Origin of the sequence: Marinimicrobium sp., assembly GCF_002695945.1 — a bacterium.
Classification (GTDB): domain Bacteria; phylum Pseudomonadota; class Gammaproteobacteria; order Pseudomonadales; family Cellvibrionaceae; genus Marinimicrobium; species Marinimicrobium koreense.
This window is the reverse complement of record NZ_NZQP01000042.1, coordinates 1-44,122: the sequence shown is the minus strand read 5'-3', so window position 1 is coordinate 44,122 and position 44,122 is coordinate 1. Positions and strand designations below refer to the sequence as shown.

The window sequence follows — 44,122 nt, the reverse complement described above, 5'->3', positions numbered from 1 at the left end:
GCGGGTCTCCAAACGATCTACCCCTCTCCTGCCGGTCGTGATGATGCACCCAAGCTCTGTTACTTGGGGCGCATCCGCCGTAACCGTAAGGCGGCATAAGCATATGCTGAAACAGCCTAACCAGCCGGGGCTTTTAGATTGAAGCGCCCCCGCCGGTTAACGATAATGTGCGCCTTAGTGGGCTCACTTCCCAGGTAAGGACAGGCATGACCGAATTCGCCATCATATTGTTGAGCGCCATTTTGGTGAACAACTTCGTACTGGTTCAGTTTTTGGGCCTATGCCCCTTTATGGGCGTGTCCAACAAACTGGAAACCGCCATCGGCATGGCCGGGGCCACCACCTTTGTGTTGACCCTCGCCTCGGTGTGCAGCTACCTGATCAACACCTGGATACTGATGCCCTTGGACATCGGTTTCATGCGCACCATTTCGTTCATTCTGGTGATCGCCGTGGTGGTGCAGTTTTCCAAAATGTTCATCGAAAAAACCAGCCCCCTGCTGTACCGGGTACTGGGTATTTTTCTGCCCCTGATCACCACCAACTGCGCGGTACTCGGGGTGGCACTGCAAAACACCACCAAGGACCACGGATTTTTTGAGTCCACCGTGTTCGGCTTTGGCGCCGCGCTCGGTTTCTCCCTGGTGTTGATTCTGTTTTCCGCCATGCGCGAACGCCTGGCCGTCGCCGATGTGCCGACCCCCTTCAAAGGCGCCGCCATCGGCATGATTACCGCCGGCTTGATGTCCCTGGCCTTTATGGGCTTTGGTGGTTTGGTCTAGCGCCAAACCGACCGTTCACCGACTGACTCGCATCGACTTATGCTGGATCTGATCGTACAAAATCCGATTACCTCGGCGCTGATCGCGCTCGGTAGCCTGGCGCTGATCTTCGGTGCCATTCTGGGCTATGCCGCCGTGCGCTTTCGCCTGGAGGAAGACCCGGTCATCCAGCAGATTGATGACCTTCTGCCCCAGACCCAATGTGGTCAGTGTGGCTACCCCGGATGCCGTCCTTACGCCCAGGCCATCGCCAACGGCGATGCCATCAACAAGTGCCCGCCGGGCGGCCAGGCCACCATCAATTCGCTGGCCGATCTTTTGGACGTGGAAGCCCCTACCCTGGATGCGGAGCACGGCGAAGAGTCCGAAGTGAAAAAAGTGGCGTACATCCGGGAAGACGAGTGCATTGGCTGCACCAAGTGCATCCAGGCCTGCCCGGTGGACGCCATTATCGGCGCGGCCAAACAGATGCATACGGTGATTGCTGACGAGTGCACCGGCTGCGACCTCTGTGTTGAGCCCTGCCCGGTGGACTGCATCGACATGATCCCGGTGGAAACCGGGCTGAACGAGTGGAAGTGGGCGAAACCGGCTCCGGCCGAAGCGCAGGCGGTCAATCTGATTGCCACTGATCGAGACACCACAGGTGAAGCGGCGTAATGGGTAGTTTAATCAAAGTGTGGGACATTCCCGGTGGCGTTCACCCGCCGGAGAACAAAGCGCAATCCCTGCAGTTGCCCCTGGCCAAAATGCCCCTGCCGCCGGTGCTGACCCTGCCGCTGAACCAGCACATTGGCAAGCCCGCCAAACCGGTGGTGCAGGTCGGCGATCGGGTGCTGGGCGGCCAGCTGGTCGCGGAGGCCGAAGGCGTGTTCAGCGCCCGGGTACACGCGCCCACCTCCGGCGTTATCAGTGCCATCGAGGATCGACTGATTCCCCACCCTTCCGGCTACTCGGCCCCGAGCATTGTCATCGACGTGGACGGCAAGGACGAATGGGTCCCGCTGGAGCGCTGCGACGATTACGACGCGCTGGATAAAAGCGAGCTGCTCGGGAAAATTCGCGGCGCCGGTGTCGCCGGTCTGGGCGGTGCGGGCTTCCCCACCTCGGTGAAATTGAGCCCGCGCGCGGACCACAAAATTCACACCCTGATCATTAACGGCACCGAGTGTGAGCCCTACATCACCGCNGATGACATGCTGATGCAGGTCAANGCGGANGAGATTGTCGCCGGCACCCTGCTGCTGGCCAAGTTGCTCGATCACCCGGANGCGCTGCTGATCGGTGTCGAGGACAACAAACCCAAGGCCATCGCCGCTCTTGAAAAAGCCGCCGAAGGCACGCCGGTGCAGGTGGTGTCTTTCCCGACCAAGTACCCGTCCGGTGGCGAAAAACAACTGATCCAGATTCTGACCGGCAAAGAGGTCCCCAGCGGCCAGATACCGGCCAGCATTGGCGTAGTGTGCCAGAACGTGGGCACCACCGTGGCGGCCTATCGGGCGGTGCGTTACGGCGAGCCCCTGGTGTCCCGCATTACCACCCTGGTGGGCGAAGCCCTGGAAACTCAACGCAACGTCGAAGTGCTGTTGGGCACACCCATTGATTTTCTACTGGAGCAGCATGGCTTCGAGGCCAAAAAAGCCTCGCGCCTGGTGATGGGCGGACCCATGATGGGGTTTGCCCTGCCGGAGCCCAGCGTGCCGGTGATCAAGACTACCAACTGCATTCTGGCGCNCACCAAAAAAGAATTGCCGCCACCTCAACCAGCGCAGGCCTGCATCCGCTGCGGCCTATGCGCCGAGGCCTGCCCGGCGAGCCTGCTGCCGCAACAGNTGTTCTGGTACGCCCAGGCGGAAGATTACGAAAAACTCGAAGCGCACAGNCTGTTTGACTGCATTGAGTGCGGGGCCTGTTCCTATGTCTGCCCCAGCCATATTCCGCTGGTGCAGTACTACCGCGCCTCNAAAGGGGCNATTCGCCAGCAGCAGCACGAGAAAGANAAGTCCGACCGGGCCCGTCGCCGCTTTGAGTTCCGGCANGAGCGTATCGCCAAAGAGGAGGCCGAAAAGGCCGCGAAACGCGANGCTCGCAAAAAGGCCGCCGAGGAAGCCAAGCGCAAGTTGGCCGAACAAAAAGACGACGCGCCGGCCGCCAAGGCCGACCCGGTAGCAGATGCACTGGCCAGGGCTCAGGCCAAGCAACAANCCCCCGAGGCGCAGCGGGCCAAGCTGGAACGCAACCTGGCCGCGGCCAAGGANCGCCTGGAAAAAGCCCANCGCCCTCTGGAGCCGGGCGAGCCCGGTGCCGAGGTGACCGACGAGCAGCGTGAGAAGCAGAAAGCGCGCATCAAACAGGCNGAGCTCAAAGTCCGGGAAGCGGAAGAAAAATTGCAACACCTGGAGCAAGACAGCAGCGCACCGAAGGCGCCTGAAGCCAGCGATACAAAACCGGCTGACGANCCGGTCTCTGCCGCGATCGCCCGCGCTCAGGCGAAGATGACCATGAGCCCGGAGGACAAGCTCAAATCCAGNCTGGAATCACTCTACAAGCGCCTGGCGAAGGCTGAAGAAAAGGCCAAGGCGGCGCAGGAGTCGGGTGATGACAAGGCGGATGCCNTGCAGCAGGGCGTCGACAAGCTCAAGCAGAAGATTGCCGACACCCAGCAGGAGCTGTCCGAGTTGGCGCCGTCCACGGTGGCCGAACCCAGCTCCGCNTCNCGCCATACCGACGACGTCGCCAGCATGGCCATTGAACGGGCCAANGCGAAAGCCGCCGCGATGGAAACCATGAGCGCCGAAGACAAACAGCGGGCCCAGATTGAATCGCTCAAGGCCCGCATTGAGAAGGCCCGCCAGCGACTGGAAAAAGCCGAGGCGGAGCAGGACGAAAACGTGGACGCGTTTCGCACCGGCCTCACCAAGCTGGAAGACAAATTGCAACAACTGACCGAGGACCGGTAACCGATGCTGAGGGTCACTTCCCCGCACACACACAGTACCCGCAGTACCGGGCAACTGATGCGCCTGGTGGTATTCGCCACGCTGCCCGGCCTGGTCGCCATGACCCTGGCCTTCGGCTGGGGAAGCCTGTTCAATGTCCTTCTGGCCAGCGCGTCTGCCCTGNCGTTCGAAGCGCTGGTCATGAAACTGCGTGGGCGGCCGGTACTGTTTTATCTGCGCGATTGCAGNGCCCTGGTCACNGGCGTGCTGCTCGGTCTGGCGCTGCCGCCCTATTGCCCCTGGTGGCTGGTGGTNACNGGCAGNGGNNTCNCNATCATTCTGGCCAAACAACTCTATGGCGGCATGGGCTACAACCCGTTCAANCCCGCCATGGTNGGTTATGTNGTGCTGCTNATTTCCTTCCCNGTGGAGATGACCCANTGGGCCGCCCCGGCGGCGACCCTGGNNGAGGGCCAATCGCTGATGGGCCTGGCCGAGGGCTTCAAGCAGATTGTTGCCGGGGTTCCGGTGGACNGCTACACGGCGGCCACCCCGCTGGATGTGATGAANCAGAACAGTGGCCAGACCATGGCTGACCTGTACGCCAGTGATCCGACGCTGAGCGCCGGCTGGTTGGCGGGCGCCGGCTGGGAGTGGGTCAACCTCGGCTTCCTGCTCGGTGGCGCCTTCCTGCTGTACCAGCGGGTGTTCACCTGGCACGCCCCGGTGGCCATGTTGGTCGCCCTGACGGTCATGTCTGTACTATTCTTTGATGGTAGCTCGGCCAGCAATGGCTCGCCGATCTTCCACCTGTTGTCCGGGGCCACCATGTTCGGGGCTTTCTTCATTGTCACCGACCCGGTCAGCTCCGCGGTCAGTGTCCGTGGTCGGCTGGTCTATGGCGCCCTGATTGGTGTGCTGTTGTACGTCATGCGCGCCTGGAGTAATTACCCCGATGCAGTGGCCTTTGCAGTGCTGCTGGCCAACTTCGCGGCGCCATTTATCGATTACTACACGCTGCCCCGCACCTACGGTCACACCAAGGCGCGCCGCGCGACCGAAAAGGAGGAGCACTAGATGTTCGGTTGGTCGATTGGTAAAAACAGCCTGTTATTGGGCGCCTTCGCCCTGGTGACCGCCGGTGTGCTTGCCGGCACTTACCAGGCTACGCGAGAGCAGATTGCCGAGGCCGAGCGACAGGCGGCGGCGGCCGCGCTGCTGGAAATCATTCCCCGGGATCAGCACGATAACGACCTGCTCTCCGATACCCTGCCGGTGCCGCAGGATGCGCTGGATACCCTGGGCCTGCGCCAGTCCGAAGCCATCCACCTGGCCCGTCGGGACGGACAGGTCGAAGCGGTGATCATTCCCGCCATCGCTCCGGACGGCTACAGCGGTGCCATCCGAATGATTGTGGGGGTCCAGCGGGACGGCCAGATCGCCGGTGTGCGGGTACTTACCCACAATGAAACGCCGGGGCTGGGTGATAAAGTCGACCTGAAGAAAAGCGACTGGATCCTGGGATTTCGCGGCCGCTCCCTCGGTAACCCGGGTGTGGAAGACTGGCGCGTGAAAAAAGACGGAGGCGCGTTCGACCAGTTCACCGGGGCCACCATCACCCCGCGGGCGGTGGTCAATCAGGTTCGACGCGTTCTGGAATTTGTCGAACAACACCACGCGGTACTTTTCGAGCAAGCGCCGGAAGGTGCGCCGAACAACACCACTGAAACCGCTCCTGAATCCTCTGAAACTACAGGCACGACGCAATGAGTGACGCCGCCGACTATCAAGCGATTTCCAAGAACGGCCTCTGGACCAACAACCCGGCGCTGGTACAGCTGCTCGGGTTGTGCCCGCTGCTGGCGGTGACCGGCTCCGTGGTCAACGCCCTGGGGTTGGGCCTGGCCACCCTGCTGGTACTGACCAGCTCGAACATTATTGTGTCCCTGATTCGCAAGGGCGTCAGCGATGCGGTGCGTCTGCCCGCTTTTGTGATGATCATTGCGGCCCTGACCACCTGCATCGAACTGCTGATGCGAGCGTTTACTTACGAGCTGTACACCATTCTCGGGATTTTCATTCCCTTGATCGTGACCAACTGCGCCATTCTGGGCCGGGCCGATGCCTTCGCCAGCAAGAATCCGGTGCTGCCCTCCGCGGCTGACGGACTGATGATGGGCCTGGGCTTCATGTTTGTACTGCTCGCGGTGGGCGCCGTGCGCGAACTGCTGGGCAACGGCACCCTGTTCGATGACATGCACCTTCTGCTGGGCGAAAGCGCCCGGGATTGGACCTGGCAGCCCTTTGAGCACTACCCCGGCTTTCTGGTGGCGGTGCTGCCGCCCGGGGCCTTTATTGTGACCGGTTTTCTGATCGCGCTGAAAAACAGCGTCGATGCGCAACTGAAGCGCCGCGAAGCCCTGCGCACCGCCAAGCCGGTCAAGGGCAACAAGCGGGTACGAACCACCGGGAACATCAGCTGAATCGTACGCTCGCCGTTGCGTAATCTTTCGGCAAAGTGGTGCAATATCCGTTAGACTTAGTGTCTACCGTTCATCACCTATCGAGGGATACGTCCATGTTCGACACCGAAAAAATCAATGAACTGATCAGCCTCTACGTCATACCCTGGTCGATCAATATTGTCACCGCCCTGCTGATTTTCATCATCGGCCGGATCGTCATCAGCATACTGATCGGCATTCTCGGTAAGGTCATGGGGCGCACCAAGCTCGACACCATACTGATTGAGTTCACTCAGACCATTGCCAAAGTCCTGCTGCTGATCTTTGTCATCGTGGCCGCTCTGGACCAGTTGGGTGTGAACACCACCTCCCTGATTGCCGTTCTCGGTGCCGCCGGCCTGGCCATCGGCTTGGCCTTGCAGGGTTCGCTGCAGAACTTTGCCGCCGGTTTTCTACTGCTGGTCCTGCGCCCGTTCAAAGCTGGTGACTATGTAGAGGCCGCCGGCACCGCGGGCATGGTGGAAAAAATCAGTATCTTCTCCACCATTCTGCGCACGCCTGACAATAAAGAAGTCACCGTTCCGAACGGCTCAATCTACAGCGACAATATCGTCAACTATTCAGCCCGGGACACCCGCCGAGTCGATATGGTGTTCGGCATCAGCTACGGCGATGACCTGAAGAAAGCCAAAGAAGTCATGATGGCCGCCCTCACCTCGGACGAGCGGGTGTTGGAAGATCCGGCCCCCAATGTGGCGGTCTCGGCGCTGGCGGACAGCAGTGTCAACTTTATCGTCCGACCCTGGGTGAAAACCGAGGATTACTGGCCGGTGTACTGGGATATGACGGAGAAGATCAAGGTGGAGCTGGAAGCCAACGGCATGAGCATTCCGTTCCCCCAGCGCGATCTCCATATCTTCAACGAAAAAGCCTGAGGCACAGGGGCGCCGCCAGACGGCGCCCCACTTGCACACCACCTCACAACGGACCGGGCTTTTCGACAACCAGATACTGGTCCACCTCAAGCGCCCCCACCCGTTGCTCTGTGCCGTCCGGCCAAACGATTCTCAGCTCATCGACTTGCTTGCTTTCACCGAGCCCAAAGTGGGCTACCAGCGGATCGTTCGACAGATAGTTGGAGCCCAGCCGGATCTCTCTCACCTGTGACAATTGACCGCTACGCACATGGACCTTGGCCCCGATGCCATCCAGATTGGTTGGTCCACCTCGAAGCCTGACTGTGAGGTAGTGGTGATCCGTTGGGGCGACATTGCGAAATACAGTTACGGGTTCACCACTGTGACTGATAAAAATATCCACCTTACCGTCCCGGTCGTAATCAAAACAGCTGACGCCACGCCCCTGTCGGGTATGATTCAACCCAACCTCTAACGCTTGCTCTGTGAATGTGCCGTCGCCATTGTTGATATACAGCAGGCTGGGATCGTGAATGAACTGGGCAAAGATGGCTTCATTGGCGACATTTTTACTGGTCATACCATTGGTGTGAAAAATATCCAGCCAGCCATCGTTATTGAAGTCAGCAAAACAGGCGCCCCACCCCCAGAACCCATGACGCACTCCCGCCTCATCGGTTACGTCACCAAAGCGCCCCTGACCATCATTCCGATAAAGCCGGTTGCCGGACTCTCCTCCCACGTAAGCCTTTTGCTCGAGGGGGTTCCATATCGACGTCACAAACCAGTCAAAATCGCCGTCATTGTCATAGTCTCCGACGGCCATACCCATTCCGTTCTCGTCCGAAATCACTGTCTCCGTCCGATCGACAAACCCGCTCCCCGAGTCATTGATCAGTACCTGACTGGTCAGAAAGTCTCCGGCCAGCAACAGATCCGGCCAGCCGTTGTTGTTGAGATCCGTAAACGCGGCGGTAAAGACGAGTCCTAGCTTTCCCGTCTGGGGAGACTCCCGGGTGGGAGGCAACAGATCACTGGCATCGACGAACTGGCCTTCGCCTTTATTGCGCCATAAATACCCACTATTGTCCGCGCCAGCCGTGAATCCCCAATGTGCTGCGTACAGATCAATCCGGCCGTCCCGATCGAAGTCGCCGGCAGAAAGACTGTGCGTAAAACGATTGAATCCGATACCGGCTTTGAAGGGATCCGGCAGGAAAAAACCGTCTCCCTGATTCTGATAAACCCTCAGGAAATCATCGTGACGGTTATCCTCCACGAGCAGGAGGTCCCGGTGTCCGTTCTGATCATAGTCAAAAAAGAGTGCACCGAACTGCTGACTACGCAATGTGCCAATGGCAAGCTCGGTGGTCTCCTCAAAGGTGCCATCGCCCTGATTGCGATATAGCTTTCCAGGCAAGACCGAATGACTGATAAACAGATCATCCCAGCCGTCACCATCGTAATCCCCCACCGCTATCCCACCCGAAACCCGGTGTTGCTCGTCGCCATTACCCACGACCGGCAGTGAATAATCCAGTCCCGTCGCTACGGTCGCATCCACAAACCAGGATTCCCGCATGGGCTCGGGCTCGACTCGCGCCTGGCTCTGCACCGGGGACGGTAGCGCGGGCTGGAAAGTCACGGGCTGCCCCACGAACGATCCGGTGCGGGCGTACAACCGCTCGCCATCCGGACCATCATCATCGGCACCGGGCAGCCAGCGTGCCAGACACTCCGGGTCCGTGGTACAGGGATCGGTCAGGGTCTCCAGAAAGGCTTCTAGATACTGGGCATGCACCGGGTCAAAGCGACGGTGCGACAGGTACTGCCAACTGTCGCCGACCCTGGCTTGCTCCAACGCCTCCAGGGAGCGATTCCGGTAGCGCTCCCGGTCGGTTGGGATGCCCTTGAACTGCGGATTGCTCTGCAGGCTGTAGTCATAGGCAAGCACCGAGGTTTCCACATCCATATGATGGCGGATCGCCTGACTCAGGGAGAGAAATGCCCCGGTGTGCCCCCAAGGGCCAGTTACCGCGACGTTCAGCAACGAAGGCGTACGAAACGCGTATCGGTCATCCGGGTGAGAGCTCTCGAGCATTCGCCCCAGATCAAATCCGTGACGATCCTTACCTCGTCCAAACTGGGGAACCGCCAGATTGTGAAACGACTCATCGGTAAAGCGACGCCCAGCGTGGCATTGATTGCATCCATAGCCTCCCTCACTCAGCGGCGTGTAGAACAGCAAGGCACCGAGGCGCGCGTCCTCGGAAATGGCGTCGTCATCGCCATCGACAAATCTGAACCAGGGGTTATCAAGAAACACCTGTGAGCGTTGATAGTGGGCTTGCGCCAGGCCGACCCGCTCCATGGTCACCACCTGCTCGGGGCTCTTTCGCGGATCCTCAAAGGCGGCCTGAAACAGTGGCAACCAGGGGTTTTCGTCTTCCGACCCCGCCCCCTGCAGGCGCCGCTCAAGGAGTCGGCGCTTGTCCTGATTGCTCAATACCTTGCCGGCCTCGCGACCGAACATTTCATTGGCTGACGCCAAGGGAAACAGCGCCTGGGCGGCGGCCAGATCATGGCCGGCCTGTGGATCCGGCAGATTGCGCAGACTGTCGGGAGTGCGGATTGCGGCCGTCTGTCCGTCTCCGTCGTGGTGATAATCGGTCACCTCAACCCGTCCATCCCAGAACAGCCGCCGCTGATAGACATGCAAATTGAAGGTGGTCGGTGAGTTGCGCGGAACGTTTGGCCCACCATCGGCCAGCGGATCCTGCGCCCGATCCCCATTGTGAACCCGGCCCGGACCAATCAATTGCGGCTCGACCGCATCGACGCCCACCGGCAACGACAGGCCATCCCCGCCCCCCAACAAGGGGTGGTGACAAGAGGCGCAAGCAACATCCCGTTGCTCACTCAGCGAGCGACTGAAGAACAACTGCTTACCCAGCTCAAACAGATCGCCTTCGGGCGTCCTGGAGCCCTCAACCGGCACCGGCTCCTCACTCAGCCCCAGCGCATTGACCCGCTGTCGGAGCGCCTCGAGCACCTGGCGCGGCTCGGCGGGCAACGTCGGCGCCGAGGCATCGGCCTGAGATTCAGCCCCGGCCTCGGTATCAATCAGTTCCACCGGCGATTGGGCCTGGCAAAGCGCACTGACCCACACCAACCCCCACAACAGATAGGCTTTAGACATGGCTAGGGCCCTACTCATCAGAAAGCTCAGACACTGCGCCACTGGGCGCCGTACCCCGATCAATTCTCTCCGTCAGCGACGGCGTCAACACCCATCGCCCCTGAGCGTAAATGATCGCATCTTTGGCGATAATCAGATCCAGCTGGCGCTCCCGGGCAAGCTCATCCAGCGCGGTTCGGGCAAGCGGCGATAGTTCCTCAAAGATGGCCCGCTTCTGCGCTTGTAACCATCGCTCGAGATCCTGCCCCGTATCGATCAGTTCCCGCTGGATATGCTCGATCCGCTTCTGCACCATCTCCCGCTGCGACTCGCTCAGCCCGGAGGCCTGCGCCCGGCGGTCAAGGTTCTGCAGGTCAGCTTCGGCGCTCTCAAGGGCGGACTGGTACTGCTGGAAGGCTGGATTGTCACGCAGCGCCTCCAATCGGGCGACAGCCACCTTCGTTGCAAATACGGCATCGGTGAGGTCAACCACGGCGAACGTGGGCTCTGCCCGCGTGCAGGCACAGGCCAACAGGGCCACAATCCCGATACAGTGGGCTTTGAACGATCTGGAGGTACCGACCAGGAAGCCGGCATTTCTTGGGAACAGTTGCGAATGAGCCATTATTATTCACTCTGCTGAATATCAAAAACCACCTGAAAAAAGTGGCCTTGCAGACAGAGATTACACTTAACTCACACTGTTTTCAATAAAAGGCAGGGCTGTAACGGGGCCTCTCTCGGCATAAGGCTCAGAACTCCCCCTCAGCCTTGATGAGCACCTGTGTGCTGTCCAGCCCCCCTCGCTCAGCCAGCGGCGCGGCAAAATCGATGTGCAGGACGTTACCCACCTTGGTTTTACTGGAGCTGAAACGCAGGCCAATGCCCACGTTGGACAGGTGTGGGTTGGGTTCGCCGTCAATCTGCCCGCCCCAGCTCCGCCCGGCATCAAAAAATGCCACCGCCCCCATGCGGACGATGTTAAACAGGTGAAGATCGGAAAAATAACGGCGCTCGATATTCAGAAGATAGCGACGGTTACCGCGCTGATAATCCACTGGATAACCACGCAGACCATTGGCGCCCCCCAGTGTCAGTTGCTCAAACTGCTCCAGGTTTTCACCAATGTCATAGCGCAAGTTCAAGTACCAGCGGTTCTGGTCGTCGCGAAACCAGTTGTAATTGACCTCAAGCCCGACCACCCCGCTGTCGATGGGGTTGGGGCCTTTATAGTGGCGGCCGTCCAGATCGCCCAGCAGCCGGAGTATATGGTGCTCGCCCACCCCGATAACGTTGCTGTAAGCGGCCTGATAGCGGACAAGATCCCGGTCGTTACCGAGCTGGGAGCCGCCATAACCGAGTCTTAGCCGATAGTTGACGCCCATCGCAACGTCTTCCGTACGCTGAATCTGATTGAGGTTCTTGTAAGTGGCAAAGCGGTTTTCAATCACTTCCAGCCCCAGCCAACCGTAATTGCCCTTGCGGTTCTCGGGAACCCCCAGCACCGTCTCATCCGAAGCGCTGAAAATATCCTCCTCTCGGGTAATACCCAGGCGCCAACGCCGGGTAAACCGCTCATCGGCCCGGGCCGCCACCCCGAAGTAGATCTCACTGTCTCGAGTGCGGTGCCGGAACTCATTGATCTCTTCACCACCCTCGCGAATGGTGCGAACTTCGGCCACATCCTCCGTAAAACCACCGGCGGCCCAGGGGGTTTCCAGTGAATAGAAGGGCCGCTCCAGACTGAAGGCTTTATCTTCCCCGTCACTCTTTTGCGCGTAATACAGCCGCGTCGCCAACCGGGTTTTCATAAAGTGGTCGGTTTTATACTCGTAACCGACACTGGAGCGCTCAATATTTTGCGAATAACGAAGGGCAATCGCATCACCGGTACCCAGAAAGTTACCGTCTTTAAGGCCAATGCCGGATTCGGTTTCGCCTCCTTCATGCTTGAAGGTCAGCTCGGGCTCAGTCACCCAGGAGTCGCGGGTAATGACCCGGAGGTCAATATAGTCCGGGCAGACCACATCGGGAACGATATAGGCACTGGTCAGGTAATTGCGGCTGCGCAGAATCCGCTCGGATTCCGCGATCAGCTTTTCACGCAGGGAATCGCCCTCTTGCAGCAAGAGTTGGCTGGCGATGACGGGCTCGCGAGTATTGATGTGCAGGCGGTTGAAGCCTCGGTACAGCCAGTTGTTTTCGGCGGGGTCCGACTCATCAAAAATGGCCCGACTGTCAAACTGAATGCGGCGAATGGTTTTGCCTTCGTGCTCATTAAAGGCATCGAACACCAGGCGACTCTCCCGCTGCTCCGCGAGGTCGCGATACTCATACTGAAAGTGCTCGCAGGCCTGACCGCCCTCACCCGCCACCGTGTCCGTACTCACGGGCGTCGCCTGTACCAGCCCGGACAGACAGCAGCTGCTCAGCAAGCACGCCAATCGCCGCCAGTTTGGCACTACAGGACGCGATCCGAGCAAAAATCGGTGACTACCTGGCTTCCATATTTTCACAACAGTTATAATTCTCGCCCACCGGGATGCCTGCCAGGCACCCATTCAACAATAGGCCCCATCATATACCGGAAGAAACCGCAGCGTCACGGATAAACTTGGCGGACAGGGACGGAGCACCCACTCATGGCGCTTGGACCGCAGAAACGCCCCGGGGTTGCGCGTCCGAGTCAGTGGTGAAGGGAATGATCGGCGTCGGGGTTATGGCCCTCGCCCCCGTGACCGCCGCCGACGGCCGGCCACAGAGTCCAGAGCCCAAACAGAATGATGGCCAGAGCCATGAATACTCGCAGGCCACGCCGCTGCAGCAGCCGGGTAAGTTGCTGCGCCATCACCCCCGCTGCCAGCACCGCCGGAAGGGTACCCAAACCGAAGGCGAGCATGGTCCCGCCGCTGGCCCAGACGTTGCCCTGGGCGAGGGCATAAGCCAACGCGGTGTACACCAGTCCGCAGGGCAACCAGCCCCACAAGGCGCCCAGCAACAGTGCCTGGGGCGCGCGGCGAACCGGCAATAGGGATTTACCCAGCGGCTGCAGCCGGCGCCATACCACCGCGCCCCCCCGCTCCAGCCAGGTCAGCCCTCGCCACCAGCCCGCCAGGTACAGCCCCATGGCAATGAGCAGTAGCCCCGCGAGCAGGCGTAGCACCGGATCCAACGGCGTAATGCCGCCGGCTACCAGGCCTGCCAGCAGTCCCATCAGGGTATAGCTGGCAATGCGTCCAACGTTGTACAAGAGCAGCAGTCGCCAGCGACGCCCCCTGGCCTCGGCGGGAATCGCGGCGGACAGCGCGCCCATGATGCCGCCACACATGCCCAGACAATGGGCACTGCTGAACAGCCCCAGCGTCCAGGCCGCCAACCAGCTTCCCCAAACTGATGCGTCGGCCGCCATCACGAACCTTTTCCATCGGTCTGGTTGTCGGACTCGGGATGCCGTCCAGAGGTCTTTGGGGCGGTGCGTTGTGCCTCATCGGGCTCATCATCATCAAACAGAATGCGATGAGCTTCAGTATCGAGATTGTCGTACTGGCCGCTCTTGATTGCCCAGAAAAACACTTTCAGAGCAATGGCGACAAAAATCAGGGCGATGGGCACCAATAAAAACAGACTTTCCACATCAACCTCCTGTGCGCGGGGCAAGCCCAGTGGCGGGCGCCCGGTGCAGGCGCAGCGCGTTGAACACCACCACCAGGGAACTGCTGGTCATGCCAATGGCGGCCAGCCAGGGTGGCACCAGGCCGGCGGCGGCCAGAGGCAGGGCCACCACATTGTAGCCCAGCGAAAGCAGCAGATTCTGCCGGATCACCTGTCGGGTGCGTTTGGCCAGCTCGAAGATGCCCGCCAGGACGGCCAGATCGGAATTCAGAAACACCGCATCCGCCCTCGTCTGGGCGAGATCCGAGGCGGACGCCATAGCCACGGACACATCCGCGGAGGAGAGCACCGGCACATCATTGATACCATCGCCCACCATCACTACCTTTTCCCCGCGCGCCTGCACTTCCTGCAGACGCTGCAACTTGTCCTCCGGGCGGGCCCCGGCGGTGTAAGTGTCGATGCCGAGGGTGTCGGCCAAGCGCGCAACCGCGCCCGAGGAGTCTCCGCTCAGCAGCTCGAGGGCCAGACCGCGGGCACGCAGGGTCGATATCAGTGCCTGGGCGCCAGGGCGCAGCTCGTCCTCCAGCGAGAACCAGACCAGCGGTCCCCGGGTGTTGCTCAACAGTAACCACAGTGCCTCATCATCCGGTGGCGTCGGCGCTTCGGTCGCCTGATACAGGGCCCCGGCAAACGCGGCACTGCCCAGGCGATAGCGTTCGCCATCAACCGTACCTTCGACTCCGGCCGCCGTATATTGGCGAGTCTCTTGCGCTCGGAAGTGGTCGAACCAGGGACGAAAGGCCACCGCCAGCGGGTGCCGCGCCGGCGCCTCAAGCGCACCGGCGATGGCCAACCAGTACTCGTCGGGGTGATGATCCTTAGCTCGGGATACATTCTTCACCGACTGCAACGAGAACTGCCCCAGTGTCAGGGTACCCGTCTTGTCCAGAATAACCCGATCCACCTTGGCCAGGGTTTCCAGCACATGGCCGCGGGCAATCAGAAAACCCCGCCGCCGCAAATTGGCGGTGGCGGCGGTCAGCGCCGTGGGCATCGCCAGCGCCAGGGCACAGGGACAGGTCACCACCAACACCGAGAGGGCTACCCAGAAAGCGCGCTCGGGCTGAATCAGCATCCAGGCGCCCCAAACCAGGGCAAACACCACCAGCACCGCGCCCACAAAGTAGCGGGCCACGGTATCGGCCAGCGCCACCTGGCGGGGTTTTTCCGCTTCCGCCTGTACCACCAGGCGCTCGATGGCGGACAGCTGGGTGTCGCCTCCGACGGCCGTCACTTCCAGCTCGAGATCGCTCTCTCCGTTCAGGGTACCGCCGACCACCCGATCGCCCGGCCCCTTGGGTACCGGCCGGGACTCACCGGTCAACAGCGCTTCCACGACATCGCTCTGGCCCTGAATCACCCGCCCGTCACAGGGGAAGGTCTCCCCGCTCTTGACCCGTACCCGGTCGCCGAGTGACAGGGTTTTGACCGGCACCGAGACCTCTTTACCCTGCTCAAGCCGCCGGGCGCTGAGTGGCATCAGCTGCGCCAGATTGCCATAGGCCAGGCGATTGCGATGCCGGGTGCGCATTTCGAGATAGCGCCCCACCAGCAGGAAAAACGTGAACATAGCAATGGATTCAAAATAGACATCCCCTCGCCCGGTGATGGTGGCCCAGGCGCTGGCACCATAGGCCAGCCCGATGGCCAGTGCCACCGGTACATCCATGATCAACTGCCGGGCCTTGAGACTGCGCCAGGCGGCCTGAAAAAACGGCGCCGCCGAAAACCAGACCACCGGCGTGGCCACCAGGAAACTGAGCCAGCGCAGAAACAGTTTCCACTCGTCAACGGCGCCGGTGTACATGCCCACCGCCACCATGCCCGCTTGCATCATGCCGAACCCGGCCACTCCCAGGCGCAGCAGGGCCTGGCGGTTTTCCTGTTGCGCCAGGGCACGATGCGCCTCGTCGGTAGCCGGTCGGGGGCGGTAGCCGATGCGCGCCAGTTCGGCCATCAGCTCGCTGAGAGGCTGCTGGTCGGCGTCCCAGGTTAGAGTGCAGCGGTGGGTGGTTACATCGACGGACAACTGCCGGACGGCGGGGCTGCGTTTGAGATGGGTTTCGATCAGCCAACTGCAGGCGGCGCAGGTCATGCCCTCCAGTAACAACTGGGCGCGGCGTTCGCTGCCCTCTCCGGCACCGACAAAATCCGCCTGCAGTGCCTCGGTATCGTATAGCTGCCACTCGGCCGCTGCGGCGGCGGTTTCATCCGGGCGTTCACTGGCTTCCGAGCGGTATTGGTAAAACCGTTCCAGCCCGCCATCCACGATGGCCGTGGCCACCGCCTGACAGCCGGGGCAGCACATGGGCTGGCGCTCACCGTTGATGGTGACCGCAAAGTCCGCCGTTTCAGGGACCGGCAGGCCGCAATGATAGCAGGGACGCTCACTCATGAAGTCGACTCGGGCAAGGCGAAGGAAGCGTTAGGGTGCGCGATCGGTGGGGCGAAGCTCAATCCGGTTGCCCTGATCGAAATGGATTTCGCCGCGCAGGAGCCATTCGGCGGAGCGCATCTGAGAGGCATCATGGTCCGGCAGCAGCGTCAGATAGCGGCGGTGGCTGACCGCCCGGGTCAGATCCCCGCGATAGTGACCATCGCGCACTTTCTGAAGCAGCACCCGCTGATCCTGATCTGCGTTGACCGGGTGTCCGACCAGAAGGTGCAGCACCGCCGGCAGCGCTCCGTTACCCGATAAACTCAACAGAACTTCCCCGGTAACCGGATCGAACACCACCTCAGCGGCAAGATTGAGTGCCCGGGCCCGGGCCTCCTGCTCAAAGCTCTGATTGATGGTGCGGCCCTGCTTGTAGTAGTTGTCCACTACCCGGTCATCGGCATAAAACACCGACACGGTCACAAAGCTCAGGGACACACAGATCACCACCATCAGCGGCGACATGACAAACCAGAACCAGGGTTGCCGATACCAGGGTGCGACGGGCGTCTTGTCGGTCATAGTCAACCTTTGCATTGAGGCTGGCACTACTGATCGCGCAGCGCCGGGCCAATAAACGTGGTGGTATGTTCGGTGTAGATTTCCGGGTTTTCCCGCGCCTCGACGCGCAGAGTCACTGAGGTTTTCACGGTATCCAGAGCCTCTCTGGGCACAACCACCCGCACCGGCAAGGTCAATACCTCCCCTTCGCTCACCGGCAGGGGCCGATAACCTTCCAGCTCAAACGGGTAGTCGCCACTGACCGAGAGGTCGTAGATGTGCGTGTCGCGGTCCTTGTTGTTGATTTTCAGGGTGTAGACGTTTTCCACGTCGGGACCACTGATCCGGTACATCCGCATGCCCCGATCGCGTAATACGTCCAGGCCAACGGGCAGACGGGCACTGAGCGCATAGGTGAACACACTGAACATGACCAGCAACACCGCACCGTAACCCAGGAGCCGGGGCCGGAACACTTTGGTGTGGCCTTTTTCAATGGCATCTTCGGTGGTGAAACTGATCAGACCGCGTGGGTAATTCATGCGATCCATCACCTGATTACAGGCATCCACGCACAAACCACAGTCGATACAGTCGGCCTGCAGACCGTCGCGGATGTCGATATCCACGGGACAGACTTGCACACACCAGGAACAGTCAATGCAATCGCCCAGCCCTTTCTCCCCGGGATCATCGGAGGGCTTGCGCGGACCGCGCGGCTCACCGCGAACGTAGTTGTAGAATACCGTCAGGGTATCTTTGTCGTACATCACCGACTGAAAGCGGGCATAGGGGCACATGTACTTGCACACCTGCTCGCGCATAAAGCCGGCGTTCATATAGGTGGCTGCGGTAAAAAAGAACACCCAGAAGGCCGCTGCCGGGTGGACATCAATAGCCACCAGCCCGACCAACAATTCCCGTATGGGTAAAAAGTACCCCACGAAGGTGAGCCCGGTCACCAGGGCAATCAGCAGCCAGATACCATGCTTGGCGCCTTTGCGAGCCATTTTCTCCGGCCCCCAGGGCTGCGCATCGAGCTTCATACGTTTATTGCGATCGCCCTCGCACAGAAACTCGGCCCAGATGAACATCTGGGTCCAGACCGTTTGCGGGCAGGTGAAACCGCACCAGACACGGCCCACCAGGACTGTGACGGTAAACAGCATGAAGGCGGCAATAATCAGCAGCCAGGCGAGAAACATACCGTCCTGAGGCCCAAAGCTGAGCCACAGAACGTGAAAGCGCCGCTCGGGAAGGTCGAACAGCATGGCGGGGCGGCCGTCGATGACCAGCCAGGGCATCAACAGGTAAGCGGCCAACAGAGGCATGCCGGTGTAGCGGCGCAGCTTCTGGTAGAAGCCGGTAATGCGCCGCATATACACCTTTTCGTCGGCCTCATAGAGGTTTACATAGCGTATCCCTGTATCCTGTTCCTGCTCCGTTTGCTTACTCTTGTTCGTCATAGTTCAGTGACAGGCTGTAGACGTAGGCGGCCAGAATATGAATCCGATCGTCTTTGAGCAGCTCGCCCTGGGCGGGCATCACACCGTTGCGCCCGACCCGCAGGGTCTGGCGGATGTCGCTCGGCTCGCCGCCGTACAGCCAGACATCATCGGTCAGGTTGGGCGCGCCCAGGTTGATATTACCGGTGCCATCGGCTCCGTGACAGGCAGCACAGTTGCGCATGAATTTCTGCTCACCGGCGGACACCAATTCGGCATCGTGCTCGCGGTCACCCATGCTCAGAACATACTCGGTCACTTCGGCAATACCCTGCTCACCCAGGCTCGCGCTCCACGCGGGCATGGCCGCTTTGCGCCCCTGCACCAGAGTCTGTTTGATGCGCTCGGGGGAACCACCCCACTGCCAGGCATCGTCGGTCAGGTTCGGAAAGCCCCAGTTGCCGCCACCGTCCGAGCCATGGCAGACCGCGCAGTTATTGGCGAACAGGCGCAAGCCCATTTTCATGGCCTGAGGATCCCGTGCGAGCTCCTTGATAGGGGTTTTGGCGTACTCACCAAACTGCTCGGAGAAGCGCGCCTGTGCCTGCTGCTGGTGACCGCGCAACTCTTTCTCCTGAGTCCAGCCGAGCACCCCTGGGAAACTGCCAAGGCCCGGGTACAGAATCAGATATACGCCCGCGAAAATGAAGGTGGCAATAAACATCTTGAACCACCAACGCGGCAGCGGGTTGTCGTATTCCTCAATGCCATCATACACATGCCCGGTGGTGCGGTTTTCCGGGTCTTCATCATCCCGTACCGCGACCTTCCGGTTGGCGAGCAGTACCCACAGTAGCAGCGCCAGGTTGGTGAGGGTGAGGACAATAATCCAAAGGCTCCAAAATGTACTCATAATCAGTTCCGCCTGTCAGTCTCATCACCGGCGTGATGATCCGCCTGTTCATTCTGTTCCTCGGAGTCGGGCGACTCCGAAGCTTGTTTGTTCTGGTCTTCATCGGCAAAGGGCAAATTGGCCGCGTCATCAAAGCGCTTTTTCCGACGGGGCGAAAAAGCCCACCAGCAGATGCCGATGAAAGCGATGGTGACCAGAACCGTTGATATTGCGCCCAAAGTACCCTGATCCATAAATCACCGCTTCTCGGTCAGCAAAGTGCCCAACTGCTGCAGGTAGGCGACCAGGGCATCCATTTCCGTTACGCCCTTGACCTCTTCACCCGCACCTTCGATATCCTCGTCGGTATAAGGCACACCCACTTTGCGCAAACCGCGCATTTTCGCTTCGGTGTGCTCGCCGGTCAGCTTGTTGTCATAGAGCCACGGAAAAGCGGGCATGTTGGACTCAGGCACCACGGTGCGCGGGTTGTACAAATGGGCTTTGTGCCAGTCGTCGGAGTACCGACCACCCACTCGCGCCAGATCCGGCCCGGTGCGCTTGGAGCCCCACAGGAAGGGGTGTTCGTAAACGTGTTCGCCGGCCACCGAGTAGTGCCCGTAGCGCTCTACCTCCGCGCGCAGGGGACGAACCATCTGGGTATGACAGACGTGGCAGCCTTCGCGAATATAAATATCCCGCCCTTCAAGCTCCAGCGGGGCCAAGGGCTTCAGCCCGGCCACCGGCTCGGTGGTTTCCTTGAGGAAGAATTGCGGAACGATCTGAACCAGACCACCGAAACTGATGGCAACAACCATCAGCACGGTCATTAAGCCAATATTTTTTTCAACTACATCATGATATTTCATGGACCGCTCCCTTAAACCGCTTGAGGCTGAGTCAAGTTGTCTTCACCCGCCACAGAGGTCGAGCTCGCGGCAGTGCGCCAGGCGTTGAAGGCCATCAACACCATACCTGACAGGAAAATGGCACCGCCCACAAAGCGTACGAAGTAACCCGGGTAGCTGGCGATCACCGATTCAATAAAACTGTACGTCAAGGTGCCATCGGCGTTGAAGGCGCGCCACATAAGCCCCTGCATGATGCCGTTGACCCACATGGAGGCGATGTACAGGACCGTGCCGATGGTCGCCAACCAGAAGTGGATATTGATCCACTTGACGCTGTACATTTCCTTTTTGCCAAACAGGATCGGCAGCAGGTGATAAATGGCACCAATGGAAATCATCGCAACCCAGCCCAGGGCACCAGAGTGCACATGGCCAATGGTCCAGTCGGTATTGTGGGACAGGGCGTTCACGGTTTTGATGGACATCATCGGTCCTTCAAAAGTGGACATGCCGTAGAAGGACAGTGACACCACCAGGAAACGCAGGGTCGGGTCAGTGCGCAGCTTATGCCAGGCACCGGAGAGCGTCATGATACCGTTGATCATTCCGCCCCAGCTCGGCGCCAGCAGGATCAGGGACATCACCATGCCCAGACTCTGGGCCCAGTCCGGCAGCGCGGAATAGTGCAGGTGGTGGGAACCAGCCCAGATGTAGACCGAGATCAGCGCCCAGAAGTGAACAATGGACAACTGGTAGGAGTACACCGGACGATTCGCCTGCTTGGGTACGAAGTAGTACATCATGCCCAGGAAGCCTGCGGTCAAGAAAAAGCCCACCGCGTTGTGACCATACCACCACTGAATCATGGCATCGGCGGCACCGGCATAGGCCGAGTATGACTTGAACCAGGCCACCGGAATGGCCGCGCTATTGACCACATGCAGTACCGCAACGGTGAGAATGAAGCCACCATAGAACCAGTTGGCCACATAGATGTGGGAGGTTTTGCGCTTGGCAATGGTGCCGAAAAACACGATGGCGTAGCTGATCCAGACCACCGCGATCAGGATATCAATCGGCCACTCCAGCTCGGCATACTCCTTGGAACTGGTCAGTCCCATGGGCAGAGTGATGGCGGCCAGAACGATGACCGCTTGCCACCCCCAGAAGGTGAACGGCACCAGCCAACCGCCAAACAGCGGCGCCTGACAGGTCCGCTGAACCACGTAGTAGGAGGTGGCCATCAAGGCACAGCCGCCAAACGCGAAAATCACCGCGTTGGTGTGCAGGGGCCGCAGCCGGCCGAAGTGGGTGAACGGCTGCACCAGATCATTCAGTGCCGGCCACACCAATTGCGCCGCGATCAACACGCCAACCCCCATACCGACAATGCCCCAGACAATCGTCATGATGGAGAACTGACGCACGACCTTATAGTCGTACACCGGATGATCCCCGGCCGCTGTCAGATTACTACTCATAGGTCTTTCCCATTATTGCAGATCAAATTGTTATTCCACCCAGCGTATACGCACACGAGCACCGAGCCGACAACTCGGGCAGGCGTCTGGCGCGGGCATTGTCGCGCAAAGCGCAGCCAGCCTTCTTGACCTTAGTCAAAAAAACGCGGTTCGTCAGTCGTTGTGGAATTGTTATTAGTGGTGGGTTGCCCCGCGGAGCGGGGCGAAGCCGGGGCGCTCGCCCCGGGTATTAACGCAGTTTGCGGCCTTTATTGGCGGCAATACGCATGCGCAGAGCATTCAGTTTGATGAAGCCTTCCGCATCTTTCTGGTCGTAGGCGCCGGCATCGTCCTCAAACGTGGCGACTTTCTCGTCGAACAGGCTTTCCGCCGAACGACGGCCCACAACGTGTACGCCCCCTTTGTACAATTTCAGACGCACGTCACCGTTAACGTGCTCCTGCGTCTGATCGATGGCAGTCTGCAGCATCTGACGCTCCGGGCTCCACCAGTAGCCGTTATAGATCAGCTCGGCGTACTTGGGCATCAGCTCGTCCTTCAGGTGGGCCACTTCGCGGTCCAGGGTGATGGACTCGATCGCCCGATGCGCCTTCATCATCACGGTACCGCCGGGGGTTTCGTAGCAGCCGCGGGACTTCATGCCCACGTAGCGGTTCTCTACGATATCCAGACGACCGATGCCGTTGTCACCGGCCACCTTGTTCAGGCGCTCCAGCACGGTGGCGGGCGACAGGCGCTCTCCGTCAATGGCCACAATATCGCCTTTTTCGTAAGTCAGATCAATATAGGTGGGCTGATCCGGGGCCGCTTCCGGAGAGACGCTCCAGCGCCACATATCTTCCTCGGCTTCGGTCCAGGGGTCTTCCAATACGCCGCCCTCATAGGAGATGTGCAGCAGGTTGGCGTCCATGGAATAGGGCGACTTTTTCTTGCCCTTGGAGAAATCCACGGGGATGTTGTGCTCTTCGCAGTACGCCATCAGCTTGTCGCGGGAGTTCAGGTCCCACTCGCGCCAAGGCGCAATGACCTTGACGCCGGGCTTGAGGGCGTAGGCGCCCAGCTCGAAGCGCACCTGGTCGTTGCCCTTACCGGTGGCGCCGTGGGAGATGGCATCGGCACCGGTCTCATTGGCGATTTCGATCAGGCGCTTGGAGATCAGCGGCCGGGCAATGGAGGTACCCAGCAGGTACTCGCCCTCGTAAATGGCGTTGGCGCGGAACATCGGGAAGACGAAGTCGCGCACGTATTCCTCGCGCAGATCGTCGATGTAGATTTCCTTCACACCCAGCGCCTGGGCCTTGGCCCGCGCGGGCTCCACTTCTTCACCCTGGCCGATATCGGCGGTGAAGGTCACCACTTCACAGTTGTAGGTTTCCTGCAGCCACTTGACGATGACCGAGGTGTCCAGGCCACCGGAGTAGGCCAAAACCACTTTCTTGATGGATGACATAGAGTGCTCCCGCTGAGAATCAGTACTTCATGGAGGTTTCACGCCCTGGGGACGGCCTCAAAGCGGCGCACATTGTACCCGCGATTGCCTTGAAATCCCATAGCCCTGGGGGCGAATTCGCCGCATTTGACCGGGGAAGCGTGTACACTTCTCCCAACCCCGCGTCCGGACAGCGAGAGACCCATGGCCACCAATGCAACCGTGATCAAGGCACGCCTTGAGATAGCCGACATGAACCGGCACTACTACCAGAGTCATGCCCTGACCCTGGCCCGGCACCCGTCGGAAAACGACCAGCGCCTGATGGTGCGGCTGCTGGCCTTTGCCCTCAATGCCTCCGATGACCTGACCTTTTCGAGCAGTCTGAGCTCAGAGGACGAAGAGCCGGAGCTGTCCCGCCGGAACCTGGTGGGCGACATCGAACTGTGGGTGGCCTTTGGCACTCCGGATGAGAAGTGGCTTCGTAAAGCCTGCAATCGCGCCAGACAGGTGCAGGTGTTCGCCTACGGCGAGAACAGCGTCCGGGTCTGGTGGCAGCAACAGGAGCGGGCCCTGGCACGCTATCGCAACCTCAGTGTCAGGGCCCTGCCAGATGAGGCGCTGCAGCAGCTCGCTGGCATGGTGGAGCGCGGCATGGTTCTGCAGTTCAACATCAGTGAACAGGATGTCTGGGTGTCCAGCGACAAAGACAGCGTCGGGGTGCACCTTGAGTGGCTCAAGGAGATTGACTAAGAGCCCATCGCGTCGAGCTGTCCGCGCGCGTAATGCTCCAGCGCGACCAGGACCCGCTCCTGCTCTGCACTCACGCCTTCGGCGCGCAGCGCCCCAAGTCTCGCCAGTAACTGGTCCCAGGTCAGCCCGGCACCCGCGGCCGGATCGGTCAGCCGCCGATAGCAGAAGTCGCGCCACTGTCGACGCTCTTCGTCGGAGAGGCTGTCCGGAAAATGCCGCCCCCGGTAGCGGAACAGCAGCTCCGGCAGGCGCTGGTCATGAAAATCAAACACATTGGCCGCGAGCGCCTCGGGCTGAGCACGGCGCAGCTCGGTCATCAGCTTCTTGTCATGGTCATCAAAAAAGCCGTCGTATAGCTGCTGATCGGGATCGGTGCGCGGCTCGAAGCCCGGCGCCCGATAGATGCTCTGCAACTTGGCCCGAAGCCGTTGCTGCTCACTGAGGGTCAGGTCGGCCAGTTGCCGCCAATGAACTTCCGCCTGGGCCTTGTCGATACCCAGGCGCCGAGCGGTGCGCTCATCCAGGGTGTTGGCCGGGGCGATCATCGGCGTCTTGTTCAGGTGCACTTCTTTGAGCGCTGGCCGCCGCGTGCCTTCCGGCAGGTCCTCTGAGCGGGTAAACAGGCGCTCACGTAGGGAGTCCTCCGAGGCCGACAGCAGATCCTCGGGCGATTCCGACAGATCGAACACGAGCACGCTGTTCTTGTTCGCCGGATGCAGCGCCAACGGTAGTACCAGCGCCGCGTTACCGCGTTCGGCCGGGTACATGCCGGAAATGTGCAACAGCGGGCGATGACCATCAATATCAATAAACCCGGCGGCAAACCGTTTGTCCCGCAGGCGATAGGCGTGCTCATACAATTTTGGCTGCCGATCCCGAACCAGGCGGGCCATGGCGATGGTGGCGTACACATCTGAGAGTGCATCGTGCGCGGCGGCGTGATCCAGGCCGTTGGCCTCGGTCAACTTCTCCAGTTTGAAGCAGGGTTTACCGTTGTCGTAATCCGGCCACTGGATACCCTCGGGCCGCAGTGCCCGGGTCATGCGCACTACATCAATCAGGTCCCAGCGCGAATTACCATTGCGCCACTCGCGCTCATAAGGGTCGTAGAAATTGCGGTACAGGGTATAGCGGGTTACCTCATCATCAAAACGGATCGAATTATACCCCACGCCACAGGTGCCAGGCTGGCCCAGCTCCGCCATGATGGTGGCAATAAACTCCGGTTCGGCGACGCCTTTCTCCAGCGCCATTTGCGGTGTAATGCCGGTGACCAGGCAGGCTTCCGGTTTGGGTAGACAGTCGACCACTGGTCGGCAGTAGAGCATCAGGGGGTCGCCGATGATGTTCAGGTTTTCATCGGTGCGAACGCCGGCAAACTGGCTGGGACGATCTTGGGCGGGAACCTCACCCCAGGTTTCATAATCGTGCCAATACAGGGTTTTGGACTCACTCACCGCCGCGCTCCTCACACCAGAATGTGTCGACACTTTACCACCCGGCTCCGTTCAGGCCTACCGGCTGCTATAATCCGCCGAACGACGGTAAAGGAGGCTGCATGCCCGAACTCGAAGAACTTTTCCAGAACAACCGTGCCTGGGCAGACCAGATCAAGGCGGAAGACCCGCAGTTTTTTGCCACCCTGTCCAAGCAACAGGCACCGGAATATCTCTGGATCGGCTGCGCGGACAGCCGGGTGCCGGCCAACGAAATCGTCGGTTTGATGCCCGGGGAGCTGTTTGTCCACCGCAACGTCGCCAACCTGGTCATTCAGACCGACCTGAACTGTCTTTCGGTCATGCAGTTCGCCGTCGAATACCTTAAAGTCAAACACATTATGGTCACTGGCCATTACGGCTGCGGTGGAGTCAAAGCGGCACTGGCCAACCAGCAGTACGGGTTGCTGGATTACTGGGTGCGCAATATCCGGGAGGTGTATCTGAAACATCAGGACGCGATGGATGAGATCGCCGACGACACCCAGCGCCTGGACCGGATGTGCGAGCTGAATGTCATGGAGCAGGTGGCCAACGTCACCCACACCAACATCGTACAGAACGCCTGGAAACGCGGTCAGGAGCTGACCGTTCACGGCTGGATTTACAGTATTGAGGACGGCATTCTGCGCAACCTGATGAAGCCGATCACCGGCATCGAACAGGTTGACGAACGCTATCGGATGATTTGACCGGTGCCCTACTCGGGAGTCAGCCAGCGCGCGGCGAATCGCTGACTGTCCAAGGGGCGGTCGTAAAGGAAACCCTGAGCCCGATCACACCCTAGCCGGGTCAAGGCGTCCGCCTGGGCCCGGGTTTCCACCCCTTCCGCCACCGTCATCATGCCCAGGCTGTGCGCCATGGCCACGATCGTGGTCACGATGGTGTAATCACTCTGATTCTCGAGCATATCGCACACGAACGACATGTCGATCTTGAGGGTATCCGCCGCAAATCGGCGCAAGTAACTCAACGACGAGTAGCCGGTGCCGAAATCATCAATCGACAAGGCAAAGCCCGCCTGGCGCAAACGCTCGGTGATTTCAACCGCGAGCTCGGGATCACGCATAAACCCGCTTTCGGTCAACTCCAGACCGATCGCCTCAGGGGGGACCGGCGCCGCCATCGCTTTGATCTCTTCAGCCAGAGACAGGTCAGTAAACTGAAGCGCCGAGATATTCACCGACAACCGCCCCGGAAAGCGCAAGCCCTGAGAATGCCAGGCGGCCCACTGGCGACTCGCCGAACTGAGCACCCAATGCCCGAGCTCCTGAATCAGGCCGCGCTCCTCTGCTAGCGGAATGAACTCCGATGGGTTCACCCACCCCCAGTGCTCATCCTTCCAGCGACAGAGCACTTCCGCACCCACCAGAGCACCGGTCACCAGGTCGACCTGGGGCTGATAATGCAGGGTCAACCGGTTCTCCACCAGGGCCCGGGCGAAACGCTCCGCCAGCGCTCTACGGCGATTGAGCGCCTCGGCGATCGACACATCGAAGATGCAGGCATCGCCACCACTGCGCTTGGCCTCATGCATGGCTACACTGGCACATTGGAACAGATCGGCCGCGGTCATTGCATCCACCGGGTAGCAGGCGGCCCCGATATTCACATCGAGCGAGAACTCCCGCCCTGCCGCGTAGACCGGGCGGGCCAGGCACTGGTGGCAGCGCTCTATTACCGCGGGCAAGCCGTCGGCGCCCAAATTGGGTACCAGCAGGGCAAACTCATCACCGGACAGGCGCGCCAGAAACTCATCGACCCGGCATGCCTGTTCCAACCGACGGGCTACCGCGGCCAGCAGTTGATCGCCGGTATCGTGGCCCAGGACATCATTGATTTCCTTGAAACGTTTCAGGTCGAGGAAAACCAGGCTTAGGGATTCTCCGGATTGTTCGGCGTGCTGCAGGGCGCTACCGAGGCGCTCCATGAAGTGAATTCGATTGGGTAGTGCGGTGGTACCGTCGACATAAGCCAACTGATAAATACGCCGGTCATTGGTCTGGCGTTCCAACTCCCCGGCCGCCCCCACCGCCAGAATTCGGAGCACGGACGTCGCCAGGTTCAGATCCGGGGTGGAGTGACTATAAATCACCATCAGGGAGCCAATCGGCTCACCGTTGGCGCTGTCCAGGCGCCGCCCTACATAGCTGCGGGCCAATACAGGCTGCCCTCCTCTCGGATGGGGAATACGGATTGGCGGATCGAACGCGCCGACACTCTCGCCTTTGGACAGCACTTCCGCACAATGAGAACCTTCCAGCCGATAGTGAACATTTTCCACCGGCTGACCGGCTACCACCCGCGCCAGAGTCTCCATCTCATCGTCACCCTGAAGGGTAGCGACAAACCCCACGTCGGCGTCCAGCGCGCGAGTCAGGTGAAGCACCAGTTGCTGAAAGAAGTCCGCGCCGAGACGACTGGTAATCGCCGTCGCCGTCTGCACAACCGCCTCCTGAACCCGTTCGGATTCATGCTGCTCGGTGATATCGGAGATAAACCCCTCCAGCAACACCTCGCTTCGGTCGGGGCTGAACACCCCCTGCCCCTGCTCCCACACCCAGCGTACCTCGCCGTGCGCATTGATCAGCCGGTAGACCACCCGGTACGGCCTGCCTGCGGTAACGCAGGCCTGAACTTCTTCATTAACCCTGACCCGATCGGCCTGATGAATGAGTTGCACAAAAGCGATCTGCTGGCTCTCAATCAACGCTTCGGGTGGATAGCCGGTCAGTACACGCGCGCCCTGGCTGACAAACTCCATGGTCCAATCGGCGTCGTTACGGCAACGGTAGGCCATCCCGGGTAGATGATTCATCAAGGTGTGTAGCCGCCGTTCGCTCTCCAGCAGCGACTCCTCGGCGCGGCGTCGTCCCAGCTCAGCGCCAGCCTGAGCGGCGGCGATACGCAGCACTTCCTCGGCCACACCGGGCAACACCATGGGCGCATCACTCAGCAGCGCGATCAGCCCCATCGCCGATCCGTCCTGGGAGGTCATGGGAAACCCGAAATAGCCCTCCACCCGCATTGTCTGCAGCATTTCATCATCGGGAAAGTGGGAGCCTACGCTCGCGGGGTAGAGGCAGGCGCTGGAGCCCACCACGGTCTCACAGGGGCTGCCCGCCAGAGGGTAGGAAAAATTGTCGACGGGCTGCCCCCGGGACCATACGGCCAGGGTGCGCGCCTGAGCCAGCTCGGGAAACACTTCGGCAATCAGAGCGTGATCGACACCCAGAAGCTCGGTCAGACGCTGACAAAGATTCAGAAAAAAATCGGGCGAGTCGTTGAGTGCCAGACTGTCAGCCAACTGCCGGAATACTTCTTCTGCCGAAACGTCTGACTTCACTCAACCCCCTGGATACATCGCTGGTAGTGACGGGGATATTAGCGAAATACGCCAACTTAGCAAGCGACAAGTGCTCTGAGAGCCAGCCACAGAGAGGCCTAAGTTGACTTGCGCGCCAAAGCTGACTTATGTTCGCACTGACAACTACACTACGCCCAAGTATTCATAATTCCAATAACCGGAGACCCAGTCCCATGCATACCCGGCAGATTCTATTCGGTCTGGCCCTGAGCACAGCGCTCAGCGGCTGCGGCAATTCCTCAGACACCCCGGCACCGTCCCAGAGCGGCTTCGCCCTCAACGACCAGGGTTACTTCGAGCAACAGGGCGTCGGCCTTATGGTGTTCCAGGACACCTCGCCCGAGAGCCGACAAAGTGGACTGATTCTGGTCAGTCACGACAACCGCCTGGCGTCCAATGGCGACCTGCGCCTGGAGTTGACCCCGGGGCAATGGTCTCCGGTGCCCCGCCTGCTGAGTCGCACGGTGGACCGGGAAAATGGCGAAATCGTGGCGACACTGAAGTACCCCGACGAACGCCAGCACCGCACCGGGTTCAATCCGCTCGACTACCCGGACCTGACCCTGGAGTACGACCTGCGGGTTCGAGCCGAAGGGGACGACCTTCTGGTTCAGGTTGATCTCAAGTCGCCGCTTCCCGAGGAGTGGGCCGGAAAGGTGGGCTTTCAGTTGGAACTCTACCCCGCCGACCTGTTTGGCAAGAGCTGGATCATGGACGACGCCACGGGTATTTTCCCGCGCCAACCCTACGGGGTGACCGCGCCGGCCGACTCGACGCCCACACCGAAAATTGTCTCCGACGGTGAGCGGGCCGGCCTGGTCCCGCTGGCGCACCACCGCGCCCAGCCTGCCCCTCTGGCGAGCGGCCAAAGGCTGACCGTAGCGCCGGAGTCCGACCCGATGCGCCTGCAGATTGAGAGCCTCAAGGGGGAACTGCAACTGCTCGATGGCCGGGTCCAGCACCAGAACGGCTGGTTCACGCTGCGCAGCCCGATCGAGGCGGGCGCCACCACCAATGCCGTATCCTGGCGAATCCCCCCCAACGTGGTGGATGGCTGGCCCCGCGAGCCGGTTATCCAGCACTCCATGGTGGGTTATCACCCCGAGCAGAATAAAGTGGCGGTGATTGAAACCGATCCGGACGCGCCACCGGGTGACCCCTTGCGGTTGCTGAAGCTGGACGCCAGTGGCGCTCAGGAGGTCTTCTCTCAGGCCCCCACCCTGTGGGGCGACTTCCTGCGCTACCGCTACTACCAGTTCGACTTTTCCTCGGTGCAGGAGGAGGGGCTGTATCAGTTGGCGCTCGGCGACACCCGCAGCCACCCGTTCCGCATCGCCCGCAATGTCTATGACCAGAACGTCTGGCAGCCCACCCTGGAGTACTTCCTGCCGGTGCAGATGGGCCATATGCGGGTCAAGGAAAAGTACAAGCTCTGGCATGACGACAGCCACCGGGACGATGCCCTGATGGCGCCAACGGACATCAACCACTTTGACGGCTATGTCCAGGGCAGCAGCACGCTGACGGACTTTGCCCCCGGCGAGCATGTCCCGGGGCTGACCCGCGGCGGCTGGTATGACGCGGGGGATGAAGATTTCCGCATCGAGTCCCAATCCGGCGAGGTCTTTATTCTCAGTGCCGCCTACGACGAGTTTGGTATTCAGCACGACAACACACTGATTGATCAGGAACTGCGCCTGACCGAACTACGCGAGCCCGACGGACGGCCCGACATCCTGCAACAGATTGAGCACGGCCTGCTGACCGTCGTGGGCGGTTACGAAGTACTCGGACGGCTGTACCGGGGCATTATCGTGCCCACCCTTACTCAATACGTCATGGGCGGCGACTTCTCCGGTCAGACCGACAACCTGATCTACGACAAGACGCTGGGCCGGCAGGAGCGCACCGCTACCCATTCGGGGCTACCCGATGATCGGTGGGTCTTCACCGAGGAAAACCCCGCCCGGGAGTTCGATGCCATCGCCAACATTGCCGCCAGTGTCGGCCCCATGCGCGGCTATGACGATGACCTGGCCGAGCGTACTCTGGCGGCGGCCGAAGCTTTGTGGCGGGTTGAGCGGGCCGTGGAGAGCACCACTGAGCGCAACGAGCAGATCCGAGCCGCCGTCGAGTTGTTCCGCACCACGGGGAAAGCCGAGTACCGCTCGTTCCTGCTGAATCAGCGCGATCATATTCTGGATCAGTTCCGCCAGATCGGCTGGGCCGTGGCCCGGGTGGTTCACGAGCTGGACGACCCGGCCCTGACCGACGCCATGCGCAACGCCGCCGCCGAGTACGATCGGGAGCTGCAACAGAAAATGAACGCCACGCCCTACGGACTGGATTTTGAAATGCAGCTGTGGGGCCGGGGCTGGACATTGCAGCACGAAGGCGTTGCCCAGTACTTTTTACACAAGGCTTTCCCCGAGGCGTTCGGTAAGGAGTATCTGCTGAACATTCTGCACTACGTGCTGGGCACCAACCCCGGGGCCAATGCCCAGTCCTACGCCACCGGGGTGGGCGCCAAGTCCAAGCGCGCCGCCTACGGTCTGAACCGCATGGATTACAGCTATATTCCTGGCGGTGTGATTGTGGGGACGGCCCTGATCCAGCCGGACTTTCCCGAGTTGAAGGAGTTTCCCTACCTTTGGCAACAATCGGAGTATGTACTGGGTGGCGGAGCCAGCAACTTCATGTTCCTCGCGCTGGCCGCCGACCGGCTGCTCAACGCTGAGACGACCGACTGACCGGGCCCTGCGTCTCAAGCCGACCACTGGACGCCGCGCTTGCGCGGCGTTTTCCGTATCGGCCCGCAGCGTCGATCAGGACGACGGCACCAGCTCTTCCAGAGACAACCACAGGCGTGGGTCACTCAGCGGCGTCTGCTCAGTCAACGCGCGGTTCTCCAGGTAGAAAACCTTACGCTGGGCAATCCCCGCCCGATTGATAACCGACTGCACCATGGGACTGCTTCGAAACAGTTGATCAAAACTGCCATCTTCAACGGCGCGCATCAAACCCCGTTCAAGTGCCTGGGCCAACTCGGGGTGCTCGGGGGTAACAAACAGGTAAAACGGCATGGGGTAGACCAGCATAATGTGCGCGTCGATGCTCAGCTCGAGTTCCGGCCGGTTGCTCACCTCACTCCACGGCTCGTGCACTCCACGAGGGAATAGCTGAAAGCGTTTGGCGTGCACCATTTTTATCAGCCGATCAAAGCTTTCCTCGCGCACATCGAACCCATTGTCTTTCAGAATCCGGGAATCCGGCCAGCCCACTCCCTGCCCGTAACTGAAGGCTCGCAACTGCTCGAGGCTTTCCACCGCTTTCAGCTGTTCGATATGCTCAGGGTGAGTGATGAATATCCGGTGCCCGATCAGTCCCTTGTAAAGTGGAATACGCACCGGCAGCAAGGTTTCTTCCAGCTCACGGGAGGTCGCCGACCACATGATGTCGATGCGCCCTTCCCGGGTATCCCGCTGTTGCCGGGCGGCGGTCAGGTTGCCAGGGTGGATTTCCAGGGTATAGGCATAGCCGGCTTTGTCCAGGGCCAGGCGGATCATGGTTTCGGTATAATGGGCGTTGTGATCGCCCCGGGAAACCATATGCAGCACCTCCCGAGCCTGCAACGGTGCCACCAGGCCCGCCCACAGAGCCAGGACTCCGATTACAGGAACCATAACTCGCCACATAGCCGACCTCCAAAGGTCTCCATGATGAAACAGACCGGCCTCAGGGACCGGCAACCTGGCACATATTACAACATGAAGGCCGTGCCGTGCACCACCAGGGTGCAAGGCAGGACTGAGGGAGTCAGCGCGAAGGGTATTTCAGATCATCGGCCCTCCGGGAGTGAGGCAATGCCCCGCCAGGAGGACCCGCTAAGAGGACCGTCTAGGAGGAATAGACCCGGTCTGTCTTGGCCGCCATGATGAAGTCATTGTGGTGCAGACCACCGATCTTGTGGGTCCACCAGTCAACGGTCACCTTACCCCACTCGGTCAACAGCGCCGGGTGGTGATCGGCCTCTTCCGCCAGGTCACCGACGCGCTGGGTAAACGCCAGGGCCTCGGCAAAGTCCTTGAACTTGAACACTCGCCTGAGGCGTTTTTCGCCATCCACTTCAAGCGACTCCCACTCTGGCGCCTCAGGTTGTAACTCCGCAATCTGCGCGTCGGATAACCGGGGGGCATCGGCCCGGCAGGCCTCACAGGTCTGGTTGGCTAACGTGCTCATAGCGCCTCCTTAAAGGTCAGAAATGCGTGGGCGGTGGCCACCACCTGTCAAGACAGTAGCGCACCGCCGGCGGGACCGTCAAACACCCTCCCTGACCAGGACCGGACGCAGTCCCGCCCGCCCCATCACTCAATCACAAAGCGGTGGGGCTCATTGTTGTTATTGCCCTCGCCGCGAGTCGCAGTGCTGACGGTAAAGTAGTAGGTCAGCGTCGTTCCGGGGGTTTGATCGGGGATCCGGACCTCGTAATGGCCATCGTCCACAGCGGTCATCTCATTCCAGCCCGGCGTAAAGCACCAGGCCCAATTCAACGCTTCCTCGGTCGTGAAGGTAATGATCACATCGCCGCCTTCATACCGGGCGCTTGTGGTGTACTCGACAGGCGCCCCGTTGGGCAGGACCGCTTCGTCCGAGTAGGCCACCGACGACGAGCTGGAGGACGATGAGGGGCTGCTCGATGATGAGACATCCGACGCACTGCTTGACGAGCTGCTGGATGAAGCAGCGCCCGGCTCGTAGCTGGCCAACGCCCAGACATTGTCCGTCGGCCCGGGATAAAACACCTGGCCACTGTCGGGCGTATAGGTGTAGAACCGGGCCTCCACCTGATCACCGATCGAATAGGCGCCGTCGCGAATCGCTGAATAAGTGAAAGTGCCATCACCGTTATCCGCTACGCCGCCAGCCTGGGCGTGCAGATCGATCACCACATAATCCTGAAGACCGTTACGGCGGGTAAACAGATGAACCTGATTTTTCTCTTCATCCAGGCGCAGGCTGAACCGCACCGCTCCGTCGCTCAGGGAGGTAATCTGGATCTCGCCAGTCTCGGGCATTGGTGGCGTCGAGCTACTGGCGTCGGAGGACCTGGCCGAGGACGACGTGCTGCTCGACGAGCTTTGGGAGTGACTGGACGAGGAGCTGCTCTGAGAGTGGCTACTAGACGAACTGGAATCACTGGATGAGCTGTCAGAACTGGAAGACGACTGGCTGCTACCAGAACCCCCGGAGCCCGGAGTGGCATACTGCGCTTCGGACCAGGCACCGTCACCAAAGTGATTGGTCGCTCTGATCTGAATGTAGTATTCGGTTCCGTTTTGCAGGTTGGTCAAGGCGTAATCGGTCGCATCGCCCGCCGCCATGATCGCCGTGTGCGGCTGCCCCACTTCACCGTAAGCCACCTGATATTCAGTCGCGCCATCGACCGGTGAAAAATTCACCCGCAACGCCGAGTTCTCAGCGGCAACACGGTTGAGTTCGGGCGCCTCTGGCACATTGGAGTCCGGTATCACGGCCTGCTGCACAACCAATTCACCAGGCCCTACCGGCACCACAACACCGTCATTAAACATAACGTCCTTGGCATTGCTCAGATCCGCGTTATAGACCACATAGGTTCTGAGATCGCCATCATTGAACACCGCGACGGTGGGATGGTTGGTTGAATACACGCCCCGGTCGATACGGCCATACTGGTCAAACGTTTTGATCCAGGAAAAGGTGTTGGCCAGGGAGTTGCCCACTTCGGTGCGCGCCGCGGGGCCACTGACCGATGACGCCATAAGGCCCTCGTTTGCGTTGAAGTTGGCCAGCGCCCCATCGGGGTCGTAAGCGGCCTGAAAGGCATAGAAAATGGCATCCCACTGGACAAACTGGTCCACACTGTTTTCCAGGAACTCGTAATTCGCCTTTACGTTGTCGGGGTATTCCCCAAGATAGAGCGAGCCGGACTGAATCGGCAGCAAGATGATGCCGTGCATGGCCTCGGGGCGGGCACTGAACCAGGTGGCATAATCGGTTTTACCGCCCCAGATGAGTGACGCCATGGGCTTGGTAAAATCCTCGTGCAGGTTTTCTTCATACACGTCGTTCCAGTATTCCTGAATGGCGGTTTTTTCCGTGGTGTACAGATAAATGCCCGCATCCCGCATGGCGGTGTTGCCGGTCAACTCACCCCAGAGAATCATGGCCGTCCAGGCGTTCATCGCCTCGGAGGAGGACTCGTTGTTATTCCCCGCACCGAAGCGCGAGTGCCCGGACGCCCAGGAGTGGCCCGCATAGATATCGAAGTTGCGGAGAAAGGGAAACATCGCCCCCTCCGGCGTCGAGGATTGTCCCGGTCGTTCCCAATTGGCGTAATCCCGAATCAGCAATTCAACCATGCCACCAAACTGCGCCGGCGAAGCCCACTCGGGTTCAACGCGGGCAATCTCGGCCGCCGCTCGCACAAAATAGCCGTAATGAAAATGATGGTCGTTAAGCTGGTCGATGCTTCCAAAGCTGGCATCGATACCCAACATCGTTCCCCAGTGGTCATTGTAGTAAAACAGGTTTTTGGCAAACGGCGAGGGTTCCAGATCATCAATCACATCCGCCTTCAGCCAGCCTTCCAGACGCCACTTGAGCTCATCGAGAAACTGCTCCCCGGCGTCGGTGTTACCGGACTGTCGAGCCAGCGGCACCAGGGTAGCCAGCTTGCCGAGCCGCTTCCCGGTGTAATAGGTATCGCGGTGGGTGAACGTCTCTCGACGCACGGATTCAACCAGCCCCGACAGCCGTTCCAGATCAGCCTCGCTCTCGAGCCTTGGCAGCTCCGGAATAACCCCCTGGAACCTCGCCCGGGTGGTAAAACCATTGCCCTCGGCCAGCTTCATATCACCGCGCGGCGTGTAATAGGCATCCCCGGTAAAGGTCACACCGTCGGCCAATTTGCGCCACTGGTGCGGATACAATCCGAACAACGTGCCAGGCGCCTCGCTTTCGACATGGTTTTCCGTTTCGACCTGATAGGTGGTGACCACGGCGCTCTCATTCTGACGGTAGTCCCAACTGACCTCCGAGTGCGTCACGTGGTTGTAGGCGTACCGCTCAAACAGTGCCAGGGCGTCTGGATCCGGCAAGGCCGCGACACTGAAGTAACGATCTGTCTGGGGTAAGTTGGCGGTAATGGTGGCCGTGCCCAACCCTTCCCAAGAGGTCCCTTCCGGCGCAAAAGCCGCGTAGTGACGCCCCTCCACGGTGAACCCCAACACCGGTGTGTTCTCCGAGCCCGCCCAGACCTGCGCGACGGCCGCATCGGGGGCGGTACTGTCGGTGGAAAACTCCAGCGTCGGATTCCCGGTTTCGTAGTGGGCAAACACATAGGGTGACCCATGCCCGAAAGTCAGGTCCATGGACGCGCCCGGTGCCTCCATTCGGGTCGTCACAAACCAATCGCTGAAATCGTGAACCTTCGCGTTCAGGTTGTCATCGGCGGCACTGTTGCCCAGAACGAAATCCAGGTCTTTGAAGTAGACCGTATCAAACAGCGGGGTGGGCGTACCGTCCACCCACTCTTCCACCGGGTCTGGCATGGCTCCGACGAAGGCATAATCCGCCGTCCAGTAATCACTCTTGTTTGGAGAATAAAGCCGCATCCCATTGCGTTGCGCTTTCAGTGCGAACGGATGGGCATAACTGACGTTGTGGCTACCACGCGTCCCCCAATCCAACCAGGGCTCGTTCACCCCCGCCCACACCAGAGAGCTCCACCAGTCGTTGGTCGGGATCGGTTGCCCCTCAAGGTTGGAGGTAATGTGCTGCGTCTGCTGCACATCCCGGTTGTCCGGGATCGCGGCATCGACTCGACTATCCCATTCGCTGAGATAGCTGCCTGCCCCGACACTGACCGCACTTTCGGTGGGCGTGGTGCTCGGTGGTGGATAGTTCTGCGCGGTAACTGATGTGGCAAAAAACAGAATGCCGAATCCCAAAAGGCGCCTATTCATAGCGGTGACCTCACTCATTGCTGTCATTATTCGGTTTATTGTCCGGCGGCAACGTCATCCCTTGGTTGAAGCTTCAGGGCGTGGCCCTGGCCGCCTGAGGAGGTACTCTGGCAGAATGGTCGCGAGTGTTCGTCCCAGTTTAACGATGGTCAGAAAAGGTGGGGCGTGTCAAAACAGGCAGCGCGCGATGCGCTGAGAAGACAAGGGGTTTCAGGAGATTGTGAGACGCCTCGGGAGCCCGTGCCAACAACCACCGGCCCGCTGGGCAGGCGTTGACACTCCCGCTCGAACATGACACTCCGAAGAGCGGGTTGTGGGTCAGCGCTTGAGCGCTTCCGCCAGGGCATCGCCCACCCGCGAGGCGCCCGACAGCGACCAACCGCCATCGACCGGCAACACCGCGCCGGTAATGAAGTCGGCATCCGCGGAGGCCAAAAACCGGCAGGCCCGATAAATGTCCTCCGCCTGTCCGAGCCGTTTCAGTGGTACCGATGCGGCAACCTGTTCCTGTAGTTCGGGTGAGGGGGCGAGACGTTTCATGCCCTCAGTGTGCTCGATCGGGCCGGGGAGCACCGAATTTACTCGGATTCCTTCCGCCCCCCACTCCTGGGCCAGGGTTCGGGTCAACATATCCACCCCCGCTTTGGCCGCACAGACGTGGGACTGCCCCACCATGGGCAGAACCGCCTGGGGGGCTGAGATCTGAATAACCGATGAGGGACGGCGCAGGTGGGGGTAGACCGCCTGAAGTACATGAAAGCTGCCCAGAAGATCAATCTCCACCACCGAGCGAAAGGCATTGGCCGACATACCCGAGGCCAGCGCCGGGAAGTTGCCCGCCGCACCGGAGACCACCACATCCAGAGGCCCCCACCGGTCGCAGAGCCCGGCCACCCCCTGCTGCAGGGCTTCAGGGGCACGGACATCCGCCGTGAACCCCTCGGCCTCGGCGCCCAGNGCTCGCAGCGCNTCCAGGGTGGCGCGCACCTTGTCTTCGGAACGGCTGACCACGGCGACTCGAGCCCCATCGCGAGCAAAGCCCTCGGCGATGCCGCGATTGATCCCACTGGTTCCGCCCACCACCAGGACCGTCGGTGCCTGGCCATTCTGACCGTTCAGTCGCTCAGTCATCGGGTCTCTTCCTCCGGTTTGCACTCTGACCGCCAATTTATGCCTGAATAGTAGCAGCAATAGATGACACACGCCGAGCTGGCCGGTTACAATCCCGCGTTCGCCCAAACCACACATAGTGACTATGAATATTCGCGATTTACTGAACCACAAGGTCCAGCAGGCCATGCTGTCTGCTCATATCCCCTTCCAGCACCCCCCGATGGTCTCTCCGAGCAAAAAGCCCGGCTTTGGTGACTANCAGGCCAATGGCGCGATGGGCGCNGCCAAGGCCATGAAGACCAACCCTCGGGAGCTCGCNGGTGAGATCATGCGCCACCTGGAGCTGGACGGTATTGCGGAGAAGGTCGANATTGCNGGNCCCGGGTTCATCAATATTCACCTGGCACCGGAGTGGTTGAGCCAGCAGNTGGGNAAGGCGGCCGATGANACCCGNCTGGGCATCGCCCCCGTGGCCGAGCCACAGACGGCGGTGGTGGACTACTCCTCCCCGAACCTGGCCAAGGAAATGCACGTGGGCCACCTGCGCTCCACCATCATNGGNGACGCTCTGGCCCGCTTGTTGAGCTTTCAGGGCCACCAGGTCATCCGCCAGAACCACGTCGGCGACTGGGGCACCCAGTTCGGCATGTTGATCGCCGAGCTNGAAGANCAACTGGCGGANAATCGCGAGGCCACCATGGCCCTGAGCGACCTGGANGTGTTCTACCAGCAGGCCAANCGGCACTTCGACGANGANCCGGCGTTNGCCGACAAGGCCCGGGACTATGTGGTCAAGCTGCANTCCGGGAATANCGATGTGCTGGCNCTNTGGGAGCAGTTCCGCTCGGTCTCCCTGGATCACAGTCAGGAGATCTACGAAAAGCTGAANGTCACCCTCCGCCCNGAGGATGTGCGCGGCGAGAGTTTCTACAACGACGATCTGGCCCCNCTGGTGGCCGAGCTCGAGGAAAAGGGGCTTGCGGTGGAGGATCAGGGCGCCAAAGTGGTGTTCCTGGAGGAGCTGGCAGACAAAGACGGCAACCCCTCACCGGTGATCATTCAAAAACAGGGCGGTGGTTATCTCTACGCCACCACCGATCTGGCGGCCCTGCGCTTTCGGGCGGGCGAACTGGGTGCCAACCGCTTGATGTACTTTATCGATGCCCGCCAGTCCCTGCATATGCAGCAGGTGTTCACCGTCGCCCGCAAAGCCGGCTTCGTNGGTGAGAACGTCAGCCTGGANCATCACGCCTTCGGCACCATGATGGGCTCGGACGGTAAACCGTTCAAAACCCGCAGCGGCGGCACCGTCAAACTCGCCGAACTGCTGGATGAGGCCGCCGAACGGGCCGCCGCACTGGTTCGGGAGAAAAACACCGAATTGAGCCCGGAGGCCATGACCGAGATCGGCCGCAAAGTGGGNATNGGTGCGGTCAAGTACGCGGACCTGAGTAAAACCCGCACCAACGATTACGTCTTCAACTGGGATGCGATGCTCAGCTTTGACGGCAACACCGCCCCTTACCTGCAATACGCCTATACCCGAGTGCGCAGNATTTTNCGGCGCGCCGGCGTNCANCCGGACAGNCTGTCCGAGGCGATTCAACTGGTGGANNCCGAGGAGCGGGCGCTGGCCATCAAGCTGCTGCAGTTCAGCGAGGCGCTGGATCAGGTGGCCCGGGATGCCATGCCGCACCTGCTGTGCACCTACCTGTACGACCTCGCCAGCCTGTATATGCGCTTCTACGAAGCCTGCCCGGTGCTGAAAGACGGGGTTCCTGCCGAGTTGCGCGCCAGCCGNCTGCGCCTGTGTGATCTGGTGTCACGCACGNTGGCNCAGGGGCTGGAGCTGCTGGGTATTGAGGTTATGGAGCAGATGTAACCAGGATATCGATCCGCTCCAACACCGCAATCACGGCCTCGCCGCTTTCCGGGCGAGGCCGGAAATACTCNTCCGCCATGGGCGAGACCGAACAGCTCTCCGGCAGCNCCATCCGGTGCTCCACCAGCCGATACAGCCTGGGAATGAACACGAACTGCAGCCACTGGTACAGCTCCAGCGTATCCACCGCNAACGGCTGGGTGCTGGCCAGGGCTTCGGGGTTTGGCGGCGNCTCATCCCACANGGCGAGCGCGCGCAACTCGCGCTCAAGCTCAAACAGGGTTTCGGCCAACTCTCTGTGAATATCGGTCATGCAATCACTCGCTTGAAAGGCGGTAATGAATTGAGCAGCGCNTTGCCATAGCGCTTNGTGACCACGCGNCGNTCNAGCAGCGTNATCNTGCCGCTGTCGCTCTCATTGCGCAGCAGACGGCCACAGGCCTGAATCAGGCGCAGCGAGGCGTCCGGNACGGTGATCTCCATAAAGGCATTGCCGCCCCGGGCCTCCACCCATTCGGCCAGCGCCGCTTCGATNGGATCATCCGGCACGGAAAAGGGCAGCTTGGCAATCACCACGTGCCGGCAGTANTCGCCCGGCAGGTCCACNCCCTCGGCAAAGCTCGCCAGACCAAACAGNACNCTGCCCTGCCNCGCGTCNATCCGCTCCCGNTGGGTATCGAGCATGGCCTGCTTGGACTTGTCACCCTGGACCAGAATGCGCTCGCGCCACTCATCAGGCAACTGNTCGTANACATCGAGCATCTGTCGACGGGAGGAAAACAGGACCAGACTGCCCTCACCCGGGTNNAGCAGATCGGGNAGCCCNGTGACCAGGGATTCGGTGTGCCGNAGGGCGTCACCCGCNTCCACCGCCCAGGCCGGCACTTCCAGGCTCGCCTGGGAGAAATCNAACGGGCTGGGCATCTGCGCGTANTGGCTATCCTTGGGGGTACCGGCGCGCATCTGGAACCGGTCAAANCGCCCCAGAGCCGCCAGTGTCGCCGAGGTNACCACNGCGCCGCAGCAGCGGTACCANAGGCTTTTCGCCAGNGTACCCGCGGCCAGAATGGGACTGGAACAGACCTCAATATCAATGCCGGCTCCCGCNTCCACGGGGGTCAACCAGCGCGCCCGCGGCACCTCGTCTTTGTCNTCCGGAGTGGCGTAGCTGAACCAGAGCTCCCGGTTGGCCTCGGCCCGGGCCTGCCAGGCCCCNAGCGCCGGATAGTGCTGTTCGAGGTCCACTTTGGGCACCGGGCAGTGGGCATCNTCCATGGCTTCACTGACNTCCGCGACNATTTTATCGAGCAGGTCCGNCAGCCGGTCAAANCCCCGGTGCAGCTCGACCGAGGGCAACACCAGCGACTCCGGCAACTGCCCCCCGGGGAATCGATAGTGACTCTGNCGGTCGTCCAGGGCCACTTCCTGCGCCANCGCNTCCAGGGCCGGNTGCAGTTGCTCNAGCCGCTGCTTGCAGTCCATCAGGGCCGCCGGCAANTGTTCGGCAAAGCGGTCGACATTGCCCGCGCCACTGATGTGGCCCAGCATGGTNCCCAGCGCCTTGTTGCACTGATCCAGCCAGCGCACGGTGCTGACCACACGGCTGTGATGGGCAAAGTGATTCAGCGCCTTGGTGGGCAATTGGTGGCCTTCGTCAAACACGTAAATGCTGTCTTCGGGGCTGGGCAGAATGGCCCCGCCGCCGAGCGCCAGATCGGCCAGTACCAGATCGTGATTGGTGACGATACAGTCGGCGGTGTGCAGCGCCTCCCGGGCCCGGAAAAAACTGCACACCGACACGTTCGAGCAGCGACGGCCGGTACACTGGCGGTGGTCGGTGGTCACCCGCTGCCAATCCTCCTGCTCGATACCGTCGGGCCAGCTGTCGCGCTCGCCGTCCCAGCGGTTTTGCGCCAGGGCATCGACCATGGAGTCATAGATTTTGACNGCCCGCTCATCCACGGCGGGCAGCTCGTCTTCATACAGCGGACGGGTCGGGTCCAGGCCTTCGTGGATGGTGCTGAGGAGATTATCGAGCTTGCTCAGGCACACATAGCGCCCGCGCCCCTTGGCCAGGGTGAAGCTGAANGACAGNTCACTGTGACGCTTGAGCTCCGGCAGGTCTTTGTTCACCACCTGNTCCTGTAGCGCCACCGTTGCGGTAGACACCACGAGNTTTTTNCCCAGCGCNTTGGCGATGATCAATGCCGGCAACAGNTAGCCCACCGTCTTNCCGGTGCCGGTGCCGGCCTCGATCACACAGACATGCCCCCGGCNTTCGCGNTCGCCCTCNTCATTCAGCTCAATACCACCGAGGGTNCGNGCNATTTCGGCGATCATCAGTTTCTGACCGTAGCGCGCGTTCAGCTCCCGGTTCTGGAGGAACTGGCGGTAGGCCGTCTGAATCTGTTGTTTGACCGCGTCGGTGAGCATACTCAGCGCCGGTCGAGCTTGGCCGCGACCGGATTGGCGTACATGTCCAAGACCAAGGCGCGATGATCCGCCGGGATATTGGCCAGATGCAACTCAAACCGCTGACGCACTTCTCCCAAGTCCTCCGGGGAGAAGGTTTTGGGCGGATATCCGTACTCCATGTCCGGCAAGTCGCCATTCAGGCGCTCCCAGGCCAGACAGTTGGTCGCATGGAGAACGTAGTTGTCCAGAATCTGCCGATCGATCTCCGCCACCACCGCGTCGGTATCCTCGTAGTCTCCGTCGAGCACGTCCCCAAAAGCGACATGCACATGCCCTTTCTGGCCGGCGATGCCCATGGCGATGCTTTTCACATCTTCGTGCTCGGCCTTCTGGTAGCCACCACTGGTGCGCTGCTGATGCAGCTCACGAGCCTTGGCGGCATCACAGGGATCCCACTCGTAGGAAATGGAGACCGGGACGATCTTCAGTTCGCGGACGTATTCGGCAAAGGGCTGGCTCTTGGGTCGACTGAGGCTGAACATGCCCACGACCGCCGAGTTGGTCTTGTCCTTGCCGTCTTTGGCCCGCCCCTCGCGCTGGGCGATCCAGATATTGGCGTGATCTTCGGCAATTGAGTGATGAATGTAGGCGGACAGTTTCTTTGCAGCCTTGAGCTTCTCCCGCGGTGCGCGCGCCGAACGATTCACGATGAAGCTCTTGTTAAGCCGCATCAGATCCGACACATAGTCCTTGGTGAGCAGGTTGTCACCAATGGCGATGCGCAGGGTATTGAAGCCGCCGTGGTACAGGGTCCAATTCACAAACGCCGGGTCCATGGCGATATCCCGGTGGTTGCTGACGAACAGGTAGGCGCCGTTCGGGTCCAGCCGGTCCAGCCCCGAGGTGGTGAGCTCGGTGGTGGTATCGGCAATCATCCGCTGCATGTAGCCCTTGACCACCTCCTGAAAGCCCAGAATGGTGTCCACACCGCGCATCTGCCGGCGCATGGCTTTCTGCACCAACGGGCGCAACAACCAGCCCAGGGGACCGGCCGCCCGAGGGAACTTGAGACGCGCTACGGCGTCTGCCAATTCAGGGTTGGTCANTAATCGCTCCAGGGTGGGGCGAACTTCATGATCATCATAGGGACGAATATCGTCGAACTCGGTCATCACAGGCAGTCTGTAGGAGTCAGGTTAAATCAGGGCCGGAACGGCTACGGGGAAAATGGTCGCACAACATACCGAAAACCCCGCGAAAAAGCCAGTTCCGGGCCGTGATCCAGATCGAAATTCCCACCGAAGGCGATCGACCCTGAAGCCGTAAACCCGTAAACTTATTCCCGGGACAGAGGATCATAAAAGTCCATTCAACAATAACAAGCGAGATAGTCGTCAGCTCATGAAGATTTTGCTGGTCGAAGACAGCGCCACCTTGCGCCACGCCATGTCCCAGTACATCAGCGAGGCAGGCCACACGCCACTCATTGCCCGCAGCGGAGAAGAGGCGTTGCAGCTGCTGGAAGACACGCCGGTCGATCTGATCATCATGGATGTGGAGATGCCCGGCCTGAACGGCTTTGAAACCACGCGCCTGATCCGGGAGTGGCTCGGCGGACACTGGGTGCCGATCATCTTCGTGACCGGGAAGAACGAGGACGAAAGCTATCGCGAAGGGATTGAGGCCGGTGGCGACGACTATCTGATCAAACCGGTCAGCCCCGTGATCATCAAGGCCAAGATCCGGGCCATGGCCCGGATTGCCGAGATGCGCGACCAGCTCAACCAGTTGAATGCGGAGTTGGAAGCCCTCAGCCAACTCGACAGTCTTACNCAGATTCTCAACCGCCGGACGTTCAACGATCAGGCCAACCAACACTGGCGACTCGCGGTGCGTCATCAGACCCCCACCAGCGTACTGATGATCGATGTCGACCACTTCAAGCCCTACAACGATCACTACGGCCACCCGGCGGGCGACCGCTGTCTCAAGCAGATCACGCAAGCGATAAAAGGGTGTCTGCAGCGCCCCTCCGATTTGCTGGGCCGCTACGGGGGTGAGGAATTCATCGCCCTACTCCCGGAAACCGACCTGGCGG

The 44,122-nt window shown here is 60.5% G+C and carries 34 protein-coding genes; 12 read left to right on the top strand and 22 right to left on the bottom strand.

Features of this window, described 5'->3' with window-relative positions:
* Positions 1–206: 206 nt before the first annotated feature.
* The 7 genes from rsxA to CMG77_RS09870 all read left to right on the top strand — a co-directional run bounded on the left by rsxA (position 207) and on the right by CMG77_RS09870 (position 7,121).
* Positions 207–782, top strand: coding sequence for an electron transport complex subunit RsxA (gene rsxA, locus CMG77_RS09900; RefSeq protein WP_024459490.1), 576 nt, complete (start codon positions 207–209; stop codon positions 780–782).
* 39 nt (positions 783–821) lie between these two features.
* Complete coding sequence (gene rsxB / locus CMG77_RS09895) at positions 822–1,442, top strand: electron transport complex subunit RsxB (RefSeq protein WP_123636812.1); 621 nt, start codon at positions 822–824, stop codon at positions 1,440–1,442.
* Positions 1,442–3,742: an electron transport complex subunit RsxC gene (rsxC, locus tag CMG77_RS09890; protein ID WP_286904305.1), complete on the top strand. Its 2,301-nt coding sequence runs from the start codon at positions 1,442–1,444 to the stop codon at positions 3,740–3,742. Before rsxB ends, rsxC begins: the two co-directional genes overlap by 1 nt.
* Before the next feature lie 3 nt (positions 3,743–3,745).
* Positions 3,746–4,798: an electron transport complex subunit RsxD gene (gene rsxD / locus CMG77_RS09885; protein WP_286904304.1), complete on the top strand. Its 1,053-nt coding sequence runs from the start codon at positions 3,746–3,748 to the stop codon at positions 4,796–4,798.
* Positions 4,799–5,491, top strand: coding sequence for an electron transport complex subunit RsxG (gene rsxG, locus CMG77_RS09880; RefSeq protein WP_286805975.1), 693 nt, complete (start codon positions 4,799–4,801; stop codon positions 5,489–5,491). It abuts the gene before it with no gap.
* Positions 5,488–6,204 carry an electron transport complex subunit E gene (locus CMG77_RS09875; RefSeq protein WP_286805977.1) on the top strand — a complete coding sequence of 239 codons (717 nt, stop codon included), beginning with the start codon at positions 5,488–5,490 and terminating at the stop codon, positions 6,202–6,204. Before rsxG ends, CMG77_RS09875 begins: the two co-directional genes overlap by 4 nt.
* 95 nt (positions 6,205–6,299) lie before the next feature.
* The gene (locus CMG77_RS09870) at positions 6,300–7,121 is read left to right on the top strand and encodes a mechanosensitive ion channel family protein (RefSeq protein ID WP_286805979.1); all 822 of its coding nucleotides are present in this window, start codon (positions 6,300–6,302) and stop codon (positions 7,119–7,121) included.
* 43 nt (positions 7,122–7,164) lie between these two features.
* Here the strand turns inward: CMG77_RS09870 and CMG77_RS09865 are convergent, their stop codons facing one another.
* From CMG77_RS09865 to CMG77_RS09805, 13 genes are all read right to left on the bottom strand, one after another.
* Complete coding sequence (locus tag CMG77_RS09865; RefSeq protein ID WP_286805980.1) at positions 7,165–10,302, bottom strand: FG-GAP-like repeat-containing protein; 3,138 nt, start codon at positions 10,300–10,302, stop codon at positions 7,165–7,167.
* Positions 10,303–10,312: 10 nt separating this feature from the next.
* Entirely contained in the window at positions 10,313–10,906 is a 594-nt protein-coding gene (locus CMG77_RS09860) for an OmpH/Skp family outer membrane protein (RefSeq protein WP_286805982.1), read from the bottom strand.
* A gap of 127 nt (positions 10,907–11,033) precedes the next feature.
* The gene (locus CMG77_RS09855; RefSeq protein ID WP_286805983.1) at positions 11,034–12,671 is read right to left on the bottom strand and encodes a BamA/TamA family outer membrane protein; all 1,638 of its coding nucleotides are present in this window, start codon (positions 12,669–12,671) and stop codon (positions 11,034–11,036) included.
* A gap of 296 nt (positions 12,672–12,967) precedes the next feature.
* Entirely contained in the window at positions 12,968–13,690 is a 723-nt protein-coding gene (locus tag CMG77_RS09850; protein WP_286805985.1) for a sulfite exporter TauE/SafE family protein, read from the bottom strand.
* A complete protein-coding gene (ccoS, locus tag CMG77_RS09845) occupies positions 13,690–13,914 on the bottom strand; it encodes a cbb3-type cytochrome oxidase assembly protein CcoS (protein WP_123636802.1) in 225 nt (74 codons plus the stop codon). Before ccoS ends, CMG77_RS09850 begins: the two co-directional genes overlap by 1 nt.
* A gap of 1 nt (position 13,915) precedes the next feature.
* Positions 13,916–16,351 (bottom strand): heavy metal translocating P-type ATPase, encoded by a 2,436-nt coding sequence (locus CMG77_RS09840; RefSeq protein WP_286805987.1) that lies wholly within the window; start codon positions 16,349–16,351, stop codon positions 13,916–13,918.
* Positions 16,352–16,381: 30 nt separating this feature from the next.
* Entirely contained in the window at positions 16,382–16,915 is a 534-nt protein-coding gene (locus tag CMG77_RS09835; RefSeq protein WP_286805989.1) for a FixH family protein, read from the bottom strand.
* 26 nt (positions 16,916–16,941) lie between these two features.
* On the bottom strand, positions 16,942–18,360 hold the full coding sequence (gene ccoG, locus CMG77_RS09830; RefSeq protein ID WP_286805992.1) for a cytochrome c oxidase accessory protein CcoG: 1,419 nt from the start codon (positions 18,358–18,360) through the stop codon (positions 16,942–16,944).
* Positions 18,344–19,252: a cytochrome-c oxidase, cbb3-type subunit III gene (gene ccoP / locus CMG77_RS09825; RefSeq protein ID WP_286876156.1), complete on the bottom strand. Its 909-nt coding sequence runs from the start codon at positions 19,250–19,252 to the stop codon at positions 18,344–18,346. The genes ccoG and ccoP overlap by 17 nt, the downstream gene beginning before the upstream one ends.
* Before the next feature lie 2 nt (positions 19,253–19,254).
* Positions 19,255–19,485, bottom strand: coding sequence for a CcoQ/FixQ family Cbb3-type cytochrome c oxidase assembly chaperone (locus CMG77_RS09820; RefSeq protein WP_024459476.1), 231 nt, complete (start codon positions 19,483–19,485; stop codon positions 19,255–19,257).
* Between the two features lie 3 nt (positions 19,486–19,488).
* The gene (gene ccoO, locus CMG77_RS09815; protein WP_024459475.1) at positions 19,489–20,100 is read right to left on the bottom strand and encodes a cytochrome-c oxidase, cbb3-type subunit II; all 612 of its coding nucleotides are present in this window, start codon (positions 20,098–20,100) and stop codon (positions 19,489–19,491) included.
* An 11-nt stretch (positions 20,101–20,111) separates the two neighbouring features.
* Complete coding sequence (gene ccoN, locus CMG77_RS09810) at positions 20,112–21,563, bottom strand: cytochrome-c oxidase, cbb3-type subunit I (protein ID WP_123636798.1); 1,452 nt, start codon at positions 21,561–21,563, stop codon at positions 20,112–20,114.
* A gap of 229 nt (positions 21,564–21,792) precedes the next feature.
* The gene (locus tag CMG77_RS09805; RefSeq protein ID WP_024459473.1) at positions 21,793–23,013 is read right to left on the bottom strand and encodes an argininosuccinate synthase; all 1,221 of its coding nucleotides are present in this window, start codon (positions 23,011–23,013) and stop codon (positions 21,793–21,795) included.
* Positions 23,014–23,196: 183 nt separating this feature from the next.
* Between CMG77_RS09805 and CMG77_RS09800 the strand changes: the two genes are divergently transcribed.
* Positions 23,197–23,745, top strand: coding sequence for a YaeQ family protein (locus tag CMG77_RS09800; protein WP_024459472.1), 549 nt, complete (start codon positions 23,197–23,199; stop codon positions 23,743–23,745).
* Here CMG77_RS09800 and sbcB read toward each other — a convergent pair.
* Positions 23,742–25,202 (bottom strand): exodeoxyribonuclease I, encoded by a 1,461-nt coding sequence (gene sbcB / locus CMG77_RS09795; RefSeq protein WP_286805997.1) that lies wholly within the window; start codon positions 25,200–25,202, stop codon positions 23,742–23,744. The genes CMG77_RS09800 and sbcB overlap by 4 nt on opposite strands.
* A 101-nt stretch (positions 25,203–25,303) precedes the next feature.
* On the opposite strand from sbcB, the gene can reads away from it, so the two are divergent.
* Positions 25,304–25,933: a carbonate dehydratase gene (gene can, locus CMG77_RS09790; RefSeq protein ID WP_123636796.1), complete on the top strand. Its 630-nt coding sequence runs from the start codon at positions 25,304–25,306 to the stop codon at positions 25,931–25,933.
* A gap of 8 nt (positions 25,934–25,941) precedes the next feature.
* Here the strand turns inward: can and CMG77_RS09785 are convergent, their stop codons facing one another.
* A complete protein-coding gene (locus CMG77_RS09785; RefSeq protein WP_286806000.1) occupies positions 25,942–28,587 on the bottom strand; it encodes a putative bifunctional diguanylate cyclase/phosphodiesterase in 2,646 nt (881 codons plus the stop codon).
* Positions 28,588–28,781: 194 nt separating this feature from the next.
* On the opposite strand from CMG77_RS09785, the gene CMG77_RS09780 reads away from it, so the two are divergent.
* A complete protein-coding gene (locus CMG77_RS09780) occupies positions 28,782–31,358 on the top strand; it encodes a glycoside hydrolase family 9 protein (protein WP_286904298.1) in 2,577 nt (858 codons plus the stop codon).
* 75 nt (positions 31,359–31,433) lie between these two features.
* Here CMG77_RS09780 and CMG77_RS09775 read toward each other — a convergent pair whose 3' ends face one another.
* The 4 genes from CMG77_RS09775 to CMG77_RS09760 form a co-directional block, all read right to left on the bottom strand.
* Complete coding sequence (locus CMG77_RS09775) at positions 31,434–32,291, bottom strand: transporter substrate-binding domain-containing protein (RefSeq protein WP_024459468.1); 858 nt, start codon at positions 32,289–32,291, stop codon at positions 31,434–31,436.
* Between the two features lie 214 nt (positions 32,292–32,505).
* The gene (locus CMG77_RS09770) at positions 32,506–32,847 is read right to left on the bottom strand and encodes a 4a-hydroxytetrahydrobiopterin dehydratase (protein ID WP_286806003.1); all 342 of its coding nucleotides are present in this window, start codon (positions 32,845–32,847) and stop codon (positions 32,506–32,508) included.
* A gap of 125 nt (positions 32,848–32,972) precedes the next feature.
* Positions 32,973–36,614 carry a glycosyl hydrolase gene (locus CMG77_RS09765; RefSeq protein WP_286806005.1) on the bottom strand — a complete coding sequence of 1,214 codons (3,642 nt, stop codon included), beginning with the start codon at positions 36,612–36,614 and terminating at the stop codon, positions 32,973–32,975.
* A 318-nt stretch (positions 36,615–36,932) separates the two neighbouring features.
* The gene (locus CMG77_RS09760) at positions 36,933–37,745 is read right to left on the bottom strand and encodes an SDR family oxidoreductase (RefSeq protein WP_286904297.1); all 813 of its coding nucleotides are present in this window, start codon (positions 37,743–37,745) and stop codon (positions 36,933–36,935) included.
* A gap of 124 nt (positions 37,746–37,869) precedes the next feature.
* Here CMG77_RS09760 and argS point away from each other — a divergent pair, with 124 nt between their 5' ends.
* Entirely contained in the window at positions 37,870–39,609 is a 1,740-nt protein-coding gene (gene argS / locus CMG77_RS09755; protein WP_286904295.1) for an arginine--tRNA ligase, read from the top strand.
* Here argS and CMG77_RS09750 read toward each other — a convergent pair.
* The 3 genes from CMG77_RS09750 to CMG77_RS09740 form a co-directional block, all read right to left on the bottom strand.
* Positions 39,593–39,922 carry a YqcC family protein gene (locus CMG77_RS09750; RefSeq protein WP_286904293.1) on the bottom strand — a complete coding sequence of 110 codons (330 nt, stop codon included), beginning with the start codon at positions 39,920–39,922 and terminating at the stop codon, positions 39,593–39,595. The two genes, argS and CMG77_RS09750, sit on opposite strands and share 17 nt — an antisense overlap.
* On the bottom strand, positions 39,919–42,042 hold the full coding sequence (dinG, locus tag CMG77_RS09745; protein ID WP_286904291.1) for an ATP-dependent DNA helicase DinG: 2,124 nt from the start codon (positions 42,040–42,042) through the stop codon (positions 39,919–39,921). Before dinG ends, CMG77_RS09750 begins: the two co-directional genes overlap by 4 nt.
* Positions 42,043–42,044: 2 nt before the next feature.
* Positions 42,045–42,959 carry a 1-acyl-sn-glycerol-3-phosphate acyltransferase gene (locus CMG77_RS09740; RefSeq protein ID WP_502691829.1) on the bottom strand — a complete coding sequence of 305 codons (915 nt, stop codon included), beginning with the start codon at positions 42,957–42,959 and terminating at the stop codon, positions 42,045–42,047.
* 466 nt (positions 42,960–43,425) lie between these two features.
* On the opposite strand from CMG77_RS09740, the gene CMG77_RS09735 reads away from it, so the two are divergent.
* On the top strand, positions 43,426–44,122 hold a 697-nt coding region (locus tag CMG77_RS09735; protein WP_286904287.1), incomplete at its 3' end, for a GGDEF domain-containing response regulator.

Bases quoted from the DNA above. Each gene is read 5' to 3' on its own strand.
- rsxA (WP_024459490.1), top strand. From the start codon at position 207: ATGACCGAATTCGCCATCATATTGTTGAGCGCCATTTTGGTGAACAAC.
- rsxB (WP_123636812.1), top strand. From the start codon at position 822: ATGCTGGATCTGATCGTACAAAATCCGATTACCTCGGCGCTGATCGCG.
- rsxG (WP_286805975.1), top strand. From the start codon at position 4,799: ATGTTCGGTTGGTCGATTGGTAAAAACAGCCTGTTATTGGGCGCCTTC.
- CMG77_RS09875 (WP_286805977.1), top strand. From the start codon at position 5,488: ATGAGTGACGCCGCCGACTATCAAGCGATTTCCAAGAACGGCCTCTGG.
- CMG77_RS09870 (WP_286805979.1), top strand. From the start codon at position 6,300: ATGTTCGACACCGAAAAAATCAATGAACTGATCAGCCTCTACGTCATA.
- CMG77_RS09865 (WP_286805980.1), bottom strand. From the start codon at position 10,302: ATGTCTAAAGCCTATCTGTTGTGGGGGTTGGTGTGGGTCAGTGCGCTT.
- CMG77_RS09860 (WP_286805982.1), bottom strand. From the start codon at position 10,906: ATGGCTCATTCGCAACTGTTCCCAAGAAATGCCGGCTTCCTGGTCGGT.
- CMG77_RS09850 (WP_286805985.1), bottom strand. From the start codon at position 13,690: ATGGCGGCCGACGCATCAGTTTGGGGAAGCTGGTTGGCGGCCTGGACG.
- CMG77_RS09840 (WP_286805987.1), bottom strand. From the start codon at position 16,351: ATGAGTGAGCGTCCCTGCTATCATTGCGGCCTGCCGGTCCCTGAAACG.
- CMG77_RS09835 (WP_286805989.1), bottom strand. From the start codon at position 16,915: ATGACCGACAAGACGCCCGTCGCACCCTGGTATCGGCAACCCTGGTTC.
- ccoG (WP_286805992.1), bottom strand. From the start codon at position 18,360: ATGACGAACAAGAGTAAGCAAACGGAGCAGGAACAGGATACAGGGATA.
- ccoP (WP_286876156.1), bottom strand. From the start codon at position 19,252: ATGAGTACATTTTGGAGCCTTTGGATTATTGTCCTCACCCTCACCAAC.
- CMG77_RS09820 (WP_024459476.1), bottom strand. From the start codon at position 19,485: ATGGATCAGGGTACTTTGGGCGCAATATCAACGGTTCTGGTCACCATC.
- ccoO (WP_024459475.1), bottom strand. From the start codon at position 20,100: ATGAAATATCATGATGTAGTTGAAAAAAATATTGGCTTAATGACCGTG.
- ccoN (WP_123636798.1), bottom strand. From the start codon at position 21,563: ATGAGTAGTAATCTGACAGCGGCCGGGGATCATCCGGTGTACGACTAT.
- CMG77_RS09805 (WP_024459473.1), bottom strand. From the start codon at position 23,013: ATGTCATCCATCAAGAAAGTGGTTTTGGCCTACTCCGGTGGCCTGGAC.
- CMG77_RS09800 (WP_024459472.1), top strand. From the start codon at position 23,197: ATGGCCACCAATGCAACCGTGATCAAGGCACGCCTTGAGATAGCCGAC.
- can (WP_123636796.1), top strand. From the start codon at position 25,304: ATGCCCGAACTCGAAGAACTTTTCCAGAACAACCGTGCCTGGGCAGAC.
- CMG77_RS09780 (WP_286904298.1), top strand. From the start codon at position 28,782: ATGCATACCCGGCAGATTCTATTCGGTCTGGCCCTGAGCACAGCGCTC.
- CMG77_RS09775 (WP_024459468.1), bottom strand. From the start codon at position 32,291: ATGGTTCCTGTAATCGGAGTCCTGGCTCTGTGGGCGGGCCTGGTGGCA.
- CMG77_RS09770 (WP_286806003.1), bottom strand. From the start codon at position 32,847: ATGAGCACGTTAGCCAACCAGACCTGTGAGGCCTGCCGGGCCGATGCC.
- CMG77_RS09765 (WP_286806005.1), bottom strand. From the start codon at position 36,614: ATGAATAGGCGCCTTTTGGGATTCGGCATTCTGTTTTTTGCCACATCA.
- CMG77_RS09740 (WP_502691829.1), bottom strand. From the start codon at position 42,959: ATGATTGCCGATACCACCACCGAGCTCACCACCTCGGGGCTGGACCGG.